Annotated in this window: 50 protein-coding genes and 1 pseudogene (1 of these 51 cut by a window edge); 13 read left to right on the top strand and 38 right to left on the bottom strand. The window is 44.4% G+C overall.

The window, feature by feature from the left end; translation table 11 throughout:
- The 4 genes from K401_RS33625 to K401_RS0116685 form a co-directional block, all read left to right on the top strand.
- Positions 1-274, top strand: the 3' portion of a protein-coding gene (locus tag K401_RS33625) for a hypothetical protein (protein ID WP_166435246.1). The gene continues 32 nt to the left of window position 1, outside the view; only the last 274 of its 306 coding nucleotides appear in the window; the start codon falls outside the window, past its left edge; its stop codon occupies positions 272-274.
- Between the two features lie 740 nt (positions 275-1,014).
- Positions 1,015-1,464: a hypothetical protein gene (locus K401_RS33615; protein ID WP_024294021.1), complete on the top strand. Its 450-nt coding sequence runs from the start codon at positions 1,015-1,017 to the stop codon at positions 1,462-1,464.
- A gap of 944 nt (positions 1,465-2,408) precedes the next feature.
- A complete protein-coding gene (locus K401_RS0116690; RefSeq protein WP_024294020.1) occupies positions 2,409-4,961 on the top strand; it encodes a PAS domain S-box protein in 2,553 nt (850 codons plus the stop codon).
- Positions 4,962-5,045: 84 nt separating this feature from the next.
- Positions 5,046-6,437 (top strand): FAD-binding oxidoreductase, encoded by a 1,392-nt coding sequence (locus tag K401_RS0116685; RefSeq protein ID WP_024294019.1) that lies wholly within the window; start codon positions 5,046-5,048, stop codon positions 6,435-6,437.
- An 89-nt stretch (positions 6,438-6,526) separates the two neighbouring features.
- On the opposite strand, the gene K401_RS0116680 is transcribed toward K401_RS0116685, so the two are convergent.
- Positions 6,527-6,970 carry a MarR family winged helix-turn-helix transcriptional regulator gene (locus tag K401_RS0116680; RefSeq protein ID WP_024294018.1) on the bottom strand — a complete coding sequence of 148 codons (444 nt, stop codon included), beginning with the start codon at positions 6,968-6,970 and terminating at the stop codon, positions 6,527-6,529.
- Positions 6,971-7,012: 42 nt separating this feature from the next.
- Positions 7,013-7,558, bottom strand: coding sequence for a glutathione peroxidase (locus tag K401_RS0116675; protein WP_024294017.1), 546 nt, complete (start codon positions 7,556-7,558; stop codon positions 7,013-7,015).
- Between the two features lie 294 nt (positions 7,559-7,852).
- Here K401_RS0116675 and K401_RS0116670 point away from each other — a divergent pair, with 294 nt between their 5' ends.
- From K401_RS0116670 to K401_RS0116655, 3 genes are all read left to right on the top strand, one after another.
- Positions 7,853-10,303 (top strand): FAD-dependent oxidoreductase, encoded by a 2,451-nt coding sequence (locus K401_RS0116670; RefSeq protein WP_024294016.1) that lies wholly within the window; start codon positions 7,853-7,855, stop codon positions 10,301-10,303.
- 277 nt (positions 10,304-10,580) lie between these two features.
- On the top strand, positions 10,581-11,045 hold the full coding sequence (locus K401_RS0116660) for a helix-turn-helix domain-containing protein (RefSeq protein ID WP_024294015.1): 465 nt from the start codon (positions 10,581-10,583) through the stop codon (positions 11,043-11,045).
- A gap of 135 nt (positions 11,046-11,180) precedes the next feature.
- Complete coding sequence (locus K401_RS0116655; RefSeq protein WP_024294014.1) at positions 11,181-11,537, top strand: DUF4180 domain-containing protein; 357 nt, start codon at positions 11,181-11,183, stop codon at positions 11,535-11,537.
- A 118-nt stretch (positions 11,538-11,655) separates the two neighbouring features.
- Here K401_RS0116655 and K401_RS0116650 read toward each other — a convergent pair whose 3' ends face one another.
- Both K401_RS0116650 and K401_RS0116645 read right to left on the bottom strand, forming a co-directional pair.
- Entirely contained in the window at positions 11,656-12,303 is a 648-nt protein-coding gene (locus tag K401_RS0116650; protein WP_024294013.1) for a cytidylate kinase-like family protein, read from the bottom strand.
- Positions 12,304-12,387: 84 nt separating this feature from the next.
- A complete protein-coding gene (locus K401_RS0116645; protein WP_024294012.1) occupies positions 12,388-13,683 on the bottom strand; it encodes a galactokinase in 1,296 nt (431 codons plus the stop codon).
- A 396-nt stretch (positions 13,684-14,079) separates the two neighbouring features.
- On the opposite strand from K401_RS0116645, the gene mnmL reads away from it, so the two are divergent.
- Entirely contained in the window at positions 14,080-15,024 is a 945-nt protein-coding gene (gene mnmL / locus K401_RS0116640; RefSeq protein ID WP_024294011.1) for a tRNA modification radical SAM protein MnmL/YtqA, read from the top strand.
- A gap of 14 nt (positions 15,025-15,038) precedes the next feature.
- On the opposite strand, the gene K401_RS0116635 is transcribed toward mnmL, so the two are convergent.
- The 14 genes from K401_RS0116635 to K401_RS0116560 form a co-directional block, all read right to left on the bottom strand.
- The gene (locus tag K401_RS0116635) at positions 15,039-16,241 is read right to left on the bottom strand and encodes a CapA family protein (RefSeq protein ID WP_024294010.1); all 1,203 of its coding nucleotides are present in this window, start codon (positions 16,239-16,241) and stop codon (positions 15,039-15,041) included.
- 163 nt (positions 16,242-16,404) lie between these two features.
- Positions 16,405-18,480, bottom strand: coding sequence for a DUF5054 domain-containing protein (locus K401_RS0116630; protein ID WP_027352414.1), 2,076 nt, complete (start codon positions 18,478-18,480; stop codon positions 16,405-16,407).
- On the bottom strand, positions 18,467-19,738 hold the full coding sequence (locus K401_RS0116625; RefSeq protein ID WP_024294008.1) for a CehA/McbA family metallohydrolase: 1,272 nt from the start codon (positions 19,736-19,738) through the stop codon (positions 18,467-18,469). Before K401_RS0116625 ends, K401_RS0116630 begins: the two co-directional genes overlap by 14 nt.
- A gap of 12 nt (positions 19,739-19,750) precedes the next feature.
- On the bottom strand, positions 19,751-20,617 hold the full coding sequence (locus tag K401_RS0116620) for a carbohydrate ABC transporter permease (RefSeq protein WP_024294007.1): 867 nt from the start codon (positions 20,615-20,617) through the stop codon (positions 19,751-19,753).
- 16 nt (positions 20,618-20,633) lie between these two features.
- On the bottom strand, positions 20,634-21,533 hold the full coding sequence (locus K401_RS0116615) for an ABC transporter permease subunit (protein ID WP_024294006.1): 900 nt from the start codon (positions 21,531-21,533) through the stop codon (positions 20,634-20,636).
- 33 nt (positions 21,534-21,566) lie between these two features.
- Positions 21,567-23,039 (bottom strand): ABC transporter substrate-binding protein, encoded by a 1,473-nt coding sequence (locus tag K401_RS0116610; protein ID WP_024294005.1) that lies wholly within the window; start codon positions 23,037-23,039, stop codon positions 21,567-21,569.
- Between the two features lie 297 nt (positions 23,040-23,336).
- A complete protein-coding gene (locus tag K401_RS0116600; protein WP_024294003.1) occupies positions 23,337-24,437 on the bottom strand; it encodes a GntR family transcriptional regulator in 1,101 nt (366 codons plus the stop codon).
- Between the two features lie 308 nt (positions 24,438-24,745).
- Positions 24,746-26,179, bottom strand: a complete 1,434-nt coding sequence (locus K401_RS0116590) for a 6-phospho-beta-glucosidase (RefSeq protein ID WP_024294001.1) — start codon at positions 26,177-26,179, stop codon at positions 24,746-24,748.
- Between the two features lie 125 nt (positions 26,180-26,304).
- Entirely contained in the window at positions 26,305-28,221 is a 1,917-nt protein-coding gene (locus K401_RS0116585; RefSeq protein ID WP_024294000.1) for a beta-glucoside-specific PTS transporter subunit IIABC, read from the bottom strand.
- A gap of 116 nt (positions 28,222-28,337) precedes the next feature.
- Entirely contained in the window at positions 28,338-29,264 is a 927-nt protein-coding gene (licT, locus tag K401_RS0116580; RefSeq protein ID WP_242842316.1) for a BglG family transcription antiterminator LicT, read from the bottom strand.
- 140 nt (positions 29,265-29,404) lie between these two features.
- Positions 29,405-30,247, bottom strand: a complete 843-nt coding sequence (locus K401_RS0116575) for a DegV family protein (protein WP_024293998.1) — start codon at positions 30,245-30,247, stop codon at positions 29,405-29,407.
- A 230-nt stretch (positions 30,248-30,477) separates the two neighbouring features.
- Complete coding sequence (locus K401_RS0116570) at positions 30,478-30,765, bottom strand: hypothetical protein (RefSeq protein ID WP_024293997.1); 288 nt, start codon at positions 30,763-30,765, stop codon at positions 30,478-30,480.
- 167 nt (positions 30,766-30,932) lie between these two features.
- Entirely contained in the window at positions 30,933-32,936 is a 2,004-nt protein-coding gene (gene htpG / locus K401_RS0116565) for a molecular chaperone HtpG (protein ID WP_024293996.1), read from the bottom strand.
- A gap of 147 nt (positions 32,937-33,083) precedes the next feature.
- Positions 33,084-33,581: a DUF5721 family protein gene (locus K401_RS0116560; RefSeq protein ID WP_024293995.1), complete on the bottom strand. Its 498-nt coding sequence runs from the start codon at positions 33,579-33,581 to the stop codon at positions 33,084-33,086.
- A gap of 322 nt (positions 33,582-33,903) precedes the next feature.
- On the opposite strand from K401_RS0116560, the gene K401_RS0116550 reads away from it, so the two are divergent.
- Positions 33,904-35,190 carry a M18 family aminopeptidase gene (locus tag K401_RS0116550; RefSeq protein ID WP_024293993.1) on the top strand — a complete coding sequence of 429 codons (1,287 nt, stop codon included), beginning with the start codon at positions 33,904-33,906 and terminating at the stop codon, positions 35,188-35,190.
- 2 nt (positions 35,191-35,192) lie between these two features.
- Here the strand turns inward: K401_RS0116550 and K401_RS0116545 are convergent, their stop codons facing one another.
- The 6 genes from K401_RS0116545 to mobA all read right to left on the bottom strand — a co-directional run bounded on the left by K401_RS0116545 (position 35,193) and on the right by mobA (position 42,416).
- Positions 35,193-36,401 (bottom strand): molybdopterin molybdotransferase MoeA, encoded by a 1,209-nt coding sequence (locus K401_RS0116545; protein WP_024293992.1) that lies wholly within the window; start codon positions 36,399-36,401, stop codon positions 35,193-35,195.
- Positions 36,402-36,475: 74 nt separating this feature from the next.
- On the bottom strand, positions 36,476-39,199 hold the full coding sequence (gene fdhF, locus K401_RS0116540; RefSeq protein WP_498371134.1) for a formate dehydrogenase subunit alpha: 2,724 nt from the start codon (positions 39,197-39,199) through the stop codon (positions 36,476-36,478).
- A gap of 20 nt (positions 39,200-39,219) precedes the next feature.
- Positions 39,220-40,482, bottom strand: coding sequence for a complex I 51 kDa subunit family protein (locus K401_RS0116535; protein ID WP_024293990.1), 1,263 nt, complete (start codon positions 40,480-40,482; stop codon positions 39,220-39,222).
- A gap of 19 nt (positions 40,483-40,501) precedes the next feature.
- Positions 40,502-40,987: an NADH-quinone oxidoreductase subunit NuoE family protein gene (locus tag K401_RS0116530; protein ID WP_024293989.1), complete on the bottom strand. Its 486-nt coding sequence runs from the start codon at positions 40,985-40,987 to the stop codon at positions 40,502-40,504.
- Positions 40,988-41,022: 35 nt separating this feature from the next.
- Positions 41,023-41,811 (bottom strand): formate/nitrite transporter family protein, encoded by a 789-nt coding sequence (locus K401_RS0116525; RefSeq protein ID WP_027352416.1) that lies wholly within the window; start codon positions 41,809-41,811, stop codon positions 41,023-41,025.
- A 20-nt stretch (positions 41,812-41,831) separates the two neighbouring features.
- Positions 41,832-42,416, bottom strand: coding sequence for a molybdenum cofactor guanylyltransferase (mobA, locus tag K401_RS0116520; RefSeq protein WP_278246392.1), 585 nt, complete (start codon positions 42,414-42,416; stop codon positions 41,832-41,834).
- Positions 42,417-42,996: 580 nt separating this feature from the next.
- Between mobA and K401_RS0116515 the strand changes: the two genes are divergently transcribed.
- Positions 42,997-43,584 carry a P-loop NTPase family protein gene (locus K401_RS0116515; protein ID WP_034620679.1) on the top strand — a complete coding sequence of 196 codons (588 nt, stop codon included), beginning with the start codon at positions 42,997-42,999 and terminating at the stop codon, positions 43,582-43,584.
- Between the two features lie 427 nt (positions 43,585-44,011).
- On the opposite strand, the gene K401_RS34230 is transcribed toward K401_RS0116515, so the two are convergent.
- From K401_RS34230 to K401_RS34335, 5 genes and pseudogenes are all read right to left on the bottom strand, one after another.
- Positions 44,012-44,428 carry a thioesterase domain-containing protein gene (locus tag K401_RS34230; protein WP_024293986.1) on the bottom strand — a complete coding sequence of 139 codons (417 nt, stop codon included), beginning with the start codon at positions 44,426-44,428 and terminating at the stop codon, positions 44,012-44,014.
- Positions 44,409-45,350 (bottom strand): B12-binding domain-containing radical SAM protein, encoded by a 942-nt coding sequence (locus tag K401_RS0116505; protein WP_024293985.1) that lies wholly within the window; start codon positions 45,348-45,350, stop codon positions 44,409-44,411. Before K401_RS0116505 ends, K401_RS34230 begins: the two co-directional genes overlap by 20 nt.
- A gap of 27 nt (positions 45,351-45,377) precedes the next feature.
- Positions 45,378-46,265 (bottom strand): DMT family transporter, encoded by an 888-nt coding sequence (locus tag K401_RS0116500; protein WP_024293984.1) that lies wholly within the window; start codon positions 46,263-46,265, stop codon positions 45,378-45,380.
- Between the two features lie 365 nt (positions 46,266-46,630).
- Positions 46,631-46,774, bottom strand: coding sequence for a cyclic lactone autoinducer peptide (locus K401_RS32455; protein WP_084492907.1), 144 nt, complete (start codon positions 46,772-46,774; stop codon positions 46,631-46,633).
- Between the two features lie 318 nt (positions 46,775-47,092).
- Positions 47,093-47,254: pseudogene (locus K401_RS34335) on the bottom strand (IS30 family transposase); the annotation flags it as partial.
- A gap of 359 nt (positions 47,255-47,613) precedes the next feature.
- On the opposite strand from K401_RS34335, the gene K401_RS0116490 reads away from it, so the two are divergent.
- Genes K401_RS0116490 through K401_RS0116480 form a run of 3 tightly spaced genes read left to right on the top strand, consistent with a single transcriptional unit; the run spans position 47,614 to position 50,218 of the window.
- Positions 47,614-48,321 (top strand): LytR/AlgR family response regulator transcription factor, encoded by a 708-nt coding sequence (locus tag K401_RS0116490; RefSeq protein ID WP_024293983.1) that lies wholly within the window; start codon positions 47,614-47,616, stop codon positions 48,319-48,321.
- Positions 48,322-48,331: 10 nt separating this feature from the next.
- On the top strand, positions 48,332-49,615 hold the full coding sequence (locus tag K401_RS0116485) for a sensor histidine kinase (protein WP_166435277.1): 1,284 nt from the start codon (positions 48,332-48,334) through the stop codon (positions 49,613-49,615).
- A 33-nt stretch (positions 49,616-49,648) separates the two neighbouring features.
- Complete coding sequence (locus tag K401_RS0116480; protein ID WP_024293981.1) at positions 49,649-50,218, top strand: accessory gene regulator ArgB-like protein; 570 nt, start codon at positions 49,649-49,651, stop codon at positions 50,216-50,218.
- A gap of 69 nt (positions 50,219-50,287) precedes the next feature.
- Here K401_RS0116480 and K401_RS0116475 read toward each other — a convergent pair whose 3' ends face one another.
- The 9 genes from K401_RS0116475 to spo0A all read right to left on the bottom strand — a co-directional run bounded on the left by K401_RS0116475 (position 50,288) and on the right by spo0A (position 57,272).
- On the bottom strand, positions 50,288-50,536 hold the full coding sequence (locus K401_RS0116475; protein WP_242842315.1) for a hypothetical protein: 249 nt from the start codon (positions 50,534-50,536) through the stop codon (positions 50,288-50,290).
- Between the two features lie 13 nt (positions 50,537-50,549).
- Positions 50,550-51,521, bottom strand: coding sequence for a peptidylprolyl isomerase (locus K401_RS0116470; RefSeq protein ID WP_024293979.1), 972 nt, complete (start codon positions 51,519-51,521; stop codon positions 50,550-50,552).
- Positions 51,522-51,544: 23 nt separating this feature from the next.
- The gene (locus tag K401_RS0116465) at positions 51,545-52,330 is read right to left on the bottom strand and encodes a Cof-type HAD-IIB family hydrolase (RefSeq protein ID WP_024293978.1); all 786 of its coding nucleotides are present in this window, start codon (positions 52,328-52,330) and stop codon (positions 51,545-51,547) included.
- A complete protein-coding gene (locus K401_RS0116460) occupies positions 52,327-52,923 on the bottom strand; it encodes a Maf family protein (protein WP_024293977.1) in 597 nt (198 codons plus the stop codon). Before K401_RS0116460 ends, K401_RS0116465 begins: the two co-directional genes overlap by 4 nt.
- Positions 52,924-53,082: 159 nt before the next feature.
- A complete protein-coding gene (locus K401_RS0116455; RefSeq protein ID WP_024293976.1) occupies positions 53,083-53,640 on the bottom strand; it encodes a putative ABC transporter permease in 558 nt (185 codons plus the stop codon).
- A 203-nt stretch (positions 53,641-53,843) separates the two neighbouring features.
- Entirely contained in the window at positions 53,844-54,302 is a 459-nt protein-coding gene (locus tag K401_RS0116445; protein ID WP_024293975.1) for a divergent PAP2 family protein, read from the bottom strand.
- Between the two features lie 13 nt (positions 54,303-54,315).
- Complete coding sequence (locus tag K401_RS0116440; protein WP_024293974.1) at positions 54,316-54,885, bottom strand: HD domain-containing protein; 570 nt, start codon at positions 54,883-54,885, stop codon at positions 54,316-54,318.
- 37 nt (positions 54,886-54,922) lie between these two features.
- A complete protein-coding gene (gene glgA, locus K401_RS0116435; RefSeq protein ID WP_024293973.1) occupies positions 54,923-56,368 on the bottom strand; it encodes a glycogen synthase GlgA in 1,446 nt (481 codons plus the stop codon).
- Between the two features lie 97 nt (positions 56,369-56,465).
- On the bottom strand, positions 56,466-57,272 hold the full coding sequence (gene spo0A / locus K401_RS0116430) for a sporulation transcription factor Spo0A (RefSeq protein WP_024293972.1): 807 nt from the start codon (positions 57,270-57,272) through the stop codon (positions 56,466-56,468).
- Positions 57,273-57,671 lie beyond the last annotated feature (399 nt).

Below are 57,671 nucleotides of genomic sequence, written 5' to 3'. Positions count from 1 at the left end.
TTGGGGCTGGGGCTGCGGTTGGGGCTGCGGCTGGGGCTGCGGTTGGGGCTGGGGCTGCGGTTGGGGCTGCGGCTGGGGCTGCGGTTGGGCTGCGGCTGCGGTTGGGGCTGCGGCTGCGGTTGGGGCTGCGGCTGAGGCTGCGGTTGGGGCTGCGGCTGGGGCTGCGGCTGCGGTTGGGGCTGGGGCTGCGGCTGGGGACTCGGGCATACCAGCGGCGGCCTCTGTCCATATGGAATACAAATTACCTGACCAACAAACAGATTGGTTGGATTAATACCTGGATTTACAGCCATGATTGCCTCAACGGTAGTCTGAAAACGCTGTGCAATAAGCCATAGCGTATCACCAGACTCAATGATATAGGAATGCAATCCTCCAGGGCAGGGATTCTCATTACGGCCACCTCTCCGTTCTCCCTCACTGCGGGGACGGTTACGTGGCCTTTCAGACACATTCCGTCTTGTACCGCGAGGGATACAGATTATCTGGCCTACAAACAGATTATCCGGAGTTACTCCCGGATTCGCCTCCATAATTGCCTCTACTGTAGTAAAATGACGCTGCGAAATAAGCCAAAGTGTGTCTTCGGCTTGAATTGTGTAGGGATATAATCCTTCCGGGCAGCGGCTCGTTCTGTTTCTGCGCCTCCAATTCTCCTCAATAACAGCTTGGGTCTGGGTCTGGGGCTGGGTTTGTGGTTGGGTTTGGGGCTGCGTCAGAGGTTGTGTTTGTGAAGGCATATTGAGATTCTCACTCGCCTGAGGTATACAGATTATTTGGCCAGCAAACAGAAGATTCATGTTTATTCCTGGATTCGCCTCTATAATGTCACTAACATCAATGGAAAGACGTTGTGAAATAAGCGGTAAGGTATCTCCGAATTGAATTGTATAGGACTGCATCCCTCCCGGACAATTATTATTCATACCATTGTTGAGATTTTGATCCCCCTGAGCCGGAATCTGGGTTTGAGGCTGACCCATGGGCTGAGTCTGCGGTTGCGTCAGAGGCTGCGTGGTTGGCTGCGTCTGCGGCTGCGTCGTTGGCTGCGGCTGCGGCTGCGTCGTTGGCTGCGTCTGCGGCTGTGTCATAGGCTGCGTCATGGGCTGCGGCTGCGTCGTTGGCTGCGTCTGCGGCTGTGTCATAGGCTGCGTCATGGGCTGCGGCTGCGTCGTTGGCTGTGTCATAGGCTGTGTCTGCGGCTGCGTCATGGGCTGCGGCTGCGTCGTTGGCTGCGGCTGTGTCATAGGCTGCGGCTGCGGCTGTGTCATGGGCTGTGTCTGCGTCGTTGGCTGCGGCTGCGGCTGTGTCATAGGCTGCGTCGTTGGCTGCGTCTGCGGCTGTGTCATGGGCTGTGTCTGCGGCTGCGTCATGGGCTGCGGCTGCGTCGTTGGCTGCGGCTGTGTCATAGGCTGCGTCTGTGGCTGTTCTTGTGAAGGCATACTGCGGTTTCTGCTTGCTTGAGGTATACAGATCACTTGACCAACAAACAGACGATTCATATTTATACCTGGATTCGCCTCCATGATTTCATCAACAGTAGTGGAATTGCGCTGAGAAATAAGCCATAGGCTATCTCCGGCTTGAATTGTATAGGGCTGCATTCCTCCCGGACAATGATTCAAACCGTTATCGAGATCTTGATCTCCCTGAGCTGGAATCTGAGTCTGAGGTTGCGTCATGGGTTGCGTTTGAGGCTGCGTCTGCGGCTGCGTCATGGGCTGAGGCTGTGTAGTTGGCCGTGTCTGAGGCTGAGCCATTGGCTGAGTTTGGGGCTGAGCCGTTGGCTGAGTTTGGGGTTGAGTCTGAGGCTGAGCCGTTGGCTGCGCCTGAGGCTGGGTCATTGGCTGGGGCCGGGGCTGGGCCTGCGGTTGAGTAGGCATGCTGCGGTTCCTGCTTCCACGGGGAACGCAGATCACCTGCCCAACTAACAGATTATTGGGATTTATTCCCGGATTTGCAGCCATAATTTCCTCCACGGTAGTGCGGTAACGTTGTGAAATAAACCACAATGTATCACCGGCTTGAATCGTGTAGGAGTATAATCCTTCAGGACAAGGAGTCATAAGATTACTGCCTTTCAATTAAGCAATTTTTCATATTTTATGATTTTAAAATCAGAATAGTACTTGTCAGCCCCTAAAAATTATATTTTATATAAAATAATGAAGAATTTTTTCCCAAAGTGTTCCATTGACCAGATTATTAGCTAGGTTTATTTCGACACATTCTGTTAGAAAATTTGAAAAAGATTCAGAATAATAAGGGTTTTTGTAACTATATGGAAAATATTTACAAATAAACATAAAACATGAATTGCTTAATGAAAAAACTTTTGATATTATTTTATTACAAATATCTACGCTTTGAGACCTTACATATTAAAATCACTTAAAGGGGGTCCTGTTATGACAAAAGAGGGAATAGAAAAACTTTTCATGCAGATGCCATTAGGTTATGCCTATTACGAAATTGTCTTTGGGAATACGGAACACTCACAGGAATATGTTCTTGCAGAAGCAAATGACGCCTTCTTTGATCTCTGGGGCCTTGATAAGGAAAATGCACTGAACAAGAACGTATCCCTGCTTCTGAAAGGTAAAACAGAAGCCCCCGCATGGCGTACGTTTTATGAAAGTCTGGGCAGTACAGAAAAAGACAGGCATTTCACCGTAACCATTGGGAAACGCAGCTTTAAGGTCACAGTTTATAATCACTCTCCAAACGGCCTGGTAACAATATTTGATGATACCACGGAAATCCACAGAGAATTGGAATCCCAAAAGGAGAAAAACGAAAAGCTGAGCCAGGATATTGAGATTTTTTTTAACAGCACCCAGGATGGATTATTTTTTCTGGAATATAAAAACGGAGAATTCCGTTATATCCGAAACAATGAGGTCCATCAGAGTCTGACCGGAATGACCACCCCCCTCATGGAAGGGAAAACGCCTATAGAAGCAATGGGCGATGAGGTGGGAAGCGTTTTGCAGGAGGGCTACAAAAAATGCATTGCCTCCGGAAAAAGCTTGATGTACGAGGAAACTGTAGAATTCATGGGAGGCACCCGTGACTGGCTGGTGCGCCTCACTCCTGTAAAAGAAAACGGCGAGGTTTCTTTTATTATCGGATCCCGCCTCGATATCACAGAATTAAAAAAACTGCGGGAAGATAAGGAGCAGCTCCTTGAAAACTTAAATTCCATGTTTACGGAGCACTCTGCAGTCATGCTGATCATTGACATGAAAACCGGGAAAATACTCAATGCAAACCCATCAGCCTGCAGGTTTTACGGCTACACCAGAGAAGAAATTTTAACCATGCGCATACAGGACATCAGTGAATCGTCCAATGATGCCATTAAACTCATGCGCATTCAGGCCCTCAACAATGACAAACCTTATTCACTTTTCCCTCACCGCATAAAAAGCGGGGACGTGAAAATGGTGGACGTATATTCAAGCCCCATTACCTATGAAGGGGAAAGCCAGCTCTTCTCCATCATTTTTGATGTATCAGACCGGGAGAAATTCAGATATGACCTATATTGGGACAATGAACTGCTAAGCGTTACCCTTAACTCCATAGGGGACGGGGTCGTTACCACTGATAATGAAGGCAAAATCACCTACTTAAACCAGGCCGCCCAGGAAATCACCGGCTGGAATAATGAGACAGCATCTGCAAGACCTTTTGAGGAAATCTTTGACTTAAGAAATGAGACTACAGGAGAGGCCATCTCAAACCCGGTCAGTGCAGTGCTGAAGACTGGAAAGATGGTGGGGCTTGCCAATCATACTGTTCTTTTAAACAGACAGGGGGATTTTATCCCCATCACAGACAGCGCCGCTCCCATCAAGGACCAGACAGGCCATGTGTACGGAGTTGTCATGGTCTTCCACGATGTAAGTCATGAAAAAAGGCAGCAGCGAAGGATCATGTATTTAAGCTATCATGATTCATTGACGGAAATTTTCAACCGCAGGTACATGGAAGAAGAAATGATCCGGATCGACAAGGCCTCCATGCTGCCGATTACAGTGATCATGGGCGATGTAAATGGCCTAAAAGTGACCAATGATGTTTTCGGCCACAAAACAGGTGACCTTCTTTTAAGGGAAGTTGCAAAAACATTTCAGCAAACCATACAGAAAAATGGGGTCGCAGCCCGGTGGGGAGGGGACGAATTCCTGGTCCTCCTGCCTAAAACTGACACAGCCCAGGCTCAGAAGTTCATACAAAAACTGGATGAAGAATTCAGGAAAAATGACCGTCTTCCCTTGCAGCTCAGCGTATCTTTAGGATTTGACGTAAAGCACAGCGTTTACGACAACCTTCACCAGGTACTGCAAAAAGCAGAAGAACAAATGTACCACAGAAAGCTTTTAGAAGGAAAAAGCTACCGAAACCGCATCATAAATACCCTTTTGGCCACTCTTCATGAAAAAAGCATGGAAACAGAAGAGCACGCTTTAAGGATCGAAACCTATTGCATTGCCCTTGCAGAAAAAATGAACCTGTCTCCTGAAGAAAAAAATGATCTTGTCCTTTTGTCCATGCTCCATGATATCGGGAAGGTGGGGATCAGCATGGAAATCCTGAAAAAGAACGGTCCCTTAAACGAGGATGAATGGAAAGAGGTCAAACGGCATCCGGAAATCGGTTACCGAATCGCACAGAACACTCCGGAGCTTGTCACTGTGTCCGAGTACATCCTCTCCCATCACGAACGATGGGATGGAACCGGTTATCCCAGAGGGTTAAAGGGTACTGAAATTCCGCTGCTGTGCCGTATTCTGGCAATTGCCGATGCCTATGACGCCATGACAAGCAATCTGGCTTACCGCAAGGCAATGGACAGCCAGGAGGCAATGGAGGAAATCAAGCGCTGCGCAGGCACCCAGTTTGATCCTGAAATAGCCCAATTGTTTCTGAATCTCAATAAACTGCTCATGGATTAACCCCTTTCACACAGGGAATATATACGAGCCGAACCAAATGTCCTCTTTCCTAATAACATGTTATTAGGAAAGGAGGCAATCCTCATGAACACCTGTAATTTTGACGGGCTTACCGGTCGTGTTGTAACGCCAGACGACCCTTATTATCATGAACTAAGACAAGTATATAACAGGGCGGTCCAAAAATTTCCCCTGGCCATTGTCTACTGCCGGGATCAGGATGATGTGATCAATGCGGTCCTGTGGTCCCGGAAGTACCACATCTCCCTGCGGATCCGGAACGGAGGCCATAATTATGAAGGCTACTCCACCGGAAACAACGTACTTGACATTGATTTAAGTGAAATGAACCAGCTTACCATAGATGAAGACGCCCATTTACTTCACGTTCAGGGAGGCGTAACAAACAAGCAGTTATATGAATTCGTCTCATCAAAAGGTTACCCCTTCCCTGGCGGGACCTGTCCATCGGTAGGGGTGAGCGGGTATGCTTTAGGCGGAGGCTTCGGGCTCTCCTGCCGCTACTTTGGACTTGGCTGCGACAGCCTTTTGGAAATCAGTATGGTCAATTACGAAGGCCGTATCATAAACGCCAGTTCACAGGAAAACGCCGATTTATTCTGGGCTTGCCGGGGAGCCGGGGGAGGAAATTTTGGAGTTATTATTTCCATGACCTTCCGCCTTCCCTCAAAAGTAAATAAAGTCACACTCATTGACATAAGATATCTTCACTCAGATCAGGAAAAGCAGTCTATGTTCCTGCTGACCTGGCAGGACTGGCTGAAGGATGCCGACCAAAGAGTCACTTTAGTTTCAAGGATCTACAACGACATTTGTGAAGGCCTTGCAATCATCGCCCGGGGGATCTTTTACGGACCGCCGGAGGCTGCCCTGGGGATCATCGCACCCCTCCTTGAACTGGGCGGCGTAAAGTACAGTTTAAAATACGTGACCTTTCTGGAAGCTGTGACAATTATCGGGGACTTTTATCCTCCCTTTGAAAAATTCAAATCAGCAAGCCGTTTTGCCCTGCGGGACTTTAACAGCTGTGAAAGCTTTAAATTAGCCGGGCTTATTAAAGAACGGGCCGAAGGCTCCGTTTATGCCAGCATTTCCCTTTACGCCCTTGGAGGCAAGGTCGCGGAGGTGGATGCAGATGAAACCGCCTTCTACTACCGCAATGCCAGCTTTATTGTCTGGCTTGATACGGTATTTGAAGAGCACAAATGCAAAAATGCCGCCTGGATAGCTGAGAAATTCAGTTATTTGGAATCGGTTACCAAAGGCTCCTATGTGAATTTCCCCTATGCATGCCTTCCCTGCCATCTTGAAGAATACTACGGCACCCATGTCTGCAGATTAAAAAAGGTGAAAAAGAAATATGATCCGTTCAACATTTTTACCTTCCCTCAGGGGATCGGTGGATTGTATGGCACGGATTTTACAGCTCCAATATGCTGTAAGCTCTCCCGGTAAACCTTTGATACGGCAAGGCATGAATACAAAAGCCCTCTCGTGGGAACAAATTTCACGCGAGAGGGCTTTTATTGTATTTTTACTATATATTACTTTTCCTGATTATGACTGTTCTGGCCTAGAATCTGATACAGCAGCCGGTACAAATCCTTAAACTCCTTTTCATTCACAGGAATACACTGGAACATCCGGTCAGGGATGGTTGCAGCCTGGTCCTTTAGCCGCTCTCCCTTTTCCGTCAGCGTGACGATCACGCTTCTCTCATCCTCCTTTGCACGGCTCCGGCTCAGCAATCCCGCCGCCTCCATCTTTTTTAGCAGAGGCGTCAGGGTACCGCTGTCCAGATACAAAAGCTCTCCCATTTTCTTAACGGTGACCTGCTTTCTCTCCCACATTACCATCATGGCGATATATTGGGTATAAGTCAGCCCGATTTCATCAAGAAATGGCTTATACATTCTGATGATCTCACGGGAGCAGGCATAAAGAGGAAAGCAAAGCTGGTTTTCCAGCTTTAATTTCTCATAGTCCATGGTTTCTCTCCCTTCTCCCATCATTGTTCCCTGTTCGTTTTTTCACAATAAATTCTTTACATTTTCTTCTACAAGCTTCATATCAGCGGTTGGTTCAAAACGCCTGACCACATTTCCCTGACGATCCACAAGGAACTTGGTGAAATTCCATTTAATATCCGGTTCGTTTTTATAATTGGGATTAAGTTCTTCAAATTTCTGCTCCAGACGTGATGTCAGCGCATGTCCCCGATCAAAGCCTTCAAAGCCCTTTTCATTCACCAGGTAACGGTACAGAGGAATGGCGTTCTCCCCATTTACATCGATCTTTGCAAATTGAGGGAAGGTAACTCCAAAGCGTCCGGTACAAAAGGAATGAATTTCTTCATTGTCGCCAGGAGCCTGGTTTCCAAACTGGTTGCAGGGAAAATCAAGGATCTCAAACCCTTTGCCTGCGTATTCATCATACATGGCCTGAAGATCTGTGTACTGGGGAGTAAACCCGCAAACCGTGGCCGTATTAACGATCAGTAACACCTTGCCTGCATAATCGGATAAGCTTCTTTCCGAGCCATCCATTTCCTTAACTGTAAAATCATAAACAGACATCTCATATACCTCCTTATTTACTATTGTATTGTGCAAAATTTAATTTCCTAAAACTAGCTTTATCATAATACCTGATTGACCATTTGTCAAGAGTATTGTAAAATTTAATTGTACAAAATTAAATTAATCTGTGGATGCTCCTGTTCCATATTACAAATGGAACAAATATATATCTTTTTCATGGATCAGCGGTTTTTATGTGACTCAATCACAGACATTTATTCAATTTTTATTTATACTGAATGAAACAACATATGACCATTGGTTATTTAAAAATATAGCAGGAGGTATATTATGAAAAAAATTGTGATTATCGGCGGAGTGGCCGGAGGAGCCAGCTGTGCCGCCAGGCTGCGCAGACTTGATGAAGAAGCAACTATCATCATGCTGGAGCGGGGAGAATATATTTCCTACGCCAACTGCGGCCTCCCCTATCACGTAGGCGACGTGATCAAATCCAGGGATGCATTACTGCTGCAAACGCCGGAAGCCATGAAACAAAAGTATGGCATTGATGTCAGGGTAAAAAACGAAGTTTCCTCCATTGACCGGGAGAATAAAAAAATCACAGTCAGACGGCTGGACACCGGAGAAGTTTATGAAGAAACCTATGATACCTTAGTTATTTCCACCGGTTCCTCACCGGTCCGCCCGCCCATTCCGGGAATTGGATCTTCCCGGATCCAGACTCTATGGACGGTTCCTGACACCGACCGGATCCGGGCTCTTATTAAAGAAAGCAAAATCAAAACAGCGGCTGTCATCGGAGGGGGCTTTATCGGACTTGAAATGGCTGAAAACCTCCGCCATGCAGGACTTTCCGTTTCTCTCATTGAAATGCTTGATCAGGTTATGACACCTGTGGACTACGAGATGGCCCAGCTCCTTCATGAGCACATCCTGCAAAATGGCGTGGACCTTCATTTGGGCGATGGTGTCGCCGGGTTTGAAGATCAGGATGGATCTGTGGCCATCACTTTAAAAAGCGGTAAAACTCTTTCTGCAGAACTTGTCATCCTCTCTATCGGCGTCCGTCCCAACAGTGAACTGGCAAAGGCAGCCGGTCTTTCCGTCAATGAGCGGGGAGGCATTGTAGTTGATGATTATTTAAAAACCTCGGATCCGGATATCTATGCCGTAGGCGATGTGATTCAGGTGGATGATCTTATATTCGGGGAACCTGCAATGATCCCACTTGCAGGTCCTGCCAACAAACAAGGGCGAATAGCAGCCAATAATATTGCAGGGGCGCAGGAAACCTACAAGAAAACCCAGGGAACGTCCGTTGCAAAGGTATTTGATTTAGCTGTGGCTTCTACCGGCGCAAATGAAAAGGCATTGATCAAGAAAGGCCTCCAAAAGGGAAGGGATTATGAAACCATCATCATCACCCAGAATTCCCATGCAGGCTATTATCCGGGAGCAGTGCCCATAACCCTGAAGCTTCTTTTTTCCACTGACGGAAAAAAGATTTTCGGAGCACAGATCGTGGGCCTGGACGGAGTTGACAAACGGATCGATACCCTGGCAGTGGCCATCCGCCTTGGTGCAGGAATCCCTGACTTAAAGAGTCTGGAGCTTGCTTATGCCCCACCCTTCTCCTCCGCAAAGGATCCGGTCAACATGGCAGGATTTGTGGCTGAAAACCTGCTTACAGGAAAGGTTGCATTTACATCCTGGGATGAAGTGGAGCAAAGCCCGGATGCGGTTCTCCTTGATGTAAGAGAGGATGCAGAGCTAATGGCCTTTTCCCTGCCAAATGCAACACACATACCCCTTGGACAGTTAAGAAGCCGTTTAAAGGGCCTTGATCCTTCCAGAAAAACCATTGTCTTCTGCGCCATTGGGGTCCGGGCTTACAATGCCGCCCGCATCCTGATGCACAACGGATTTCGTAATGTTAAGCTTTATCCCGGCGGTGCCAGGTTCTATCAGTCGACCCATTATACGGCCGATGGAATTCAGCCTTCCCAGCAAGCCGTTTATTCAGACAGCGGTCAGATGGAGACTAAAAATATCCCTACTCTGGCCATGCGCCTAGACTGCAGCGGCATGCAGTGCCCTGGTCCCATTATGAAGGTGTTTGAAACCATGAAGGAAATGCCCCATGGATCAGTCATGGAGGTATCCGCCTCTGACCCAGGCTTTTCCCGGGACATCGGCGCATGGTGCAGGCGTACAGGAAATGAGCTGATGGCCTGCGAACACCGGGGTAATGATTACGTCGCTTTAGTAAAGAAAGGCAGCCCGGTCTCCCCTGTAATAAAGGAAACGGCTGAAGGAAAGACACTTATCGTCTTTTCCGGTGATCTTGATAAGGTCCTGGCAAGCTTTATCATTGCCAATGGCGCTGCAGCCATGGGCAGACCTGTTACCATGTTTTTCACCTTCTGGGGACTCACGGCACTAAGAAAGGAAGAAAAACAGCCGGTCCGCAAGTCACTGATGGAATCCATGTTCGGAGCCATGCTTCCCAGGGGCAGCAAAAAATTAAAACTTTCAAAGATGAATATGGGCGGCATGGGAACCGCCATGATGAAAAAAATCATGAATGACAAGCATGTAGATTCCTTGGAAACTCTGATTCAAAAAGCCATGAAGTCCGGAGTAAAGATCGTGGCCTGCACCATGAGCATGGATGTCATGGGCATCCGGCCGGAGGAATTGATCGAAGGCGTGGAGCTTGGAGGCGTAGGCGCTTATCTGGGCGATGCGGAGGAATCTAATGTGAACTTATTTATTTAGCTATTTGGAGAAAGAAACATCTGCATTTTGTTTTCTATTCTGCATTTCTTTATCAAGCAGGAGGAGGTAACCAACTCTTCCTGCTTGATTTTTCTTATTCTCATCGGCAGCCTCTGCCATAGCTGCTGTTTTGCATATGTGAGGTCTTATAATACAGAAAGGCCAGATTTTATTTATGCAATAAAAACCATTTAAAACAAATATCTTGACATATTACTAATTATAACCTATTATTACCTATATAAAATACAATAAGGAATATTAAGGAGTAAATAATATGCAGGAAAAATATTATTCCGTAGACCAGATATCAGAAATGTTAAATATCCATCCTAAAACAATCCAGCGTTACATCAGGGAAGGTAAGCTGCGTGCAGGAAAAATCGGAAAAAGCTGGAGGGTGACCGGACATGACTTAAGCGTTTTTATGGAAAGTACAAAACTATCAATCAGAAAGGAAAACACAGATACCGGGACACAATCCAGCAATGAGATAAAAGTGTCTTCTGTGATGGATATTGATGTGGAAGGAATGGAGGATGCCATCCGCATCATGAATACTGTCACTGCCGCGCTAAATACCAACCTCCCGGAATATGGCCATCCCACCATGCACGCACAGTTTTTGGAATCAGAAAGCAAGGTACGTGTGACCATATGGGGGAATATTCTGTTCGCCCAGGCAATCATTGAATTAATTATGGAATTAACAGAAACTATCAGACAGGATCATCTTTTATAGGAACGTTACAATCAACGGCACAAAAAACGGCTGCATTCTTATCCCTTTGCCCTGACAGTGGAAATCCATATTTTACAGGGCAATGGCATATGTACCGGATATGGCAGCTTTACTTTTTAAGAAAGAAGGAATCAAATGAATATAAAAACTATCAGGAATCAAAATATCGCTGTTGTTGATAAGGGCAATAAGATAGCTGATGTTCAAAGTATCCTTGATATCATGTCTTCGGCCGGATATCAATATAACTGCATTGGGATGATCTTATATAAAGAAAGCCTTGATGAAAGTTTCTTTGATCTTAAGACAGGGATAGCCGGGGAAATCCTGCAGAAATTTTCAAACTACAGCTTCAAGCTTGGGGTCGTAGGGGATTTCTCACAGTATACCAGCAAGAGTTTAAAGGATTTTATTTATGAGTGCAACAAGGGAAATTTAATTTATTTTAAGAACGACTTAGACAGCGCTCTGTCAGCGCTGGTACCGGAATAATCCGTGGAATGCTGAAAGAAGACCTGACAGACACGTCCTCTTCTCATATAAATTCAATCATCAAATAAGGAACGGCGGTTTTGAAATTTCAATCAAAACCGCCGTTCCATACTTTTCCTTAAAGCTCAATCCCTCTAAGCTTAATATAATCCTTGATCAGCTTCGCCGTCTGTTCCAAATCAATGCAGCTGGTATTGATGATCAGATCATAATTGTTCCAATCCTCCCAGCTGCCGCCGGTATAATAGCGGTAGTACTCCTTCCGTTCCCGGTTAATCCTTTTTACGCGCTTTGTGGCTTCCTTCTCATCAACCTTATCCACTTCCATGGTGCGTCTGATAAGGGTTTCCGTATCTGCATAAACAAAAATTTTTACCAGGCCTGGGAACGCTTCTTTCTCACGGCCCAAGATGTAATCTGCGCACCGTCCGGCAATGATGCAGGACTCCTCTGATGCAAGCTCCTTAATGACCTGGGACTGGAACCGGAATAAATTCTCCGGCTTCACGATATCCGCATCCGTAGAGGGTTTTCCAAGCTGAGGTTTTAAACCGCTTACGATCTTGTAAAGCAGATTGCTTCCTGCCTTTTCATCCGCCAGGCGGAAAAATACCTCTCCTACCGCGCTTTGTTCTGATGTTATGGTCAGAATCTCTTCATCATAAAAATGGATTCCCAGCTCTTCTGCAAGGGCTTTTCCCACGATTCGGCCGCCGCTGCCGTATTGCCTTCCTATGGTGATGACCAGATTTTTCTTTTCTTTCATAAATCCCCGCCTCCTTCTGCCACACGTTGTATTCTAACTTTTTGTTACTTCTATTTTACTCCATTGGGGCAGAATTTACAATTATTATTGTTTCATTACCTCGTTGAAACAGATGGCTCCGTAAGGCCTGATGCTCATCCGGTAAGCATTGCCCTCTCCCATAGCTTTCTCAATGTAGGAAACATATTCTTCCACCAGCTCATTGGGCAGCAAGGTCATGATAACACCGGCAAATCCGCCTCCATGTATCCTGCATGCACCTGTCTTCTTTTCTGCCAGGAAAAGCTCCGTAAGGGCCAGGGCAACGGTAATTCCCTGCTCCTGGAAGCTGGTATTGGTAAAGCAGTTTTGAAGCCATTTCCAGGAAGAATTACCGGATTCCGTGATATTTTTCAAAAAATCCTCAAACCGGTTTTCCTTTAAAGCAGCCACCTCTGCCTCCACACGCTTATTCTCTTCAAAGAAATGAAGGGCGCGAAGTACGGAACGGTCACCGGCAAAATCCCTGATTTCCTGTAGGTTGTCAATCACATCCTTTTCCGTGATCTCGGCACAAACCTCTTTTCCAAAGAATTCAGCAACCTTTTTCATTTCCGCCGGGACAGAGGAATAATCTGCACTTAAATCTGCATGACCCTTTCCAGTGTTGACAATGATAAGGCTGTGGTTTTGGGAACCGAAATCAAAATCAATTCTTTCCACAACAGGAGAAGCCGGATCCTTAAAATCAATGGTGATCAGTCCGCCCACAGCACATGCCATCTGGTCCAAAAGACCGGAAGCCTTGTCCCAGTATACGTTTTCAGAGAACCTGCCAATATGGGCATAAGCCACGGTATCCATGGCGCTGTTGTTGAAAAATGTATTTAAAATAGAGCAAAGCAGCATTTCAAAAGAAGCGGAGGAGCTGACGCCTGCCGCGCTGATGACATTGCTGGTAATGCAGGCATTAAAACCGCCGATTTCATATCCGGCTTCCAAAAAGCCTTTTAATAGCCCTTTTACCAGATCAATGGTTCCTGCCTTCTTATCGCTTGGAGCCAAATCATCTAAGTCGATTACAAAACTCTGGTTATAGGTCTCACTGATAATATTTACTTTACTGCTGTTGTTTTTCGCAGCTGCACCCACACAGTCTAAATTAATGCTTCCGGCCAGGACCTTTCCATGGTTATGATCCGTATGGTTTCCGCTGATCTCCGTACGCCCCGGTGCGGAAAACAGCATCACATCATCCTCCGGAAATTTCTTCTGGAAGTTCCTCACAAGGCTCTGATAACGTTCAATGTTCTCCCTGACCGCATCTTCTCCATATAAAGCGGTCATAAGCTTTTCTGACTCTTTAGACTCAAGCATCTGAATTGTATCGCTTACTTTCATGTTGTTTGCTCTCCTTTTCCGATTTACCGCCCACACTCTCCGGGCAGGGCCTACCCAGTTTATCAGGTATACCAAAAAGGTATTCCCCCATTGATTGACAAAGTATTGTCATTGCTACGAGTATATCATAGATGCCAAAGATTTCACAATATAATATTTTATGAAAACCTATAAAATAATTTGACAGCTCATCCCAGGGTCCCGTATAATGAAACAATCATAAAAACCGCGGCAAAAACACCCTGCGGGCATACCTTTATGCCCAAAAAGCGTGGGCAGAAAAGAGGAAACACCCTGCGGGCATACCTTTATGCCCAAAAAGCGTGGGCAGAAAAGAGGAAACACCCTGCGGGCATACCTTTATGCCCAAAAAGCGTGGGCAGAAAAGAGGAAACCATGTTTTGGAACGACAAACCTTACCATTCTCTGGATTTTGAATTAAAAAAGCAGTATGGCCAAAAGGTCTATAAACTGGCTCTTGACGGAGGCATGACCTGTCCTAACCGGGATGGAACATTGGGAACCAGGGGCTGTATCTTCTGCAGCAGCGGCGGGTCCGGAGACTTTGCCGAATCCCTGGCATCCCACTTTTCTGTAAGCCGCCAGATCGAGTCCGCCCGTCAAAGAATCGCTGGAAAAATAAAGCCGGAATCCGCCCGCTTCATCGCCTATTTTCAATCCTATACCAACACCTACGCTCCTCTGCCCTATCTGGAAGAGCTGTTCACCCAGGCCATCTTCCATCCGGATATAGCGGTCCTTTCCATTGCCACCCGCCCTGACTGCCTTCCTCCTCCTGTTCTTCATCTGTTAAAAAAACTAAACCAAATAAAGCCTGTGTGGGTGGAGCTGGGACTTCAAACCATCCACGAATCCACAGCAGATTATATCAGAAGGGGATATGCCCTTCCTGCTTTTCTCAAGGCTTACCAGGATTTAAAGGAAGCCGGGTTAACGGTCATCGCTCATGTAATTTTAGGCCTTCCAGGTGAAACCAGGGAAATGGCCATGGAAACCGTGGATTATCTGGGCCATCTGGGGGAACAAGGGATCGACGGGATCAAGCTTCAGCTTCTTCATGTGTTAAAAGGGACCGATCTGGCCGAAGAATACGAAAAGGGGCTGGTTCCTGTCTGCACTTTGGAAGAATACGTGGATCTGGTGATCGACTGCATCGCCCTGCTCCCGCCTCAGGTTGTCATTCACCGGATCAGCGGAGACGGGCCGAAAAAGCTGCTCCTCGCGCCTTTATGGAGCGGCAATAAAAAGCTGGTTCTGGGCACTCTGGCGAAGCGGCTGAAAGAACGAGGCATCTGCCAGGGCGACAGATACCTCGTGTAAGTTTTTTTATGATTTTAATTGCCGTTATTGTGAACCACACCGTTTTCATCCACAGACACCCCAAAGGATATGCCCTGGAAATACTGGTAAAATCCCTGGATATCATCTTCCTGGTTCAGCATTCTGGTATATCCTGCTTTTGAGGTTCCCGGAACCAGTGACAATGTGGTGGTTCCCTGATCAAAATCCACGTTAGCCCGTAAAAGAGCTGTTTTCGGGATGCTGCTTCCAAAAATGAAATTGCCAAGGCTGTAACAAATAGGCTTGCCATTGTAGTATTCAATTCCCTGAAGAACATGAGGATGGCTTCCGATCACTAAGTCTGCCCCCGCATCAATGATCTTCTTCCCCAGGACCCTTTGGTATTCCTGAGGTTTCTCATCCCGCTCCACTCCCCAGTGAACGTATACCACCACATAATCGCAGCTTTCCTTTGCCTTATTTACTTCTTCTAAAAGAATGGTCGGGTCATAGCCGCTTACCATGCCTGGCTTTTTGCTGTTCGCCACCCAATTGGCATCGGGATAAACCCTTGATGCCCCCAGAAAACCTATGGTTTTTCCGTTTACCTCCATGGTTTCAAGCTGTCTGGCCCGGTTCATATCAGGGCCTGCTCCCACATACTTAATACCGGCTCCATCCAGGGCCGTACAGGTGTCCACGAGGGCATCGGTCCCATAATCAAGGGAATGATTATTCGCCAGGGTCACGATGTCAACTCCGATCTCATTCATCATGGAAACCCTGGAAGGGGTCAGGCGAAATGTAAACTGCTTGTCCGGCGCAGCAGAGCCCCTGTCGCTGAAAGGAAATTCCTGGTTGGCCATAAAAATATCCGCACCGCTGATTTCGCCTTGATATCCCTCATCCAATACTCCATTTATGCTTCCTGCATTATCATATGCAGTGGTCACATGACTGGATAGTAATATATCCCCTGCAAAAAGCAGTTGAGCGGCTGGTTTTTGTGATCCTTCTTCCTGGGTTGGAGAGGCCTCCTCCTGAGACTGGGTGTTCTCCAGGGTCAGTACTCCTGTTTCCTGTGATGGTTCAGGCTCTGACTGGGTAAGGCTTTCACTGGAAACAGCTTCTGCTGCAGGCATCTTTTCCCCCTGTTTTTCCTTCCATTCACTTACTCCAATCCACCCAACAAGTAAAACAAACAGCAATAGGGGAAAGAAAATCAGAATTTTCATCAGCCCATTGTTTTTCTTCATGTATTCCTCCTGATTGTTGACAATTTCCACATGATTCTACATTTTTCATTACTTTTTCCACAGTATCATAAGGTTTTCCATAACTTTTCCTTTATGCTTCTGTGGGTTTTATTTCCATTTTTTTATCTTACACTGGTTCTGTGGATTTGTCAAACATTCTGCTTTACTTATTATGAAAGCTAAGGATATACCGGAAGCAACAATCATCCTGGCACCACATGGAAAAATTTGTTCCCCATTTATTGTTAAACAGACAGAAGGAAAAACCCTTGTTCATATCAGGAAGTTCCAGACAGCCGCCATACAGCCTCCTGCCTCCCGCACTCACCAGGGGAGAATCGGGATTCCATATTTCTATGGTTCCATCCGCCCCGTCATAGACCAGTTTTTCCGCACAATGCTGCCTGCGGTTTCCTCCCTTTACCACTTCCAGAGGAGAGATTTCCTGATCCATGATCTTCATTTTCCAAAGGCATGGGTTTTCCACATCAATATTGGCATCAAACCAAAGAGCTTCGGGCATTTTATTTGCCTCCTTATTTTCCCATGAAAGATCACATAAAAGCTCAGTTCCAAAGGTGTAGGTGATCCATGCTCCTTCCGGGCAGCCATATTCTTTCACTGCTCCCGGATTTCCTGCCAGGCGGATCCTCACCAGGGAACCGGATTTTCTCATATCCCGCACCCCAAAGGGATAATTCCTGTTGGAAAGTCCCTCCACGGTTTCCAGTCCGGGTTTGGAAAAATCTGCTTCCGACCAGGTCATATTTTCCTTAAATGCGTGGTTGTACTCATAAAATTCCGATACCGTATCCAAGGCCCCATAGGTTTCATAAGAAAAGCGGCCAAAGCAGCCTGACTGGATCCAGACCTTTCCGTCCTTTTCCAGATAAATCACAGTGCCGCTTCCGTCAAATGCCGCTTTCCAGTTCTGTATGGAAATGATCTCAAAGGGATGGACCGCCTCCCCCTCTTCCCATATCTTCTCCCCTGGCATGGGATTCCATATAAGCGCCTGCCCTGCTTCCTCTTTAAGCTCCTCCGGAAGCAGACGGACTGCTTCATTTAAGTACTCCCTCTGTTCCTCATAGGAGCTTTCATACCGTTCATAGGTGCTTTCTAAATGATCCACCCCCCTTTCCATGTATATGGCATGTAAAAGGGCTGCATTTCTTTCTGTAAACATGGCCTCTGTCACATGGTTTTCTTTTCTTGCTCTCTTAAAGTCTTCCTTTTTCCAGTTTTCAAAATCAAACAAATGTTTTTTATAATCAAGCCCCCAGGTATGCTCGCATACCATCAGCAGGTTTTCCATAAAACCTTGAAACTCCGGCTTTTCAGGAGCAAATTTCCCTTGTTTTTTCCACTGATCCTTAAGGCCCATAAGCCGTCTGAGTCCCCTGACTTTGACCGGATCCGAGGCTATGCCGTGAATCCAGGTATCCCCGATTTCCTCCTTTATCACCGGAAGCTCTTCTTTTCTTTCCCAAAGCTTTTGGGCATAGGCATCTAATGTGGAGGCCTCCACCCTGGCGCCGGGATACTTCTCTTCCAACGCCTCCAATTGCATTAAAACTTCTTCCCTGGTGGGAATGCCCAGATTGTCCCCCAGAAAAACAAACTCCAGAACATCCTCCATTCCATTCACATAACAGGCAGAGCCATAAACAGAGGAATACTGAACAAGGATTTCACTGCCTGCTGACTGCCACACAAAGCTTTTAGGAACCATCGGATTCATGGATGAGGGGTTTACTCCGATATGTAAATACTGTTTTCCATGGCAGGCCATGGCCGGTACCATGGCCTTCGTATGGCCCGGTACGTCGGTCAGCTTTGCGGCAATGGTCTTTTTCCCAAACTGCCGGTCCAGCATGTCTGAATATGTTAAGTTAAAATCCATCAGATCAGTATCCATCAGTTCCGCGTGAGTGGTAAAAGCCATTCCATGCCAGCAGATGTCTCCTCTTTCCACGGCATCCTTCAGCCTCTGTGCCTCCGCCTTTCCGGCCTTTTTTAAGTACCTGTCAATTAAAAATGCCCCCAGGGTCCAGACAAACCGTTTCCTTCCATCCCGGTTTAAGTCCATGGCAAGCCCAATGGCTTCAGGAATAAAATCGTGAATATAATTGGAAAGGACACGGTCCGCCAGATCCGTAAATCCCATATCAAAATGTGTCATAAAAACCACGTGGACATTCTTAATTGTTGTATTAGTCATTGATTCATTCTTTGTCATTTTTTTCACCTGTTATATAGTAAGGATTAGAAAGGAGCACCGGAATATTAAGGCGTCCTTTAAAAAGGTTCCGCCTGATCTCCGCCCGAAGATATCCCGGCTCTCCTGGGATTCTTTCAATAGAAAGATGGTCTGATTCACAGAGGATCTCCTCTCTGTTGTCCTGGGAAACCAGGAAAAGGGTATCGCCCTTTATTAAATTCCGGAAGGTAAACCTTATTTCAGTCCCTTTAGGGATCTCATCCCCAATAAGACTCTCTCCTGCCCAGGTATCCATCATGGGGCCTTCCGGTGATAAGGTAAGAAAGGAATGTCCCTTTTTAAGTCCTTCCAATATGTCCTCAGCGGAATTTGACAGCGCGTACACACAGGTACAGGGAGAGGCAGGCATCCTTCCCGGCTCATATTTATGGAAATCACTGCCTCCTGTTATTGGGATCCTTTTTCCTTCCTTCAGCCTTTCATCCCACCAGTTTAAGCATTTCTGGTTGCTTTCCGGTTCCAGGCCTCCATTCCATACTTCCACCCCGTCAAACGGAATTTCCTCCATTCCCCATTTCCAGCCGCACCATGGGCAGAAGGGGTGGTTTATTACCGTAAAGGCTCCGTTTCCCCTTGCTTCCTCCAGGATTTCCACTGTTTTTTCCAAAGAATTTGAAATAAAACTTTTAAACGGGCGTTTCCTTCCCAGCATTCCCATATGGCCTTTATAATGGGTCCATTCCACCCCCGGTATCATGGTCACCTGTTCTGTAGAGCGCAGATGATCATTATGTGCATAGTTATTATGATCCGTAACAAACAGAAAATCCAGCTCTTCTCTTTCAGCAGCAAGGGCCAGTTCCTCAGGAGTCATGTTTCCATCGGAGCCGCAGGAATGTAAGTGAGTATCTCCTTTAAGCAGACGGAGGTCTTTCCATTGGTAAGTGACCTTATATGTAATTGCCGCCCCCTGTTCCTCTACCTTATAGGCTCCCAGAAGTATGCTCCACTCTCCCTGTTTTACAGGAACCGATGCAAACCCATCTGTGCTCCTGTGATCAGAGATGACGACCCGGTTTCGGTTGGAGCCGGACCAGCCGATCAATTCTCCCTTTTCATTTAACAGGCCGAAATCTATGATGTTTTCCTTCCGGCCGTATTCGTATGATACCTCCATGGAAGCAACCATATCCGGTACGGAAAAGGGGATTTTTATATACAGCCCTTCTTCCTCTTTTGCAGCAACCCTTTGAAATGTAATTGTTTTTTCCTTCATGTCAATCCTCCATCAGCCCTTAACGGCTCCCATGTTGATCCCTTCCATCAGGAATTTCTGGGCAAAAACATAAATGATCAGCAGCGGTATGGTGGAAATCACGATTGCCGCCATAATGGCATTATCCGGAGTTGCAGCCGTTCCGGAGGTAGAATCTACGGACATGATCATCTGTTTCAGCATCAGAGGAAGGGTATACTTTTTCTCATCAGTGATCAGGGTTGCCGGGAGCATGATGGAATTCCATCTGGCTACATATTCCATAAAAAACACGGTTGCAAATCCCGGCAGGGATATAGGCATGTATATGCTTCCGAAAATCTTCAATTCCCCTGCCCCATCCATTCTGGCTGACTCTGCAAGGGAATAAGGGACCGTTTCAAAGTAATTCCTCATCATCATGATGCTGAAGCCTGACACCAGCCCGTTTAAAACAAGTCCCTGATAAGTATTTAACAATGACAGCTGCTTATTTAACTGGTAAACAGATATCAGGGTCAAGTCTCCGGGCACCATCATGGTGAGCATGATGAACGAAGAAATAAAATTTTTAAAAGGAAGGCTCTTTTGTATCAGAACATAGCCTGCAAGAGCTGATAAAAGGACCTGGATCACCGTGCCTGTGGTGGTTATAAAAAGGGAATTGAGAAACGGCCTTCCCATTTTGGCCACCCGGAATACATAAAAAAAGCCTTCCACACTGAATTTTGACCACCACAGCTTGATCCCGCTTTGCGAGGAGTCAAGAGCCGTTGAGGTTGACACCACAAATACATTCCACATGGGAAGAAACATGGTAAGAAAAATGACCGCTGTCAAAAACAAAAAAAGCGCTCTCCAGAAACCCGTCAAACCGTTTTTACCTAGATTATCTTTCATATCTTTGCCCTTTCCATCAGGAATAAATTTCATCATATTTCAGCACTTTTCTGACTGCCGAGGTGATCAGCAGAGTAGCGATCAAAACCACGGTAGCAGCCGCTGTAGCAGTTCCCACATTAAACTGGATAATGCCCTGTTCATAGATCAGAACCAGAAGGTTTTTCACCTTATCACTGATGGAGGCATTCATCATAACAAAAATCTGGTCAAAATTTCTCAGAATCCCCATTACCGACAGCACCGCCACCACCTTCATGGTGGGAACGATGACCGGCAGAGTGATATAGCGGATCTGTCTGATCCTTGTGGCCCCATCCATTCTTGCGGATTCATACAGAGCCGAATCGATCCCAATCATGGCGGCCAGGAATAGGGCCGCAAAATAGCCGGCCCCTTTCCAAGCACCTGTAAAAATCATGATAGTTCTGGCATAACGCCCCTCCGCCATAAATACCAGGGGAGAATAACTGTTTCCCAAAACAGCCCTCATAATGCCGTTTACCATGCCAGCAGGTGATAAAATGGAGATCCACAAACCGCCCACCACAGACCAGGACAGAAGGTAGGGTATGTAAGTAACTGTCTGGAACAGGGATCTTGGTGCCTTTTTCCTGACCTCATTCAGCAATACAGCGATCAAAAGTCCCCAGACAAACTGTAAAACAAAGGTTCCTCCTCCCACTGCAAGGCTGTTGACAAAGGCCTGCCTGTACTGCCTGTCTCCGAAAATCTCCAAGTAATTGCGAAATCCTACCAGCTCATAACCTCCCAGAAGCTTAACCTTCTGAAAGCTTTTTAAGATTCCCAGTACCAGCGGATAGTAGGAAAATACAAGAAAGTAAATGAGAACGGGTACCAGCAGCAGATAGATCTCCTTATACCTCAATATCTTTTTCTTAAGCTGTCCTTTCAAACCGATGCCTCCTGTCTATTCTGGGAATTGTGCTTACCGGTCGGTCACCTTCCGGTCAACAAGCTCTTTTCTCATGCCGCTGAGTCCATCAGCGGTGGAAACTTCTCCCTTGATGATCTTGATTCCCCATTTGCCTACGATCTCCTTATAATCTGCTTCATTTGGGATGATCATGTCAATGGTTGCGTAACCGCTGTAGCTTAATGCTTCCTCCACTCCCGGATTGAATCCGAAAATCGGCTTGAAATCCTTATAAATCGGGAATGGAGCGCCGTGGTCATTGCCGTGCTGTGCGCCTGTCTCCGTTAATTCATACTTGCCCTCTGTACCGGTATAATCATGGCCTAAAATTCCGGTTGAGAGAAGGTTTCCTCCTTCCTGTGTGGCAAAATACTCCAGAATCTTTAAGGCTCCGTCAGGATTTTTTGCATTGGCCGGAACTGCAAACAAACTGGCGTTTCCTTTGACCAGCATATAGCTTCCGTCAGGAGTCTTAAGGCCGGGAAGAGAAACGATTTCATAATCCTCAGGAGAAATTCCCGCTGCCTTGGCATTTGCATTATGTAAACCTACCCATGCCGTCCAGTCGGCTGTCACAGCTGTCTTTTGTGAGGAAGCTCCCATTTTGGCTCTCATATCCTTTGTTTTATCAACAAAGGAGGAAGGATCCATCAGACCGTCATCATACAGCTTTTTAAACCATTCCCATACTGGCGCGGCTTCATCCTCTGCATAGGGCGCATATTTTTTTCCTGAGTCGTCCAGAACCACTCCATCCTTTAAGCCTACTGCTGCCATCCAGGGCTGTAAGTCCCAGGTCTCTGATAAAATGGAATCAAATGGGTAAAAATCCGGGGCCTGGTTATTGTCCTTCAGCTTCTTCATCACATCATAATATCCGTCCATGGTGGGTTCGATATTCTTATAATCGATCCCGGCCTTTTTAAGAAGGGTGTTGTTAAGGGCAACTACCCGATGGATCTCCTTTTTGTTAAAGCCTGCGTAGACCTTTCCGTCAATGGTAATATCCTCCCACTCCTCAGGATCCACATTGCCCGTAAGGATCTCCGAACCTTTCACCCGGTCCGTAATATCCATCAAGGCTCCCTGATCCACCAGATTGGCATACTGACTTGCAGTGACATAGATCAAATCATAGGTTTCGCCGCCGCTTAATTTCTGCATCAGAACTTTATCATAATCTGACGCAGGCTTTTCAATTTCCACAGTAAGGCCTGTAGCCTGGGAAAGAGCCTCTGCAAAGAGCTTCATCTCTTCCTCATCCTTGCCTCCCGTATTGGCTGACATGATTCTTACGGTGCCCCCCGCTCCTTTATCCGCCTGTCCGGCTGCCTCTGTCTTGCCTTCTTCTGTCTTACCCTCTTCTGTCTGGCTTTTTTCCGTCTGACTTTCCTTTGTGCTGGCGCTTTCCTGATTTCCGCAGGCGCTTATGGAGCACACCATAAGGGCCGCAGCAAGCAGTGACATGACTCTTCTTTTTTTCATTTCTTTCTCCTTTCGATCCGAAACTCATTTGGCTTACAAAATCATATTATATTATGTTTTTGATTTTGTAAATCATATTTACACAACTTTTACATATATTTTAATTAAAATATATGTTTTGTGCATTTATAATATCATATACCGTTTTTATTTTCAACTGTATATCGGTATTTTGTTATTAAATCACATATTTTATCAAAATTTTTTATATATAATTACTAAAACAAAAAAAGAAGCGCAGAACAATCATAAATATTATTCTGCGCTCCAATGATATGAAAGGAACAAATATATGTTTTAATACTCACAAAATATGCCGGGGACCAGACAATCCATCTGGCTGTATGAAGAATCCTTTTCCACCTGCTTTAACAGGATCCTGATGGCTTCAAAGGCAATTTTCTTTTCATCCTGCTTTATATGAGTGAAACGGGGGCCTCCAGGTGATAAATAATCTTCGTCAATACAGCATACGGTTATTCCTTTCCGGTCTCCAACCCACCTGGCAATTCCATATTCCGCACAGATGACCGCATCCAGATCCTGATTCTCACTTAAGTACTGACCGATGGTTTCGCCGTACTCCGTATCAAGATCGTCTGAATAGATCTTGATTTTCTCGGAGTCCTCCAGGCGGCATTCCGCCATATTTTCCAGCCCCGCAGCCTTTATGGCCTCTAAGAATCCCTTTCTTCTGTCCTTAATGGAAGAAGTATCGTTTTCCGAAAATGTTATAAAACCGATCTTTTTATTTCCCTTGCGCACCAGATGCTCCACCAGCTCCTTCATGGCAAGGTGATTATCCGTCCTTACAGACGGAACCGGAATGCCCTCCATTTTCTTATCGATCAGCACCATGGGAAATTCTTCAATGACAAGCTTTAAAATTGCCGTGTTATAATAAAGTCCATGGCAGGGCATGACGATGATCCCGTTTACACCAAGCTCCTTTAAAAACTCGATTTCTTCTGTCTCCTTTTCCCTCTCGCCGTAGGAAAAACGGACGCACAGCTTGTAGCCTGCCTCAGACGCCATGGCATCCATTGCATACATCATGTCAAGGCCAAAGCAGGAGGATACATGCTCCAGGACCAGGCCCAGCATCCGATCCCCTTCCTTATCCTCATATTTTATGGATACACCGTCAAAGCTGCCTGAAAACTGCTCCGTTTCTTCGGCCGGAAGCTGTACAAAGCTTCCCTTACCTTTGATGCGGTTTAAGTAACCTTCCATTCTCAGGGCATTTAAAGCATTGGTAATGGTGATGGTGCTGACTCCATATACAGACGCCAGTTCACCGGTCTGAGGCAGGCATGCTCCTTCTGCCAGTTCTCCAGTGAGGATCTTATTTTTTAAATCCACATAAATCTTTTTATATAAAAATTGTTCTTTTTCCATTTGAACCTCAAAATTCTGTATTTTTATATATTATATCTTTTACCTCTGCTTTTTTCAATAAAAATATATTTTTCTTTATTAATAAGGCAGACTTTTCTGCTTTATCTTTTTCCTAAACTTATTTCCTTTTCCCATGGTCTGGGATTTCACCCTTTTAAAAGATAAAAACCGGCCTGTCAGCCACCATAAAAAGCACCTTTCCGGGTCCGGAATATCTGTGAAATATCCCCGTCTTTTCCCAAAAAGGTGCTTTCTCCCCATATTCTTCTTTCCTTACATGATTCCCAGGCTGCTTTTACGGCCTGTGCTTACTTTAAAGCAGCGCCATTGGTTTCGATCACATGCTTATACCATTTAAAGGACTTTTTCCTGCTGCGCTTTAAAGATCCCTTTCCTTCGTTGTCCTTGTCAACATAAATAAAGCCGTATCTTTTTTTCATCTCTCCGGTTGATGCACTGATCAGATCAATGCAGCCCCAGGGAGTATACCCTAATAAATCCACTCCATCCTCATCCACAGCTTCCATCATTGCCTTAATATGCTCTTCCAGATAGCTTATCCGGTAATCATCAATAATACTTCCGTCCTCTTCCACTTTGTCCACGGCACCAAGGCCGTTTTCCACGATAAACAACGGCTTTTGATATCTGTCATACAAGGTGTTCAAGGTGATCCTAAGTCCAAGGGGATCGATCTGCCACCCCCACTCCGATGCCTTTAAATAAGGATTTTTAATGCTCTTCATGACATTGCCTGATGTGGATTTTAAAACAACCTCTTCCGATGTGCTGGCGCACCGGGATGAATAATAGCTGAAGGAAATAAAATCAACCGTATTTTCTTTCAGGATTTCATAGTCTTCCGGCCCTGTTTCAAGCTTTATCCCTTCCCGTTCAAACATTTTTCTGGCGTAGGCCGGGTACTCCCCTCTGGCCTGCACATCAATAAAGAAATAATTATCCCTGTCCTTTTTTAACCCTTCCCAGACATCCTCCGGATTGCAGCTATAAGGATAAAAGTTTCCTGCTGCAAGCATACAGCCCACTTTAAAATCCGGATTGATCCGGTGGGCCAGTCCTGTTGCCATGGCAGAAGCCACCAGCTCATTATGGGCAGCCTGGTATTTCACCTGTTTTTCATCTTCTCCTTCGGAGAACAGGATTCCCGCCCCCATAAACGGCAGGTGAAGAAGCATGTTGATTTCATTAAATGTGATCCAATAGGTCACCTTATCCCGGAAGCGGCGGAAAATGGCATCGCAATATCTCATAAAACAATCAATGACCTTCCTGTTCTTCCAGGAACCGTATTTTTCAACAAGGGCCAGGGGCACATCAAAATGGCAGATGGTCACCACCGGCTCGATCCCATACTTTAACAGCTCATCAATAAAATCTTCGTAAAACTTAAGTCCCTCTTCATTGGGCTTTTCTTCCTCCCCGGTAGGGAAAATGCGGGACCAGGAAAAGGAAAAGCGGTAACACTTAAATCCCATCTCTGCAAATAAGGCAATGTCTTCCTTATAATGGCTGTACATGTCAATAGCATCTCTGGAAGGATAATAAGAGTCCTCAGACAGCTGCCGGTAATCCATATCTCCCCGCATAACCGGAAAACGGTTTTCTCCCCAGGGGATCACATCCACGGTCCCCAATCCCCGGTTTCCTTCCTTCCAGCCGCCTTCGCACTGGTTTGCAGCAGTGGCTCCTCCCCACAAAAAGTTTTCTCTCATATTTTCCATCCTTTCTTTTTTATGATACAGCTATGAGAAACTGGTTTTTCAGCTTCTCATAAAACGTACTGTTTGTTATTACCGCCTGTCCGGCTCCGGAAATGCCCCGTCCGGCTGATTAAAAAACATTCTTTTCATAATATTGTAATCAACGCATCTCCCGGATCAACTTCTCCGTCATCTGTGGCGATCACATCAGTAAATGTATCAGCATTGGAAACCAGCACAGGAGTCACCAGGGAATACCCTGCCTCCCGGATGGCTTCCACATCAAATCTCAGCAGCTCCTGCCCCTTCTTCACGTGGTCTCCAACTGCAGTCAATACGGTAAATCCCTTTCCTTCCAGCCGCACCGTATCCATGCCCACATGGATCAGCACCTCCGCGCCTTCCTCACTTACCATTCCGATTGCATGGCCTGTTGGGAAAAGAGCGGTAACTGTTCCGTCTGCCGGAGCATATAAAACGCCTTCCTCCGGCAAAACAGCCACTCCCCGTCCCAATGCTCCGGAGGAAAAGGCCGCATCCTCTATCTGGTCCAGCTGCATGACTTTTCCTTTTAACGGGCTGGCGAGAGTTATTTTTCTGACTCCTGGGTTTGATGCTTTAAGCTGTCCGCTTTTGACCTCTTCCTTTGTTTCATCCCGGTACAATAAAAAACAGATGACAAAGGCGATGGCAGAAGCCACGATCACGCCTGCGGCTACCCAGGGAATGCTGGAGGTGTCATTGTTTGCCGGATTGATAAAGGTCACAAATCCGAAAATGCCCAAAGCGCCGGAGGAATATTTCTTTACATTTCCAAGTCCAATGATGGCTCCTCCTATGGCCGCTCCGATACAGGAGATGATAAACGGCATTTTTTTTGGAAGGGACACGCCGTAAATAGCAGGCTCCGTGACTCCAAAGAAACCGGAAATTGCTGCAGGAATACAAAGGCCTTTTAAATTCTTGTCCTTTGTCCTTATGAGCACGGCAATGACCACAGCCGTCTGCGCAAAGGAAGCGGCAAAGTACGGCTGCATAAAGCTGTCATATCCCTGGGTGCTTAAATTCATGATATAGATGGGTATCAGTCCCCAATGCAGGCCAAAGATAACGAGCACCTGCCAGAAAGCGCCTACAATCAGGCCTTCCAGAACCGGGCTGGCATCATAGGCCGCCTGAGTTGCAAAGCCGATGACAGCTGCGATGGAATTGGCTATGGGGCCGACAGCCACAAAGGTCAGGGGAGCGGCCACCAGAAGCGTCAGGGTGGGAACCAGGAAGTTCTTTATGACGTCAGGAACAATCCTTTTCCACATCTTCTCGATTTTAGACGCAGCATATACTGAAAGCACGATGGGAACAACGGAAGACGGATAGCCCGCTTTTGGCATGATCACCGGTATCTTCAAAAAGGTGGCATAAACGTTGGATTCAAACATGCTCCCTGCAAACAGGACATTCTGCACCTCATTTGATGTGAGGGCCGTGATCTTCGGATAAATCAGGGCGCACCCCAGCGCAATGCCTGTAAAGGGATTTAGCCCGAACTTCCTTGCAGACGTATATCCAAGAATCACCGGCAGGAAGTAAAAGAAGCCGTCGCCCACCGCAAAAAGAAGCTGGTAGGTTCCGTCTGCCGGAGACAGGATCTTTGTAAAGGTAAGAATCGCCAGAATTCCTTTGATCAGCCCGGTTGCACAGAATACGCTTAAAATGGGCTGGAACACGCCGGAAAGGGTATCCAGCAGCATGGCTGACAGGGAGCCCGGCTTGTCCGGTTTCTCCCCTTCCGAATCAGAGGAATCCCCTTCAAAGCCTCCGGCCTCACACACGGCTGCATAGACATCCGGCACATGATTGCCTATGACTACCTGGTACTGGCCTCCGCTTCTCATAACCGTTACGATTCCGTCGGTCCCCTTTAACACATCGGTATTTGCCTTAGACTCATCCTTTAATTTAAAACGCAATCTGGTGATACAATGGGTCAGACTGATCACATTGGACTTCCCACCTACATTCTGGATAATAATTTTCGCTAATCCATCATATTTACTTGCCATATCTTATCCTCCTTGTACTTTTTGCCGCAAAGCTTTTCATCCGGATTTCATAAACCTTTGCAGCTTTTTATAAATACATTCCAGGATTGGCCTTCTCCCGAATGATTTCCGTCCTTTTATTTCTCTTCCTCTCCATGCTCCTGCATGATCCTTTTGATGTGAACAGTCAGATACATGATTTCTTCATCGGTCAGCTGGTAATTCATTTTCTTTTCCATATATGTATTCACCTTTAAGGCACACTGATATGCCGGTTGGTACTGGCGGTAGATCATGTTGCAGAATTCCAGATCCTCTGTCCCGTAATACCGTTTTTTCACAGCACGCTGCACGAAAAATTTTAAATGGGTCACAAATCTTTCATAGGACAGGGTTTCTTCATTAAGGGAAACTCCGAAATGATAGCGGACGATGTTTAAAATATCCTGGATCATCTGGGGAATCTCACTGGACTCCTTCATGTTCGTATCCAGTTCCGCATTTACGATGTGCAGCGCAATATACCCGGCTTCATCCTCCGGCAACTCAACACCAAGCCTGTCCTTTATGATCTGTAAGGCTTCCAGTCCGACCTGATACTCCTGATGATAGAATTTTTTGATTTCCCACAATAACGCATTTTTAAATTCAATTCCCTGCTTTTTTCTTTCAATGGCAAAATTTAAATGGTCGGTGAGGGTGATATAAATGTTATCATTCATTTTTCTGCCCAGGTTTTCTTTTGCATAAGAAATGATCCTGCCCGCACATTGCATGTGGGCTTCCGGAAGCTTTGATACCAGCTCCGCAAACTGGCTCATTTCCCGGGTTTTTAAAAAGAAAATTTTTGATATCTTCGATTCATCGATGGGACTTCCCGGTTTTACTGAAAAACCGATTCCCTTTCCCATGAGAAGGATTTCCTTTCCATTGGAATCCCATGAACTGATTATATTATTTCCCAACACCTGCTTCACTACCATAAACTTCCCCAACTTCCCAAAACCGGTTGTAAAAAGTGTCTCCGACACTTTCCTTTTCCCATAACGTAAAAAACTGGTCATATTTACACCTTGCCTGAGCAAAAGTATAAATATAACCAGTTATGCCTGCACAATTCATTACAGTTGCACCTAGTCAGTTCTTTTATTATGTGCATCTTAACATATTTTTCCAAACTTGTAAAGCATTTATTATACACTTTTTAAAGAGTCATAACGATTCCGCCGTCATTGGCATATACCGTAGCAACTCCTGCTGTTTCTGCTATGATCACATCCTTGAACCTGGCCTGCTTTAACATCTCCTGCCTTACATGCTCCGCCCGCGGCCGGTTGTTGCAGTGGGAAATGACCAGAACCTTATCCCTGGTATCTCCTGCATCCTTGATGGCAAGCTCTACCATGCGCGCCAGAGCCTTATTGATCCCCCTGGCCTGATCCAGCTTAATGATCACGCCTGAAGCCGCGCCCATCACCGGTTTGATATTCAGGGCAGTGGCAAAAAAGGCCTGAAGCCCTGTAAGGCGGCCGTTCTTTCTTAAAGTGTCCAGACTTTCCAGGACAAAATAGGTTTTCATATTCTTGATAAAGGTTCTTGCCTTCTCCTCGATCTCTTCAAATGGAAGGGAGGCCTGGCAAAGGGATTGGACGTAAAGAGCGATATTTAACTGTCCGGCAGAGGCCGAATCCGAACCTAGAACCGCGATCTTTTTCCCGTCATTCCCATGTTCTTCTTCGTAAAGCTTTTTTCCCAGAACAGCGCTGTTATAGCTTCCGCTTAAATGCTCGGACAAAGTGATCACAAAAATCTGATCCTCATCACATTCATAAGCTTCTTTATACAGCTCCGGTGACGGACATGCTGTTTTGGGACACTCACTGCTGCTTTTCACCAGCTCCAGAAAGCTTTTCTGATCAAAGGTCTCATCATCGATAACCTGAGTATTTCCCACTTGTAAAATAAGGGGAATTATCTGAAAGTGAGGATCTTTTTTTAAATCTGCCGTAATATCCAGACAGCTGTCCCCAATGATTTTATAGCTCATATCTCTATCCTTCCTCCTGGCATGAAACTTATCATGTAGTATTCATTACCATATATTATAGAGAAACCAGACCCGGATGTCAATAGAATAATTTAACACTATCCGCTTAGCCATAAGAATAAGTCTTATATTCCAATGATTTCCTAATTAATGCAGAAAAAAGGACCTGTACCAGAAACTTCCAAAGTACAAGCCCTCATTAGTACAAATCCTCATTCTACCGCCGGATATTAATCCTCTTGAACATCAAATACTCCTACCGCACTTATGCTGGAAGCCACTACGACTACGACAACAAACAGAATCAGAAGCATAATTCCCCCAAAAAAAGTCATTATAAATGACATCCCGTTATCTTCTGAAGCCCCTTCTGCCGGTACAGCGGCCTCTGAAACAGCAACTGTCTCTGCGTGAGCAACCAATGCAGTGCCAGGTGCGGCACCTGCAAACAGGCCCAGCATAAGAACCAGCAACAGGCGCATCATTCCTTTCCTTATCTTCATCGTCTTTTCCTTCATTACCGTTTCTCCTTTCAATGCCCGTGCTATTTGGACACATGGTACATGTCCGGTCAAGCGGGGCAGGTCCCCATAGGGTATTTCCTCCCTGCCAATAAAAAATCACTGTATCTAATATAGCATAACCGGGAGAAAAAAGATATCCCCAAATCATAGGATTCCGGTTTTTATACCTCTGCCATCACAAGCATCAGATCATTGCTTCTGGCAATGAATTTCGTCATGCGTTCCGGTGTCAGAGAGCCATGGCTTAAAGCTGCCAGATCATAAAGCTGTTCGCAGATGGCATTTGTATGAGCCCCGTCTTTGTGACCCAGCACATATTTCACCAGCTTATTGTTGTAGTTAAGCACCAAAGTCTCACCGCCTGCTCCAAACATGGAAGGATCCATTCCAGGCATGGTGTACATCTTCATCATTTCCTGCATACGGCGGGATTCCTCAGATACGGTGATCATGGAAGATACATTTTCATTCTTTAATTTCTCAACCTTGACCTCTAAGTGTTCTTTGTCCAATGCCTTGCGGAACAGCTGGGTCAGGGCCTCTGTATCTGCCTTCATGGCTTCTTTATCCTCTTCCTTTACCTCTTCCTTAAAGATGTCGGATAAATCGGAATTTATGCATAAGAATTTTACATTCTCATTCTTCTGTTCCAGATAGCCTACGAACGCGCTGTCAATATTATGAGTCAGATAAACCGCATCAAGACCTGCCTCTTTAAACATGTTGATGTACTGGCTCTGCTCTTTTTCATCAGAGATGTAGAATACGCTGTTCTCGTGCTTCTCCTTATTCTCCTCCAGGCAATCGGAAAGAGTTAAATACTTGCCTTCCAGATTCTTAAAGATGAGGGAATCGTTGATCTTTTCTCCGAACTTCTCATCCTTTAAGCAGCCGAATTTAATGAATGGATTGATGTCATCCCAGTACTTTTCATAATTTTCACGGTCCGTCTTAAACATGCCGGTCAGCTTATCCGCAACCTTTTTAGTAATGTAGTCAGAAATCTTCTTTACAAAACCGTCGTTTTGAAGAGCGCTTCTGGATACGTTAAGAGGAAGATCCGGACAATCGATCACTCCCTTTAACAGCATCAGGAATTCAGGAATCACTTCCTTGATATTATCCGCAATAAATACCTGGCTGTTGTACAGCTTGATAGTTCCTTCCAGGCTGTCATAATTTAAATTCAGCTTGGGGAAGTAGAGGATTCCCTTTAAGTTGAATGGATAATCCATGTTTAAGTGGATCCAGAACAAAGGCTCCTTGTAGTCATGGAACACCTTGCGGTAAAAGGATTTATACTCTTCTTCCGTGCAGTCGTTTGGATGCTTGTTCCACAGAGGATTGGTATCATTGACCGGTACCGGACGCTTTTTGATTTTATATTTTTCCTTGGCAGGAGATACCTCTACGATTTCCTTTTCCCCGTTTTCGTTCTCCTTTTCCTCAGTCTTTGCTTCCTCAATGATGGTTTCGATGATCGTATCCTTATCAGTCAGCTCATCCTTTTCAATGGTCTCATACTGAGGTTCTGAAGATGCGCTGGATAAATAAATTGACACAGGCATAAAGGAACAGTATTTCTCAAGAACTTCTTTTCCCCGGTATTCGTTGCAGAATTCCAGGCTGTCTTCATTAAGGTAGAGTTTAATGGTGGTTCCAAACTCAGCCTTGTCCCCTTCTTCCATCTCATATTCCGTACCGCCGTCAGACTCCCAGTGAACTGCAGCAGCCCCTTCTTTATAGGATAAGGTATCAATGGTGACCCTGTCGGCTACCATGAATGCGGAATAAAAACCAAGTCCAAAGTGGCCGATGATCTGATCTTCGTTGGCTTTGTCCTTATATTTCTCAAGGAAATCCTGAGCGCCGGAAAAGGCGATCTGGTTGATGTACTCATCCACTTCCTCCATAGTCATTCCAAGACCGTTGTCCTTAAAGGTAATGGTCTTTTCATTGGAGTCGGTAATGATCTCGATCTTAAATTCCAGATCCTCCGGTTTCTGCCACTCGCCCATAATTTCCAGCTTCTTAAGCTTTGTAATGGCATCACAGCCATTGGACACAAGCTCACGGTAGAAAATGTCATGGTCGGAATACAGCCATTTCTTAATAATAGGGAAAATATTTTCGCTGTTGATTGTTAAACTTCCTGTTTTTGCCATATCAGAACACTCCTTACTCTTTTTTCTATTTCGCTTCCATGTTCCCATGGAATTCTCACAAATTTGTATACCAAAGAATATTTTAATACGCTGTTGTGGAAATGTCAATAGAAAATCAGCACTCATTTAACTTGAGTGCTAATAATTCTATTCCTCCAGAAATGGAATCTCGTTGCGTTTTAAAAACCCTTTAAATGCCTGGTCCCATTCCCCATCCAGGGTCTTGTCCAGAGTAAAGACAGAGACAGAGGTCCCTGTTACGCAAATGAGTTTATCCTCCTCATAACGGATATTGATGTACAGCCCCTTCACCTGATCAGACGTAAATGGAATCTGACGGGAAGCAAGGAAACGCTCTGTCCCCTCCTTTGACATCTGCAGAATGATGCGGAAGCTGATGGGGAGCCTTTTTCCTTTAATTAGTGAAAAACAAAAAGGCTTCATCATGGCCCAGGTGGAAAGCTGTCCGATTTTCATTTCCTCCTGTTCCTCCCTGGAGTAGTATCCGGAACGCACAGTTCCGTCAATGGTAAATGTATTAAAGGTAGCAATCACAGCTTCCTTAGCAAGAAACTGATCAAACACTTCCCCTACAAACAGCTTGGAGGTTAAGAGCTTAATGTCCTCAATTTTCAGCGCAATCATGGCAAATTCTCCCCATTTTATAATCTTTATCCGTTAACTATACACCGCAACCTCCCAGACTGTCAACGCAGGATTTCCCAACTTTCCCCCTCTCCCCCTATTCCAAAACATCTTATTCTGTGGTATATTATCCACGAAAGCAATGAGCAGGGCAAAACAGGATACGAAAAGTTTTTCGTCGTGCCCCGCACGTAAGAAAAACTTTTCGTACCCTGTTTTACAGGGCGACTGCCCGTGAGCGGGTGAATCCAAAGGATTCACCCGCTCCCCTGCGGATCTCACCTCCAAAACAAACACCACACCCAGAAAAGAGGCCCCACATATGAATCACATCCAACAATTAGAATCACTGATCGCCGCATCAGTTTCCCCCTACCACTGCATCACAGCAGCATCCAGCCAGCTTTCAGCCGCAGGTTTCAAAGAACTTCCCCTGGCTTCCCCCTGGGAGCTGACAACCGGCGGATCTTACTACATAAATGCCTTTGATTCCACATTAATCGCATTTACCATAGGAAAAGAGCTGAGTACCCCCCCTACCCTTAAGCTGGCTGCCTCCCATACAGACTGGCCATGCCTGAAGGTAAAACCCTCCCCGGAGGTCACCTCTCTCAAATACGGAAAGCTTAATGTAGAGGTATACGGCGGCCCCCTTTTAGGGACCTGGTTTGACCGCCCCTTATCCATGGCAGGAAAAGTCTGCGTAGCCGGCCCGTCTCCCATGAAGCCAAAAACCATATTTGTGGATTTCTCCCGCCCCCTCCTCACAATCCCCAACCTGGCCATCCATATGAACCGGGATGCCAACGACGGGGTTGCCATCAATCCCCAGATAGACATGCTTCCCCTCATTGCCCGTATCACGGATGAGTTAAGCAAGGAAGACTTTTTCCTGGAAGCCCTGGCAAAAGAGGCAGCCGTAAAAAAAGAAGACATTCTGGACTATGAAATCTGCATCTATAACTGTGAAAAAGGAACTCTATTAGGCTTAGAAAACGAATTCTACTCCTCTCCCCGCCTGGATAACCTGACATCCGTGCAGGCCTGCCTAAACGGAATCACAACAGGACCGAGCAAAAACGGCATCAACGTCATTGCCTTATACGACAACGAAGAAATCGGAAGCCACACCAAGCAGGGTGCTGCTTCCGCCTTGATGGAACGCATTCTCGAAAAAATTTGCTTATCTCTTGGTTACTCCAGAGAAACCTTTTTAAATATTGTGTTAAACGGCTTTCTCCTCTCCCTGGACGTAGCCCATGCCATTCACCCCAACCACGGAGAAAAATGTGACATTAAAAACCAGATCCTCATGGGAGACGGCGTTGCCATTAAGCTGGCATCCAGCCAGGCCTATGCCACCGACGCTTCCAGCACCGGAGTCATAGAAGGAATCTGCCGCACAAATCATATTCCTTATAAAAAGTTCTCCAACCGGTCTGATATGAAAGGCGGCTCCACTTTGGGAAGCATCTCTTCCGCCCTTCTCACCATGCGCACAGTGGATGCCGGGGTGCCCATTCTGGCCATGCACTCCGCAAGGGAAGTCATGGGAACCAAGGACCAGGAAGCTCTTGTAAAGCTGGCAGAAGCCTTCTTTCAGGCATAATCTTACCGTTCCTGCCCCCAAAAGAGAACATCCACCATATCCCCCGACGAAATAACCGTTCCCTGTTTCTGGTCAATGATGCAGTTTGAACGGAGCATTCCGGATAAAACGGAGGAATGGTGGTTTCTGTCAAAAATATGGACACCTGCCTCATCACAGAAGGCCTGGACAAACCGCCTCTTTTTTGCCTCATTGGCGCTTCCCTCTGTCACCACGCGCCTTGTTTTCTTCCAGGAAAGAGAGTCATCGCCCATAAGCCTTGCCAGAACCGGCCAGAAAAACAACTGGAAATTGACCATGGCCGCAAAGGGATAGCCGGAGAAGCTGAGAATCAGCTTCTCCTTATACCGGTTAGCCATAACAGGCGTGCCCGGACGCATATTCACTCCATGGAACAGCCTTTCTGCACCGATTTCCTCCAATGCTTCCGGAAGAAAATCCTTTTTCCCCACGGAAAGAGCACCGGTGGTAATAATCACGTCAGCCTGACCAATTCTCTCCTCCAGCATGCGGGAAAACGCATTAGAGTCATCAGGACAAATCTCCATAAAAGGCACCTTGACTCCCTGGGCTTTCAGCTGGGAAGCAATGGCATAAGCGCTGCTGGGATATACCCCTACCTTTCCCAAAGGGCCGGTGAGAGGGACAAGCTCATTCCCCGTTGAAATGATACCCACTCCAGGCTCCCGAAGCACCGTAATTTCCCGGATTCCCATACTGGCTAAAACACCGATATGCCCTGCGCCCAAACGAGACTGTCTGGGGATAATGCAGGTTCCTGCCTGAATGTCCTCTCCGATCCTGCAATAGTTCTGCCAGGGACTTCCCTCCACATATACCTTTGCCTGTTCCTGTCCATAGTCCGTATCTTCCTGGCGTATCACACAGTCATAGCCCTCCGGCACCATGGCTCCGGTCATTACCCGGACCGCTGTACAAGGCTTTGCCTGGATGGAAAGATAATCCCCTGCGCATATTTCACCAATCACCTGAAATTGAACCGGAGTTTCCCTGGAAGCGCCTTTCGTATCCTGACTTCTGACCGCATACCCATCCATCCCTGATTTCGGGAAATGGGGAACAGAGAGCGGGGCTGTCACATCCTCCCCACAGGTTCTTCCAAAGGCAGATAAAATGTCCAGCTTTTCTGTTTTCATTTCTATTTTTGCGCTGTTCACCAGCAGTTCAACGGCTTCTTCTAATTCGATCAATCAGGCTCCTCCTTCCTCTTGCCACATTCTGCAGAAAAATTTATTTTGCAGCACCGCTCTCTTTCATGATAAGATTAAGCGCGTTTTACAGATACCGCACACACCTTGTATTCCGGAATGCGGGCAATATCATCAATCACAAAATTCGTGATTCTGTTTACATTTCCGTCTGCGAAATGGAAGGTCATAAATACTTCGGAAGGCATCATCTTATCTCCTACCACTGCCCTGGTTTCAATTTCACCCCGGCGGGAGGATACTTTGACCTTGTCTCCGTCCTTAATTCCCAGAGTGGCGGCATCTCCCTGATTGATTTCAATATAGGAGTCTCCGCAGATTTCATTTAACCCTTCCGTCCGGCCTGTCATGGCTCTGGTGTTGTAATGGTAGAGCATACGGCCTGTGACCATCAGAAACGGATAGTCTTTGTCAGGAAGCTCCTTGGAAGGCCGGTACTTTGCCGGATAAAAATATCCAAGGCCACGTGAAAACTTCCCCACGTGCATAATATAGGTACCTTTGCTCTCCTTATCCAGGCAGGGCCACTGAAGCGTCTCCCCGCGGTCCAGTCTCTCAAAGCTGATGCCTCCAAAGGCCGGCGTTACGCCGGCGATTTCGTCCATGATCTCAGACGCTGTTTTTCTCTCACAGGAATAGCCCATTCGGTTCATAACATCGTAAAAGACGTCCGTATCCAGGCGCATTTCTCCTTCCAGAGTCACCGCCTTGCGCACCCTTTGTACCCGCCGTTCCGTATTGCTGAAGGTACCCTCCTTTTCCCCATAACTGGTTCCGGGCAGAATCACATCAGCAAACTGTGCCGTTTCCGTCATAAACAGTTCCTGAACCACGAGAAACTCCAGGCTTTCCAGGGATTTGGCTACATGGCCTGTATCCGGATCCGTGACCATGGGATCTTCTCCGAAAATATAGAGCCCCTTAATCGTTCCTTCAATGGCTCCCGGCAGCACCTGGGTGGACATGAGTCCTGTGGTTTCACTTAAGGGAACCCCCCATGCCTTTTCGAACTTTTCCCGGATCTCCTTGTTTGCCACCTTTTGGTATCCCGGGAAATCATAAGGCATGCAGCCCATGTCACAAGCTCCCTGTACATTGTTTTGCCCACGGAGAGGATTGATACCGCAGCCTGATTTTCCTATTTTCCCAACCGCCATGGCCAGATTGGAAAGGCTCATAACGCCCTCTGTTCCTGTGGAATGCTCAGTAACACCCAGACAGTAAATGATTGGAGCCTTTTTAGCCTTGGCATACATCCTTGCGGCTTTGCGGATATCCTCCGCATCAATATGGCAGATCTTGGCAACCTTTTCCGGAGTATAGTCCTTCACGATTTCAGCCAGCTCTTCAAAGCCTTCGGTCCGCTCCTTTATAAAGTCCATGTCCGCAAGTCCTTCCTTGACGATGACATGGATCATTGCGTTGGCAAATGCAATATTGGTTCCGGCTTTGATGGGCATATGAATGACCGCATCCTTAACCAGATCAATCTTTCTCGGATCCACTACAATGATCTGCGTCCCCCTTTGGATCGCCTGCCGGATCTGGGCACCTACAACCGGATGGGCTTCGGTGGGGTTGGAACCTATGAGTAAAATCAGGTCAACGTCTTCCGTAATATCCTGGATAGGATTTGTCATGGCACCGGAGCCCAGGGTCGTGGCAAGGCCGTGGACAGAAGCGGAATGACAGACCCTTGCGCAGTTATCCACATTGTTGGTGCCAAAGGCCGTCCGCATCATTTTCTGGAAAACGTAATTGTCTTCATTGGGCGCCCGGGAGCAGGAAAAGCCGGCATTGGCATCCGCTCCATATTTCTTTTTGATTTCCGTAAACCGGCGGGCGATCAAGTCCAGAGCTTCATCCCAGCTGGCCTTTTCAAATTTCCCTTCCCGTTTAATCAGGGGATGAGTGAGACGGTCTCCGGAATGAATGAATTTATAGGAGCCGAATTTGCCTTTCACACACAGAAGACCTCTGTTTGACGGTCCGTCAGCCGGATCAACTCCCACGATCCTGTTGTTTTTCACTAGTAAATCCATCTGGCAGCCTGTGGCGCAATGAGGACAGGTGGTCCGCACCTTTTCAACCTCCCATTCCCTGTAATGCCTTTGCTGGTCCTTGGAGGAGAGCGCTCCTGTGGGACAGTTTGACACGCAGTTTCCGCAGGATTCACAAATGGATTCTCTCCAGGGAAGCTGATAGCTGGGGCTCATGCGGGCATCAAAGCCCCTGTTGGAAACGCTGATGACATCCCGACCCTGAAGCTGCTGGCATACTCTGGTACAACGCCGGCACATGATACATTTTTCCGGATGAAAGGAAAAAAACGGATTGCTGCTGTCCACTTCATTCATCCCTACCCTTTTTCCAAAGGTGAAGCTGGTTTTTTCCACACCGTATTCAAGGCAGTAATCCTGCAGCCTGCAATCCCCGTTGGCTGCACAGCTGAAGCAGCTGAGTACATGGTTGCTCAAAAGAAGGTCCAGGATAAAACGCCGGGACTCCACCACCCTCTCAGACCTGGTAGACACCTTCATTCCGGAAGCGCAGTGCTCGGAACAGGATGGGACCAGCCCTCCTTTTCTTCCGCCTTCAATTTCCACCACACACATCCGGCAGGACCCGTCCGGAGCCAGATCTTTCATATGGCAAAGGGTGGGAATCTCAATATCCAGTGTTTTACAGGCCTCCAAAATGGTGGTTCCCTTTTGAACGGCAATGGCGTGCCCGTCGATTTCCAGTTCAACCATAGAATTGTTTTTCTCTGTTTCTGACACAGTATTTTCCTCCTTCTCCATTAACTGATACAGGCTTCGAATTCATCTCTGTAGCCGGCTAAGGCGGAATTCACAGAAACTGATACCGATTGGCCAAGTCCGCAGGCGGACAAATAAGTAATATGTTCCAGCATTTTTTCAAGCCTTTCAAGATCTCCGGGCCTGCCCTTACGGCGCTGTAAATTCTGGAGCAGTTCCAAAAGACGGGTGGTTCCAAGTCTGCAGGGAGTGCATTTGCCGCAGGACTCATGAACAAAAAATTCCATTACGCTTGTGATATAGTCCACAACACTTACGCTGTCATCCATTACCACAATGGCGCCTGAGCCCACTGCCAGCTTGTTAAACCAGAAATCTCCGTAATCATACAGGCGGCCCTTGATCTGTTCGCTGGTCCCGATAGGACCGGACTGCCCGCCGAAATGACAAAATTTAACAGGTCTTCCTGTGGAAGTGCCGCCTCCGTATTCCTCGCTGTAGAGGATCTCATCCAAAGGCGTGCCAAGCTGCACCTCGTAAATGCCCCGGTTCTTAATGTGCCCGGATAAACAGATGAGCTTGGTGCCGCCCCCGTCCTTTGTGCCAAGTTGAAAAAATGCTTCTCCCCCCATATTGATCACAGCGGGAACGCAGGCAAAGGATTCCACATTATTTACCAGTGTGGGTTTTAAATAAAGTCCCACATCAGCCAGATGGGGAGGCTTCACCCTTGGCCTTCCGGTTTTGCCTTCAATGGAATTTAAGAGCGCCGAGTTTTCACCGCAGACATAAGCTCCGCCTCCGGAAACAATGTGAAGATTAAAGTCAAACCCGTCAATCCCAATAATCTTATTTCCCAGATAGCCGGCGGCCTGGGCATTGCTTACCGCCTGATGGAATACTGCCTGGATATGGCGGTATTCTCCTCTGATATAAATGTAACCGTCATTGGAACCGAACACATATCCAGCGATCAGCATGCCTTCAATAATGCTGAGGGGATCCTTCTCCAGCAGCAGCTTATCCTTAAAGGTGCCGGGTTCCCCTTCATCCGCATTGCAGACAACGTATTTGGGCGTATCGGTGCTGCCATATAAATGGCGCCATTTTCGGCCTAACGGATAGGCGGCTCCGCCCCTTCCCCGAAGCAAGGCGGCATCTAATTCTCCTAAAATATCCTCCCTGTCCATTGTCACGGCTTTTTGCAGCGCTGCAAAACCGCCGTGTGTTATATATTCTTCTACAGAAGTGGGATCAGTCATTTTCCCCACCCGTTTTAAAAGGACTGGTTCTTTTATTGCCATTTTCTTTCCCCCTTTCAGTCTATACGGCTATTTTTCCTCTGCGCAGATCATCGATCAGAGAAGATATTTTCTCGTCGCTGAGATTACCGAATACCGTATCCTTGATCTTAATCACCGGACCGATGTCGCAGGCGCCTACACACGGAATATAGTGGAAGGCAAAAAGACCGTCATCCGTGGTCTTTCCCATGGGTATGCCAAGCTTTTTCTCCAGTGATAAACACACCTCTTCTGCACGGGAAAAATGGCAGGGAGAACTGTTGCAGATTTTAAGGACATATTTGGCCTGAGGCTTATCCTTTAACATGGCATAATAGCTGACAATCTCATATACCCTGGTTTCGGTCATATGCAGCTCCTGAGCTACCATGGCCGCAGTTTCTTTGTCTATATAGCCTTCTTCCGAAGCAAACTGAAGATCAATTAAAATTTCCAAGATGTTTTCCTGCTTTGCCCCATCCTGCCGGATGATCCTCAGCTTTTCTTCTCTTTCCCTAGTATCCATTGCAATGACCCTTTCTATCTTTTATTTTTTACTTCTTATTCCTTTTTGGCGTCCTCTTTCTGCCCATACATCCAAAAGCATGGCAGGGCAAAAACCAGTGCTCCGCCGATGGCGTTACCGACAAAGACAACTATTGTATTCTGAAAGTAACTCATCCAGGTGATGGAAGACTCACCTGAAAAGATTGCCGCTGGAATGACAAAAGCATTTGCCACCACGTGCTGAAATCCCAAAACCACAAAAATCATAATAGGGAACCACATTCCCGCCATCTTTGCAGCGTAATCCTTTGCACTGGTAGCAAACCAGATGGCCATACAGACAAAGATGTTGCAGCCGACAGCAGAAACCAGGGCCACCATAGGCGGGTCGCTGATCTTGGAGTTGGCAACAGCCATGGTCTTGGCCAAAAAGGCCCCTTCCGCCAGCCCCACAAAATGACCGAAAAAGTAGGCGACGATCATACTTCCAACCATATTTCCTGCCATAACCACCGCCCAGTTATAAAATACGTCCCAAAAGGAAATCTTTTTCTGAAACAGGCCCACAGCCATTGTCATCATATTTCCGGTTGCCAACTCTCCTCCGACCAGCACGATCGCCATGAGACCAATGGGGAAAAGACAGCCGCCGAGGAAGGTTGCAAAGCTTCCCCACTGGGCGGGCATGGTACCCTGAACGCGTATGCAGGCTAAAAAGCCTTCTGCGATAAAGGAACCGCCTATGATAGAAAGTAAAAATAACCTTGTAAAAGATAACTTTTTTTTGATTTGAGCTTTGTCTCCCAAAATATCCAAAACTTCTGCCGGACTAAAGAATCCCATTTCCCCCTCCTTATGTAACATCATTTATTTTTTACTGTTTTCTGGTTCCATTTTTCTACATCTTCCGGTGTGTTCAAATTCACTATGGCGTTTATTTCCGTATCGCTCAAGGGATACAGTTCCACATTCAGTGCCGGGAAAGCGCTGCGCGGCTTTAGTTCTCCTTTTTCAATTTGTTTTTTAAAAACAGGAAGACAGGACTTATGGTAAAAGGCAAACAAAGGCTCTAATTTCCCTTGATGACTGCAAACCAAAACCTGCTCCTGATCCAGCTTCCGGTACATCCGCCCTATAAGACCAATATCCGGTAAAGGCATATCACAGGCCATAATGAAAACGTATTCTGTTTGAACCTGTTCTAAGGCAGTGCCTATCCCGCCTATGGGACCCTTTTCCATATACCGGTCCTCTAAAATGGAAAGTCCCGTGAAATCCATCCGGCCGTCAAACTTGGCTTTTGTATTGCTGACCAGAACCACCTGCCCAAACAGGCCTTGCAGCTCTCTGGCAGTCTGCAGCAACAAGTACTGCCGGTCATCCATCAGAAATGCTTTGTCAAAACCCATTCTCCTGCTTTTGCCTCCGCATAAAATAACGGCCGTCACATTCTCGATTTTTTTATTTACATTTTCGAAAGAAACCACCCCCTGTTTTTGTTTTTCAATAAAAACGCCGGACTATAATTCCTGAAAAATTTTTAGACCTAAATTTTTTTTAGAATCAAAAAAACTTTTTTAGAATGTTTTATTATATTAGCACCCTGTCAAGCCCATGTCAATATGTACAAATGAGTATAACGGTTCCATCTATTTTTGATCACAATACACAAATTTAGAATTTTTTGTCTTTTTTTTGTTATGTTTTTCTCAATCTTTTTCTTCTGTTATCTAACTTTTTTTCAGGTAATATATACAATTGTTTCAGTAAAATACAGGATGCCTTGCTTTTCAATATTCTTGTAATATAAAATTAGCCAATGTATTCCAAAGACTTGTCAGCTGTAACAATTAAGTCCTTAACCGGGGAAACTTATTTTGTTAAATATATCACGCATTTTTGACGACTTTCAGCATTTTTTTACACATTGAAACCACGTTAGAAAAGTGTTATAATAAAAAAAATTTTGCACATAATCGTACCTGTTCTACCAAAAATGTGCAGCAGCTTAATGGGATCGGAGTAAATATGAGTACAGAAAACGAAACACTTCTGCAGGCCGGAAATATGGTACTGATTGGAGCGACAGGGAGAAACAGCGGAAAAACAACCCTGGCTCTTCAGATCATCCATGCCTTTCAGGATAAAATACCTGTTGTTGCATTCAAGCTGATTACCATAAGGGATCATGGAGACATATGCCCCAGAGGAGGCCATGGCTGCGGAATCTGCAAAGGGCTGAAAGGCTGCTTTGACATAACACCGGAGACCGGCACCGGGACAAAAGATACGATGCTGCTGAAAAAGGCCGGGGCAAAACAAGTCTATCTCATCCGGGCTTTTAAAGAAAACTTAAGAGAGGCATTAGAGGAAGCGCTGAAATTAGTCCCTGAGGGCACCCTTGTTCTATGTGAATCCAACAGTGTTCGCCTGGTGTCAGAACCTGCTCTCTTTGTTATGATACAAAGCAGCACTTCTTCCAGTATAAAGCCTACGGCAGAGGCTGTGATGGGGTATGCGGATGTGATCCTTCCTCAAAATGAAGAGTCTTTTGCCGACTTTGTTCAGGGGGAATTGTATCAGAAATTAAAATTGTATTTCTCAGAGTTAAACTAATGAAATATATTTGCTTATATTTTACAGTACGATAAAGGGAAATCCGTTTACTGATTTCCCTTAGATTATATTTGCATTTTTTGGCTTTTACATTTTGTTGGTATTATTAAAATCTGATTTTTTATAAACTCAAATCTTTATTTCTCTTATATGGTTATATTAGGCTTCGTGTTCCACCAACACACGGTTAATATCAAGGGAAGTGCATAGCTCTTACAGCCTATCGAACCACTTCTGATTCAGTGAATGATATTTCAACAGCTCTAGCTTTCATTACAAATGTCCTCTTCTCGTTAAGTTCAAAATTGCTGGAATTGTTGTTATTTAATTATCCTTTAACAGTTTTAATTCATCTTCTGGAAGTTTTTCTGTGTTAATAAAAAAAAATGTATTTACTTACTAGCAATCAACCACATTCTATAGTAAACTAAAATTCGTTCATAGTTTCTAATATATTTTCTTCTATAATCTTATTAATCGTTTTACATACCTGATCCTTATTTTCATTAATAAACATATGAGTTCCCGGAAAGCTATAATATTGAGGTTTACTAGTAAATACACGCTCCCATGCTTGAATATTTTTATTACTGACAAGTTTATCCTGTTCGCCACTAAAGATATAGCCACTACAATTAATTTGTATATTAGAATTCTTATATCTTTTAAACAAGTCATAATCGTTTTTTAAATCTTTTATAATAGAGGACAAAATGGCATTATCGTTTTTTATAGGCTCTGACAACTTAATTACATCAATTAAATACTTATATAAGTTACTTTCTGTATAAATAAGATTATTGTCTGCATATTCCCACGGCAATTTACAACCAGAAAAAATCATAAATTGAGGCAGTGTGTTGGGATACCCTAACACTTGGTTCAATGAATGTTATATATTTGACACCTTTGCTATAAAGAATGTCCATTTCTTTCTCAATTGTACTAACATCACTGCAAACATATTTACCTGAAAAAACCGGATATGTACAATATGTACATGCATAACAACATCCTCTGGAAGTTCTCATATATACACTGGGAACAAAATCGTGAGATTTAAAATAATCCCAATTAATGATTTCTGAATCTAAGCAGTTGTTTTCCTTGTTGGCATATGTAAAAGTATAATCCTTTTGTATCTTATAAACTATATTCCCTATCTCAGATAAATCCGCATTCTTATTCTTTTTTAATGCTGCAACCAATTTACAAAGAGTTTCCTCCCCCTGGGATTCTATTATATAGCAATCAGCTCCTATATAATTCCAAATGACATTGCGCTTAGACTCATTGTAGGAATTATATATATCTAGGCACCGTGGTCCACCAACTATAATTTTTATATCCTCATTAACTTCCCTTATATAATTAATTATCTCAATAATCGGAGTATCTTCAACATAAAATGTAGTTGTAATAGCAACACAGGTAATTTCTTTTTTAAGATAATTTTTAAATTTATGTTTATCATTATTAAAACTATTGATATATTCCACTTCAAAGCCACGCCTTTTTAAAAAAGTTGTCAAGTAAAAAACTGCTAAACTGGGGGTTCTAAAAACATCCAGATTCCAATGATGACCCTTCTCTATTTTGTTTAATATAATATTTAAAAAATCTATGCTAGTATAATATCTTCCATCAACCAGAACAGAATTCGTTAGCACTTCCTCAAATGAACCTGTATTATTTGAAAAAACTTTCTGCCTTTCGGCATAACCATTAAAGTCAACATTATTTACGCCAATCACTATGCAATCCATGTAATTCCTCCTTAAATTCTTTCTTAATTAGCTTATCTTTTTATTTGAGACTAGCATCCCTATTAAAATAATTAATGCGCCAATAACTTGAGACCAATGCGGTATCTGTCTCAATACTACTACTGACAGAATTATTGTGATTACCGGAACCATATTAATATATATTGTAGTATTTGATATCCCCACCTCTGATATGCTTTGATTATAGAAAATATAAGCAAGCACGGAAGACCCCACCGCCAGGAAAATAACACTGCAAATCGAAACTATATTTATATCAAAATAAAAACCCCCATTATGAATACCTTCGATTAAAACCCAAGGAATTAATCCAATTACTCCGTATAAGAATATATAATATGTTTCTAATGTTTCCGTTATATTTTCATGGTAGTCTTTATATAATATGTTATAAAAGCTCAGACTAATAGTACTTAAAATAAGTAATAGATCACCAATATTCAAATCTAGTTTAATCAAATTATTTATATTCCCTCTACATGTAACGATTGCAACTCCTAGATATGCAATAATAATACCAATAAACTTAAATCCATTAAAACGTTCCCGTCTTAATAACATACATAATAAATATGTTAATAACGGAGTGGTAGTTTCAAACAAAGCTGCATTAAATGGCGTGCTATGTTTTAGTCCAATGAAGTAAAAAAAATAGCATATGGTAATACCTAATATCCCTAATATAAAATACTTTATATGCCCCTTTGGTGATATTGAAATTTTTTTATTTGGAATCCTTACAAAGAAATATAAAAAAAGTGTAGCAACACCAAATCTACACAAAGTAGCAATGCCCGGAGAGGTGTTTTGTAATAACAATTGAGCTGCTATTGCAGCTCCACCCCAAAAAAACACTGTAAATAACAACTTTATTGATATTTTATTTTTATTCACAAGGCATTCCTTTCCATCTATAATTGTATTTGATTATGTAACTGAACACTGCCTTATACAAAAATTTAATAAATATGAAATAATCAGTAGACATCGCAAATGGGTTTGTAATGAAATACCCATTTCAACAGGACTTCACAAGAAAGATCTTTGAACTCATTGACCCAAAAAACAGATAATTTTATTCTACCATTGATCTCCGACGAGCGGACTCTGTTCAATGCATCTGCGGCCGGCAGGGACCGCAGAATGCACACAATCACAAGAATTACCATTATAATCGATGATATTTTTTATAGGCCTAAACATAGTAATCGTTTTGTTTGCTTTTTTAAATTTTTCTCTTAATATAAATAAAAAAAAATTTAAAAACGGCGTAACCTCTGAGCCTTTTTAGGCATCTTTGGCTGATGTGAATACATCATACAAGTTGTATTAATATTCAAAGTTGTGACCATTAAAGCAAAACACGCCAGCATATCACCCAATTTAATAAAAAGCTTCTTCATGTCTCTTTCCCTCCTTGGCATCTTATGATAACATCATCATATTATAATTTAAAAAAATATTTCATTCTATGTAATGAACGGTAGATTTAAATGTTGTGAATTGTAATTTTATCTTAATAAAAAATGAAGAAAGCTCAATTGCAATCCGAGCTTCCCGTTTTTCTCTTGCTTTCCATGGTATTATCTCTGGTAACAGGATGATTTTGCGTACAAAAACCGGACGTCACTTTTGGCTTACAAATTTTGTACTCCGAAATTCACGTCTGCTGGTATCTGTCTTTTCGTTCCAGCCGGTGGTTTCATGTTCCGATTATCTTGCTACTTTTTCAAAAGACCTGGTGTTAAATTGATGCTGTTGACGGCAACCTCGTAGCATCCTAATTTATCAGCCAGGTCTTTTCCATAATAAAAACAGAATGCTTCATACGGACTTTTCCCATTCAGCTTTTTTCTTCTATAGGAATTGATATGATGTAAAAGTCAGATCCTCCTTCAGTCCACCTTAAATCTCCAAACGGTCTTCATAAGATAAAAACTTAGCCATAGTGTCTCCTTTCCCCACCTGTTCCCTCCATATCAAGTTGTAAGGTCTATGAAATATGCTAAACTTAGTATATAATAGTTTGAAGGTCAAAAGGTATAATAACAAGAGGCCTTATAAAAATCAGATAATAAAAGGGTAAGATCTATACTATTATAATCCTTATCCAGCTAATATCTTGTATAAAGTTATAACATAAAAGTCTTACAAATACGTTTTAATTCCAAACCTTATAATAACAAGTATTAAACTTCATCAGTTTCATAACAGAACAAAAGAGAGAAAACAGAGGTATAACATGATAAAAATTGCAATTTGTGACGACGACCGGTTTATTTGTTCACAAGTGGAAGATATTATTATAAATTATTCAAAACTAAAATGTATAAAGATTAATACAGATGTTTTTTATTCAGGAGAAAGCATTTTAAATTATCTTAATCAAGGTAATTCTTTTGATTTAATATATCTTGATATAGAATTAGGAAAAACAAATGGGATCGAAGTGGGCCAACAGTTACGAAAAATTATGAAAAATTATACAACTGAAATCGTATATATTTCAGGAAAAGACCAATATTATAAGCAGCTTTTTGATGTTCAACCGTTAAATTTTATTGAAAAGCCTATTAGGCACCATTTTGTAATTAGTGCCCTGGAATTGACACAAGAAAGAATGCAAAAGTCTGCCGGATTATTTCAATATCAAAAGGGTTACGAGATTTATAAAACAAAAATAAGTGATATTCTATATTTTGAAAGTCTGAACCGAAAAGTGAAAATTGTGACGACAAAACAAGAAGATTTATTTTATGGGAACCTGGATAACGTTTCAATTTATATCTCCAGCTATCCGTTTTTAAAAATACATCGTTCTTATCTGATTAATTATAATCATGCTTCCGTATTAAAATATTCGGAGGTAGTTATGTCCAACGGTACGGTGCTTCCAATAAGCAGAAATAGAAGGCAAGAAATCAGAAATTTGCAAATAAATGGAGAATAAGGCAAAACAAATGAGTATTGACAAATATGCAATTATATATTGGCTCAGCGATCTGTTCATGGCATATGTTATCTATAAATACGTTCACATTTTTTATTCTGAATTTAAATTTAGCAGGAATATAGAGTGGTTTGTTTACATAGGATACTTTCTTTTAAATGCTTGCATTTATATGTCTATAAAAAAGCCTCTGATAGTAATGACTTCCACGATTTTATTACTCTTGGGATTAACCTGCCTCTATCGTGGAAGTTTAAAAAAGGCCTTGTTATCAGCATTCATAATTTTTCTTTCTCTAATGTGCATAGAAACGACTATCGTCTTCTTGACAGATTTTCCCGGGGCGGACCTTTTTGCCTCATTTCAGCATAAATCGGAATTTGGCATCATCAGCATACGGATTGTGTCTTACGCTTTCGTACTCCTGGTGCAAGGCTTTATGCACGTAAAAAACGAGTACCCGCTCCCTTTCATTTATTGGATAAGCTTAATTTTAGTTCCTTTTGGAACAATTATTTTACTTCTTATTATTTTCTCAGGAAATTCAGTACCATCCATTTATATCACCGCAAGCATTGGAATTGTTTTTATCATCAATATTGTAACCTTTTACCTGTACGACTGTATTTCCAATTTTATGCTTGAACAAATGAATAAGCGGCTGGTGGAAGAACAAAACAAATATTATGAACACCAGATTGAATTGATGAAATCATCACTGGAAAATATAAAGATCTTTCGCCATGATTTAAAAAATAAACTGTCACCGATCTATGGCTTAGCGATCTCAGGAAAAAACGAAGAATTAATTGAACGCATTTCTGAATTAACCGAAACTTGCAGCGGAAATTACGGGCAGATTATATCCGGAAACAGCGACTTAGACAGTATCATAAATTTCAAGTTACAACATGCGGAAAAAGAAAAAATTAAAGTGTCCACAAAAATCCTGGTACCTGCCAAACTTTCCATTTCCTCATTTGATCTTGCCGTAATTCTGGGGAACTTAATCGACAATTCCATGGAAGCTGTGTCAACAATAGAATCAGATCGGTGGATCAACATTGACATGATATATACAAAGGGCCGCTTAATTCTTAAAATCAGCAACTCATTTGATGGCATTTTGAAAAAGAGCGATGACTTTTTTATTTCACGCAAAAGTGATCAGGCGAATCACGGTCTCGGAATAAAAAGTGTTAAAGCAGCAATACAAAAATATGATGGAGCTATGCAGATAACCAATACGGACAAAACTTTTACTGTTAAAATCCTTATGTACGTACAACCCTAGAGGTTATATTTTATGACCGGAAAAGAGGCGCGAATGGAACAATTTGCAAATAAACTGACTGAAAAACTGGTGTTACATCAAATTATTAAAGACGAGGATAAAGATTTATATTCTTATGGTATCTGGCAAGGTGCAATCTTATTATTTAATTTTGCAACTGTCATAGCAATAAGCTGTTTGTTTCAAATGCTCTGGCAGGGAATTGTCTTTACAATAGCATATGGTTTTCTGCGGTCCTATGCCGGAGGATACCATGCCCGTACTCAGACAGGATGTTATCTATTCTCTGTTGCCCTCATATGTGTTGTTCTCAGCCTTATAAAGTTCGTTGAGTGGAACAATATCAGCATTGTCATCAGCGTCATTCTATCAGGTATCCTCATCTTAGCGCTGGCCCCGCTGGAAGACGAAAACAAACGGCTGGATGTAAAAGAACAATATATTTTTAAAAAACGTTCAAATATTGTTTTACTGATTTTGGCAGTCATAACCTTACTTGCAAATTTCATTGGACAAGTTCCTGTTTCTATCTGCATTACCATGTCAATATGTACTTCTGCATTTATGCTTATATTGGGAAAAATAAAATATATATCTAAATAACTTAAGTAAGCTTTTCCTCCTCTTACAACCCAGAAAAGGGGAAATCATCAGTCTGATTTCCCCTTTCCCTTATTGTGATTCCCCCATGGTCTCCGGAACCACTTCCCGGCTGGTTTCCAAAAGTGAATCAGAAGTTTTGCTGCCCTCCCAGTACCGGTATCCAAACACACCTCCTGCAGTCAGTCCGGCGATCAGAAACAGGGCAAGGATAAACCGCAGGATCCCCATAAGGATCTCCCGTCTGCGGTTTCTTCTGCGCCTGCGGCTGCGCCCTTTCGTTCTATCATATTCTTCCGGCTTCATCTGTGGTTTCCCCATCCTTCCCCTTTGGTTAATCAGAAAAATACTTTTTGTAGATTTCAAAAAAGTTCGTGGTAGTTGTCCTGTCATCCTTGGAGAATTTTACATCCTTCCAGATTTCACTGCTGAAGGTGACCGGATTTTCATTCTTAAACTGGGAATAGATCTGATCAAAGACTTCCTTCTTCCGTTTCCGGTATAACCCTGATTTCCTCTCCTGGGTGGCATCTTCGTCATAATCGTTCACACACCGTATGATATAGTATTTGCCCTTATTCTCCACCACCTGGCTGATCTGACCTGCGGAAAGAGAAAAGGCGGCGTCCTCGTAGGGGCCTGGATTCTCCCCTCTTCCCACCTGGCGTTCAATGGTTCCATCCTCCGAATATTCCCTGGCAAGTGCGGAAAAGTCAGCCCCCTCGGCCCCTGCCTTTAAAAGCACATCACCGGCCTCGGTTCCATCGGACAAAACGATCTGCTCCACAACGATCACCTTGGCTTCGCTGTCACTGATCTCTAAATTCATGTCCTTTGTCAGTTCATCAACCACCTTGTTGGATAAGTAATATTCCTCATACATGGTCCTCACATCCTCTTCCGTGGCTCCCATGTAAGAGATATCATCAGCTGTCAGGGAATCGAAATACTCCTCCGATGCCTTACGCACCTCTTCCTTTTCCGCGCTGGTTAAGGTGACTCCCTTATTCCGGGCCAGAAGATTCATCATTTTCATTTCCTGGAGAAATTCCTTTACCTGATCCACCAGATAGGTTTCAAAGGTCTGGCCGTCGGGTAAATCCACTCCCCAGATCTGGCTGGTATAGATCCGCTGATACTGGTTCCTTTCTGTAGCCAGGATCATCATGGACTGCGGCAGGGTATACGCCTTTGTGGTTGACGTTTCAGAAACAAGGGGGATATCAGCCTTGCAGCCGGACAGCAGGGCAATTGCCGCTGCAGCAGCCAGAAGAACCCTTCTTGCACTCTTAAGTTGACCTTTCATGAGCATCCCTCTCTTTATGCTGCTTAAAGCAGCAGCTTCAGTATTTTCAATACTCCGTCATTTACATTGGTGTCCGCCTGAAATCTGGCCACAGCCTTTACTTCTTCCCTGGCATTTCCTACGGCAAAGCTGTAATACGCCTGTTTTAGCATCTCAACATCATTTAACTGATCACCAAAGGCCATGGTCTCCTCCGGTTTGATCCCCAGGCTGTCCTGAAGAAGCTTCACAGCCTGGCCTTTATTGATTCCCGGCCTCATGCAGTCCATCCACATGTCTCCTGCTATGGTTATTTTAAGGCGGTCCGCATACTTTTCCCTCAGGATTCTGGTATGAGCCTCCACATCTGTTTTACGGTATACGGAAACCTTGATAAATTCAGAGTCCACCTTGGTCAACTCCTCCACCTGCTTCACATGGAACCGGTAGCCGTTTACAATCCAGTCCAGAAATTCCTCATCTTTTGACTCCGTATAAATCATATCAGGTCCGCAGATCATCACTTCAAGCCCATCCATATTCCTTACATCTTCCACCATATCCATGACCGTCTTACGCTCAATGGTATTGATGAACAGGCTTCTTCCATGGCAGCCCACATAAGCGCCGTTATCCGAAAGATAGAACACCTTTTCCCTGATGGGGCCAAATATGGATTCTATGCTGAGCCACTGGCGTCCGCTGGCCGCGGCAAACTGTATTCCTTTCGCCCGCAGCTTTAAAATCACGTCATAAAGCTCAGGATTCAGCTCGTGGCTTCCATCCGTCACCAGAGTCCCGTCAATATCTGATGCAATCAGTTTAATCATTCCTTTTCCTCCTGTTTAAACATCTCCTTTATCTCCTGGTACACACGTCCTACAGGCAATCCTACTACATTATTATAATCGCCGTCAATCCCTTTAATAAAAGCTGCAAACTTTCCCTGTATTCCATAGGCTCCCGCCTTGTCCATGGGCTCCGCTCCGTCTGAATAGGCTTTGATTTCCTCATCAGACATTGGATACAGACGGACATCTGTTTTTTCCACAAATGTTTTTACCCTATTGCCCTTCTGCCCACAATAGACCAGGGTAACCCCTGTGTATACCTGATGCGTCCTTCCCTCTATCATGGAGATCATCCGGTAAGCCTCCTGGTGGCTGGCCGGCTTTCCCAGGATTTCACCGCCTGCTGCAACCACAGTGTCCGCACCGATGACACAAGTACCAGGCTTCTGCCGGGCGGCAACGTCTTCTGCCTTTTGCCGGGACAGCTCCATCACCGCTTCCTCTGGCACATCTGTGGTAATCATCTCATCTATAGTGCTGGGTACGATCTCCGGCGTTATCCCGATCTGAGCCAAAAGCTCCTTCCTTCTTGGTGAGGCCGAAGCCAGCACCAGCCTTTTTATCCTGTCCATCTAAAACCTCCAAGTCACTTCTACAAACGTTATGGTATCATGTGCCAAAGAGCACATGATCAACAATCAACCTTCGCCTTGAGAGCAAGCGCTCAGGCTCATTGCTTTCATGGCATAAAATAGCAAATAAGCGGGACCCATATCGAATCCCGCCAATCATCAATATACTTTCAAACGCCCAATCATGGACGTATCATCGTCTTCACAGTCAGCCCGAAGCTGCATCCTCATGGTGTATATGAAATCAGCCAAATAGAAAATCAAAAGGCTCATTGCCACCAACCGTTCAAAATTCCCCGGAACCATTCCTGCCATCTGATTGACAAACCCATTGAGGAAGCGGAAATAAAAAATTCCCAGAAATCCCCACGCAATACTGCTTTCCAGACAGATGATTCCTTTGTAATTAAACAACTTCTGACTGTAATCCCACCAGAATGAACCGAACAGCTTTATCATCATATGAGCTGTGACAAGCTCCATAAAGGTAGCCATAACCATTGCGGCGAAATAAAGATGAACCGGATTGCCTGCAAGAGGCTTGAGCAGGATCATCGCTCCCATGGAGCCAAATCCATAAATAATACAGAATGGTCCGTGTCCGAATCCGCGATTTAGAACAGGCCTTTTATTCTCATAACTAAGTACGGCACATTCAAGAAGGTATCCCAAAAGGCTGAATAGGAAAAAACAGTTTATCCTATGATAAATTGACATATCCATTTTACCTCCAATTTTAACAATTTTTTAACTTGTTAAAGTATAATATGGATATCTTAAGAAATCAAGGACTATTTTCTTACGATTCCCAGAAAACTTTCTTCTTTCTTTCCGTGGATGAAACGAATTAAAATCAGGCTCCCCTGGCCTTGCCAACTGTCCCAGCGGTCAAATACCCGGATGCTTTCTGCTGTATTCAACTAATAATACTGTGAAATAAAAAATGCCAGCAGGATTCCTAAAATCGCTCCTGCAGCCACCTGGAGAGGGGTATGTCCCACATATTCCTTAAGCTTTTCCTGTAATATTTCTCCTTTAAGCTCAAATGGGTTTTCCAGAAGAATGCTGTTTAACAGCTTGGCCTGCTTTCCTGTTTCCCTGCGCACTCCCATGGCATCGTACATAACTATCATGGAAAGGACAAAACAGACCGCAAACTCAAAAGAACCGACGCCATAGCGGTAGATGGCGGCGGTCGATAATGCACATACCGTTGAGGAATGGGAGCTGGGCATTCCCCCAGATCCCACAAGCCTCTCCGGATTAAAGTTTTTGTTAAGGGCCAGATCGATGATCGTCTTTAAAACCTGTGCTACCAGCCAGCCGGCAACTGCAGTGATCAGGACCTGATTCCCAAGTAAATCTTCCCAAAATGTCATGGTTTCCTCCGTCTTATGCAGCGCTTTTCTTTCCAAAACCGAATAAGATCCAACGCTTGATCCTGGACACTGTTTCAATCAGACCGCAAAATTTATCTGAATAAATGATCACCATTCCCTCCCGGCTTTTTGGAGGAATGGGGGTCAGCGGCCACATGTGACGCAAAATCATATCTTTCTCTTTTTCTGTTAATTCAAAATGTTTTACTGCATTGTTCAATGCAGTCCGGGGGTGAGTAAAACCATGGAAGTGCTCCCCGGTTTCCTTTGCGTGGGTATGCCAGTCGTACAAAAACAAGTCATGAAGAAGGCCGGCTCTGGCAACCTCTGCATAATCCCAGCCCCGCTTCCTGCAAATGCAGTAGCCCATATAAGACACTTTAATGCAATGGGCCTTACAGGTAGTGTCGCCATGCTGCATATAATCATCCATGGACTGAAACACCGGACTGTCTATAATATCCTTTACGCAGTCCATATAATCGGGATCCTCGCGGTAATCTTCCCGTACCACCCAGGAAGAATCTTCTGCCCATCGGATAGCTTCTTCTCTTTCTTCCCGGGTAAAATGCATATTTTCCATCTTAATTCAATCGCTTCTTTCCTGATCAATGAATGGCTTAATAGCCAATCAGCCAATCATAGAGTTCCTGATACTTCATGGCTGAAGTTTTCCATGAGTAATCCTTTGTCATGGCGCGGTCAATGATTTTGTTCCACTCTCGTTTTTTATCGTAATATACGATTTTAGCGTACCGGATGATACCCAGCATTTCATGAGCGTTGTAATTGGCGAAGGAGAAGCCGGTTCCCCGGTTCTCAAACTCATTATAAGGCTCTACCGTATCCTTTAACCCGCCGGTCTCCCTCACAATGGGGACAGTGCCGTAACGGAGAGCCATTAGCTGACTTAAGCCGCATGGTTCAAACAGAGAGGGCATAAGAAAGGCATCACAGGCTGCATAAATCTTGTGGGACATTGCCTCTGAATAATAGATATTAGCAGAAACCTTATCCTGGTATTTCCATGCATAATGGCGAAACATATTCTCATACCGCTCTTCCCCGGTTCCGAGAACTACCAACTGGATGTCATCCTGACACAACTCATCGATCACGCACTGGATCAGATCCAGTCCCTTCTGGTCTGTCAGTCTGGAAACAATGCCAATCATAAACTTCTTATCATCCTGATTCAGCCCCAGCTCCTGCTGCAAAGCCCGTTTATTCTTCACCTTCTCCTTACGGAAATTCTTTAAGTTATAATTCTTTTCAATATACGGATCAGTTTCCGGATCGAATTCCTCGTAATCAATGCCGTTAACAATTCCCCTGAGGCTGCCTGCACGTGCACGCATAAGGCCGTCAAGGCCTTCCCCGTAAAACGGCATCTTGATTTCTTCCGCATACGTATCGCTGACCGTAGTAATGGCATCGGCGTAAACAATGCCGCCCTTTAACAGATTGCCATCCTTATAAGCTTCCAGCTTATCCGGCGTAAAATAGTAATCCGGCAGGCAGGTAAACTTCTGTATGGTCTTAACATCCCATACGCCCTGAAACTTCAAATTGTGAATCGTAATCACGGATTTCATGCCCTGAAAAAATTCTCCTTCATGAAAACGGTCCTTTAATAAAACAGGAACAAGGGCTGTCTGCCAGTCATGACAGTGTATCACATCCGGCTGAAATCCGATCACAGGGAGTGCTGACAAGGCTGCTCTGGAGAAAAAGCAAAACTTTTCCAGGTCACTGTACCAGTCACCATAAGGCTTGGAACCATCATAATATCCTTCGTTATCGATAAAGTAAAAGGTAATCCCCTCTTGAACATACTGAAGAATTCCTACATACCTGCTCTGCCCCAGATAATCCATATAAAAATGATCGACATAGGTCATCTGGTCTCTTAAATCTTCCTTGATGCACAGGTATTTGGGAATCATGACTCTTACATCAAAAAACTCTTTATCAAAGCATTTTGGAAGGGATCCCACAACATCTGCAAGCCCTCCTGTTTTAATGAAAGGTACTGCCTCTGATGCAACGAATAATATCTTCTTCATCCAAAAACCTCCCTTATCCTTTTCCCCTGGGGGCATTGTCGATTTTCCTCTAGTATACTGCATTTTAAGGAAATAAGGAAGTATTAAATTTTACAAATTAAGAAAGTTTTTTATAATCCAGCCTTATTTTATCGGCAATCAAAGCTATGAATTCTGAATTCGTAGGCTTGCCTTTGCCTGTGCTCACCGTATACCCAAACAATTCATTAATAGTATCCATCTTTCCCCGGCTCCAGGCCACTTCAATGGCATGGCGGATGGCGCGTTCCACTCTGCTGGGAGTTGTCTGATGTTTCTTTGCAATGGAAGGGTAAAGTATCTTTGTGACAGAGGTGAGCATTTCCTGGTCCTGCACGGAAATGACAATGGCATCCCTCAAATACTGATATCCCTTAATATGCGCCGGAATTCCTATTTCATGAAGCATTTGAGTGACATCATTTTCCAGGTTCTGTTCCATGTACTCTGTTTTATTGACATAAGGTTTTACCTTTTTCATCCCCTGAAGGCTGGGAGCCTTCGACTTCCTCTGTCCTACTCTTCGTACCTTGTCGACGATAATATCCTTATTAAACGGCTTCATTATGTAGTAATTTGCTCCCATTCGGAACGCATCTTCTGTAATATTCTCACTTCCTGCCGCTGTGACCATGATAAATGACGGAATCTTTGTAACGGCGCCGTTTCCGCGTACACGTTCCATTACCGTTATTCCGTCCATTCTCGGCATAATCACATCCAATAAGACAACATCCGGATTTGTTTTGAGGATCATGTTATAAGCGTCTTCGCCATTATCCGCTCTTCCAACGACGTGAAAGTCCTCCTCTCCCTCCAGTATATCGTTCAGCAGATTTAATGTCTGCAGGTTATCATCCGCAATCGCAATACTGATTTCTGACATATTGATACTCTCCTTCTGATTCTTCAAAATAGATTAAAACTAGTGTAAAGCCATTATAGTCTTGCCCTAGCTCATGTCGCAACGGGATTCTATCGCATTATTCGACAAAAAGAACTGCTTTTAATTTGATTTCCGGAATATTTTTTTCTCAAAATGCGCCAGAGGTCGAAAAGGCCTACCCCGGTACGGGTCCCTGCCGGACCTCTTATTTTTTGCCGGTGTTGAAAATTGAAACTCCTTGTCGGCAAAAAAATCCCGAAATCTTCCATCCCACGATTTCTATATTAACACATTATAATTACTATGAAAAGCATTAATTATAAAATATGGCATTTTTTGTAACTTTAATTACTACATTTCGACGATTAAACGAAATATTTCTGTATATTTCTTGTATAA

The organism is Lacrimispora indolis DSM 755, assembly GCF_000526995.1.
In the GTDB taxonomy this organism is placed as follows: domain Bacteria; phylum Bacillota; class Clostridia; order Lachnospirales; family Lachnospiraceae; genus Lacrimispora; species Lacrimispora indolis.
This window is presented reverse-complemented; position numbering and strand designations above follow the sequence as displayed.

Excerpts from the sequence above, each read along its gene's own strand:
- K401_RS0116465 (WP_024293978.1), bottom strand. The coding sequence starts at position 52,330 with ATGATTAAACTGATTGCATCAGATATTGACGGGACTCTGGTGACGGAT.
- K401_RS0116505 (WP_024293985.1), bottom strand. The coding sequence starts at position 45,350 with ATGGATTGCATAGTGATTGGCGTAAATAATGTTGACTTTAATGGTTAT.
- K401_RS0116610 (WP_024294005.1), bottom strand. The coding sequence starts at position 23,039 with ATGAAAAAAAGAAGAGTCATGTCACTGCTTGCTGCGGCCCTTATGGTG.
- K401_RS34230 (WP_024293986.1), bottom strand. The coding sequence starts at position 44,428 with ATGATTTTTTCTGGTTGTAAATTGCCGTGGGAATATGCAGACAATAAT.
- K401_RS0116460 (WP_024293977.1), bottom strand. The coding sequence starts at position 52,923 with ATGGACAGGATAAAAAGGCTGGTGCTGGCTTCGGCCTCACCAAGAAGG.
- K401_RS0116650 (WP_024294013.1), bottom strand. The coding sequence starts at position 12,303 with ATGAAAGAAAAGAAAAATCTGGTCATCACCATAGGAAGGCAATACGGC.
- K401_RS0116485 (WP_166435277.1), top strand. The coding sequence starts at position 48,332 with ATGAGTATTGACAAATATGCAATTATATATTGGCTCAGCGATCTGTTC.
- spo0A (WP_024293972.1), bottom strand. The coding sequence starts at position 57,272 with ATGTCAGAAATCAGTATTGCGATTGCGGATGATAACCTGCAGACATTA.
- K401_RS0116670 (WP_024294016.1), top strand. The coding sequence starts at position 7,853 with ATGAAAAAAATTGTGATTATCGGCGGAGTGGCCGGAGGAGCCAGCTGT.
- licT (WP_242842316.1), bottom strand. The coding sequence starts at position 29,264 with ATGACCAGTTTTTTACGTTATGGGAAAAGGAAAGTGTCGGAGACACTT.
- K401_RS0116455 (WP_024293976.1), bottom strand. The coding sequence starts at position 53,640 with ATGTCAATTTATCATAGGATAAACTGTTTTTTCCTATTCAGCCTTTTG.
- glgA (WP_024293973.1), bottom strand. The coding sequence starts at position 56,368 with ATGAAGAAGATATTATTCGTTGCATCAGAGGCAGTACCTTTCATTAAA.
- K401_RS0116445 (WP_024293975.1), bottom strand. The coding sequence starts at position 54,302 with ATGACATTTTGGGAAGATTTACTTGGGAATCAGGTCCTGATCACTGCA.
- K401_RS0116675 (WP_024294017.1), bottom strand. The coding sequence starts at position 7,558 with ATGTCTGTTTATGATTTTACAGTTAAGGAAATGGATGGCTCGGAAAGA.
- K401_RS0116630 (WP_027352414.1), bottom strand. The coding sequence starts at position 18,480 with ATGACAAAGAATGAATCAATGACTAATACAACAATTAAGAATGTCCAC.
- K401_RS0116680 (WP_024294018.1), bottom strand. The coding sequence starts at position 6,970 with ATGGACTATGAGAAATTAAAGCTGGAAAACCAGCTTTGCTTTCCTCTT.
- K401_RS0116560 (WP_024293995.1), bottom strand. The coding sequence starts at position 33,581 with ATGATTGCGCTGAAAATTGAGGACATTAAGCTCTTAACCTCCAAGCTG.
- K401_RS0116655 (WP_024294014.1), top strand. The coding sequence starts at position 11,181 with ATGAATATAAAAACTATCAGGAATCAAAATATCGCTGTTGTTGATAAG.
- K401_RS0116550 (WP_024293993.1), top strand. The coding sequence starts at position 33,904 with ATGAATCACATCCAACAATTAGAATCACTGATCGCCGCATCAGTTTCC.
- K401_RS0116645 (WP_024294012.1), bottom strand. The coding sequence starts at position 13,683 with ATGAAAGTAAGCGATACAATTCAGATGCTTGAGTCTAAAGAGTCAGAA.
- K401_RS0116440 (WP_024293974.1), bottom strand. The coding sequence starts at position 54,885 with ATGGAAAATATGCATTTTACCCGGGAAGAAAGAGAAGAAGCTATCCGA.
- K401_RS0116585 (WP_024294000.1), bottom strand. The coding sequence starts at position 28,221 with ATGGCAAGTAAATATGATGGATTAGCGAAAATTATTATCCAGAATGTA.
- K401_RS0116625 (WP_024294008.1), bottom strand. The coding sequence starts at position 19,738 with ATGAAGGAAAAAACAATTACATTTCAAAGGGTTGCTGCAAAAGAGGAA.
- K401_RS0116525 (WP_027352416.1), bottom strand. The coding sequence starts at position 41,811 with ATGGGATTCTTTAGTCCGGCAGAAGTTTTGGATATTTTGGGAGACAAA.
- K401_RS0116530 (WP_024293989.1), bottom strand. The coding sequence starts at position 40,987 with ATGGATACTAGGGAAAGAGAAGAAAAGCTGAGGATCATCCGGCAGGAT.
- K401_RS0116470 (WP_024293979.1), bottom strand. The coding sequence starts at position 51,521 with ATGAAAGGTCAACTTAAGAGTGCAAGAAGGGTTCTTCTGGCTGCTGCA.
- K401_RS0116480 (WP_024293981.1), top strand. The coding sequence starts at position 49,649 with ATGGAACAATTTGCAAATAAACTGACTGAAAAACTGGTGTTACATCAA.
- K401_RS32455 (WP_084492907.1), bottom strand. The coding sequence starts at position 46,774 with ATGAAGAAGCTTTTTATTAAATTGGGTGATATGCTGGCGTGTTTTGCT.
- K401_RS0116515 (WP_034620679.1), top strand. The coding sequence starts at position 42,997 with ATGAGTACAGAAAACGAAACACTTCTGCAGGCCGGAAATATGGTACTG.
- K401_RS0116475 (WP_242842315.1), bottom strand. The coding sequence starts at position 50,536 with ATGGGGAAACCACAGATGAAGCCGGAAGAATATGATAGAACGAAAGGG.
- K401_RS0116535 (WP_024293990.1), bottom strand. The coding sequence starts at position 40,482 with ATGGCAATAAAAGAACCAGTCCTTTTAAAACGGGTGGGGAAAATGACT.
- K401_RS0116575 (WP_024293998.1), bottom strand. The coding sequence starts at position 30,247 with ATGAGCTATAAAATCATTGGGGACAGCTGTCTGGATATTACGGCAGAT.
- K401_RS0116570 (WP_024293997.1), bottom strand. The coding sequence starts at position 30,765 with ATGAAGGAAAAGACGATGAAGATAAGGAAAGGAATGATGCGCCTGTTG.
- htpG (WP_024293996.1), bottom strand. The coding sequence starts at position 32,936 with ATGGCAAAAACAGGAAGTTTAACAATCAACAGCGAAAATATTTTCCCT.
- K401_RS0116600 (WP_024294003.1), bottom strand. The coding sequence starts at position 24,437 with ATGGAAAAAGAACAATTTTTATATAAAAAGATTTATGTGGATTTAAAA.
- mnmL (WP_024294011.1), top strand. The coding sequence starts at position 14,080 with ATGTTTTGGAACGACAAACCTTACCATTCTCTGGATTTTGAATTAAAA.
- K401_RS0116620 (WP_024294007.1), bottom strand. The coding sequence starts at position 20,617 with ATGAAAGATAATCTAGGTAAAAACGGTTTGACGGGTTTCTGGAGAGCG.
- K401_RS0116635 (WP_024294010.1), bottom strand. The coding sequence starts at position 16,241 with ATGAAGAAAAACAATGGGCTGATGAAAATTCTGATTTTCTTTCCCCTA.
- K401_RS0116590 (WP_024294001.1), bottom strand. The coding sequence starts at position 26,179 with ATGGAAAATATGAGAGAAAACTTTTTGTGGGGAGGAGCCACTGCTGCA.
- K401_RS0116660 (WP_024294015.1), top strand. The coding sequence starts at position 10,581 with ATGCAGGAAAAATATTATTCCGTAGACCAGATATCAGAAATGTTAAAT.
- K401_RS0116685 (WP_024294019.1), top strand. The coding sequence starts at position 5,046 with ATGAACACCTGTAATTTTGACGGGCTTACCGGTCGTGTTGTAACGCCA.
- K401_RS0116690 (WP_024294020.1), top strand. The coding sequence starts at position 2,409 with ATGACAAAAGAGGGAATAGAAAAACTTTTCATGCAGATGCCATTAGGT.
- K401_RS0116490 (WP_024293983.1), top strand. The coding sequence starts at position 47,614 with ATGATAAAAATTGCAATTTGTGACGACGACCGGTTTATTTGTTCACAA.